Source organism: Streptomyces sp. ISL-94 (genome assembly GCF_018614075.1).
GTDB lineage: Bacteria > Actinomycetota > Actinomycetes > Streptomycetales > Streptomycetaceae > Streptomyces.
This window is the reverse complement of sequence record NZ_JAGGOZ010000027.1, coordinates 57,285-112,193: the sequence shown is the minus strand read 5'-3', so window position 1 is coordinate 112,193 and position 54,909 is coordinate 57,285. Positions and strand designations below refer to the sequence as shown.

54 protein-coding genes and 5 pseudogenes (2 of these 59 running past the window's edge) are annotated in these 54,909 nt (G+C 70.8%); 36 read left to right on the top strand and 23 right to left on the bottom strand.

Annotated elements, in window-relative coordinates; translation table 11 throughout:
- Positions 1–1,093, top strand: partial view of a restriction endonuclease subunit S gene (locus tag J7E94_RS35625; RefSeq protein WP_215014365.1) — the 3' portion only. 371 nt of this gene lie to the left of the window's left edge; the window shows 1,093 of its 1,464 coding nt (coding positions 372–1,464); the start codon falls outside the window, past its left edge; its stop codon occupies positions 1,091–1,093.
- Positions 1,090–2,646 (top strand): class I SAM-dependent DNA methyltransferase, encoded by a 1,557-nt coding sequence (locus J7E94_RS10700; protein ID WP_215014363.1) that lies wholly within the window; start codon positions 1,090–1,092, stop codon positions 2,644–2,646. Before J7E94_RS35625 ends, J7E94_RS10700 begins: the two co-directional genes overlap by 4 nt.
- A 1,458-nt stretch (positions 2,647–4,104) precedes the next feature.
- On the opposite strand, the gene J7E94_RS10695 is transcribed toward J7E94_RS10700, so the two are convergent.
- The 5 genes and pseudogenes from J7E94_RS10695 to J7E94_RS10675 all read right to left on the bottom strand — a co-directional run.
- Positions 4,105–5,274 carry a pyridoxal phosphate-dependent aminotransferase gene (locus tag J7E94_RS10695; RefSeq protein ID WP_215014361.1) on the bottom strand — a complete coding sequence of 390 codons (1,170 nt, stop codon included), beginning with the start codon at positions 5,272–5,274 and terminating at the stop codon, positions 4,105–4,107.
- 13 nt (positions 5,275–5,287) lie between these two features.
- A complete protein-coding gene (locus J7E94_RS10690; protein WP_215014359.1) occupies positions 5,288–6,604 on the bottom strand; it encodes a hypothetical protein in 1,317 nt (438 codons plus the stop codon).
- Entirely contained in the window at positions 6,604–8,079 is a 1,476-nt protein-coding gene (locus tag J7E94_RS10685) for an N-6 DNA methylase (RefSeq protein ID WP_308344847.1), read from the bottom strand. The genes J7E94_RS10690 and J7E94_RS10685 overlap by 1 nt, the downstream gene beginning before the upstream one ends.
- A gap of 26 nt (positions 8,080–8,105) precedes the next feature.
- Entirely contained in the window at positions 8,106–8,297 is a 192-nt protein-coding gene (locus J7E94_RS10680; RefSeq protein ID WP_215014357.1) for a hypothetical protein, read from the bottom strand.
- Between the two features lie 254 nt (positions 8,298–8,551).
- A pseudogene (locus tag J7E94_RS10675) lies at positions 8,552–9,334 on the bottom strand (aminotransferase class I/II-fold pyridoxal phosphate-dependent enzyme); the annotation flags it as partial.
- Positions 9,335–9,464: 130 nt separating this feature from the next.
- Here J7E94_RS10675 and J7E94_RS10670 point away from each other — a divergent pair.
- The 7 genes from J7E94_RS10670 to fbaA all read left to right on the top strand — a co-directional run bounded on the left by J7E94_RS10670 (position 9,465) and on the right by fbaA (position 16,079).
- Entirely contained in the window at positions 9,465–9,689 is a 225-nt protein-coding gene (locus J7E94_RS10670) for a hypothetical protein (protein WP_215014355.1), read from the top strand.
- 321 nt (positions 9,690–10,010) lie between these two features.
- Complete coding sequence (locus tag J7E94_RS10665; protein WP_215014353.1) at positions 10,011–10,562, top strand: DUF2617 family protein; 552 nt, start codon at positions 10,011–10,013, stop codon at positions 10,560–10,562.
- A gap of 154 nt (positions 10,563–10,716) precedes the next feature.
- Positions 10,717–12,360: a polyamine aminopropyltransferase gene (locus J7E94_RS10660; RefSeq protein ID WP_215014351.1), complete on the top strand. Its 1,644-nt coding sequence runs from the start codon at positions 10,717–10,719 to the stop codon at positions 12,358–12,360.
- 32 nt (positions 12,361–12,392) lie between these two features.
- A complete protein-coding gene (locus J7E94_RS10655) occupies positions 12,393–13,400 on the top strand; it encodes an SRPBCC domain-containing protein (protein WP_215014349.1) in 1,008 nt (335 codons plus the stop codon).
- Between the two features lie 26 nt (positions 13,401–13,426).
- On the top strand, positions 13,427–14,215 hold the full coding sequence (locus J7E94_RS10650) for an aldose 1-epimerase (RefSeq protein WP_215014347.1): 789 nt from the start codon (positions 13,427–13,429) through the stop codon (positions 14,213–14,215).
- Positions 14,216–14,235: 20 nt separating this feature from the next.
- Entirely contained in the window at positions 14,236–14,799 is a 564-nt protein-coding gene (gene pyrE, locus J7E94_RS10645) for an orotate phosphoribosyltransferase (protein ID WP_251056446.1), read from the top strand.
- Between the two features lie 248 nt (positions 14,800–15,047).
- A complete protein-coding gene (gene fbaA, locus J7E94_RS10640; RefSeq protein ID WP_215014345.1) occupies positions 15,048–16,079 on the top strand; it encodes a class II fructose-bisphosphate aldolase in 1,032 nt (343 codons plus the stop codon).
- 161 nt (positions 16,080–16,240) lie between these two features.
- Here the strand turns inward: fbaA and J7E94_RS10635 are convergent, their stop codons facing one another.
- Positions 16,241–17,236, bottom strand: coding sequence for a ScbA/BarX family gamma-butyrolactone biosynthesis protein (locus J7E94_RS10635; RefSeq protein ID WP_215014343.1), 996 nt, complete (start codon positions 17,234–17,236; stop codon positions 16,241–16,243).
- Positions 17,237–17,629: 393 nt separating this feature from the next.
- Between J7E94_RS10635 and J7E94_RS10630 the strand changes: the two genes are divergently transcribed.
- The 8 genes from J7E94_RS10630 (at position 17,630) to J7E94_RS10595 (ending at position 25,188) form a co-directional block, all read left to right on the top strand.
- Complete coding sequence (locus J7E94_RS10630; RefSeq protein WP_215014342.1) at positions 17,630–18,343, top strand: HAD family hydrolase; 714 nt, start codon at positions 17,630–17,632, stop codon at positions 18,341–18,343.
- A gap of 73 nt (positions 18,344–18,416) precedes the next feature.
- A complete protein-coding gene (locus J7E94_RS10625) occupies positions 18,417–19,184 on the top strand; it encodes an SDR family NAD(P)-dependent oxidoreductase (RefSeq protein ID WP_251056445.1) in 768 nt (255 codons plus the stop codon).
- 74 nt (positions 19,185–19,258) lie between these two features.
- Entirely contained in the window at positions 19,259–19,975 is a 717-nt protein-coding gene (locus tag J7E94_RS10620) for a ScbR family autoregulator-binding transcription factor (protein ID WP_251056444.1), read from the top strand.
- A 190-nt stretch (positions 19,976–20,165) separates the two neighbouring features.
- A complete protein-coding gene (locus tag J7E94_RS35365) occupies positions 20,166–21,014 on the top strand; it encodes a BTAD domain-containing putative transcriptional regulator (RefSeq protein WP_215014341.1) in 849 nt (282 codons plus the stop codon).
- A gap of 399 nt (positions 21,015–21,413) precedes the next feature.
- Positions 21,414–21,827, top strand: a complete 414-nt coding sequence (locus J7E94_RS10610; protein WP_215014340.1) for a DUF3151 domain-containing protein — start codon at positions 21,414–21,416, stop codon at positions 21,825–21,827.
- Positions 21,828–21,977: 150 nt separating this feature from the next.
- On the top strand, positions 21,978–22,826 hold the full coding sequence (locus J7E94_RS10605) for a tryptophan 2,3-dioxygenase family protein (protein WP_215014339.1): 849 nt from the start codon (positions 21,978–21,980) through the stop codon (positions 22,824–22,826).
- Positions 22,819–24,132, top strand: a complete 1,314-nt coding sequence (kynU, locus tag J7E94_RS10600; RefSeq protein WP_215014338.1) for a kynureninase — start codon at positions 22,819–22,821, stop codon at positions 24,130–24,132. The genes J7E94_RS10605 and kynU overlap by 8 nt, the downstream gene beginning before the upstream one ends.
- A gap of 171 nt (positions 24,133–24,303) precedes the next feature.
- Complete coding sequence (locus J7E94_RS10595; RefSeq protein WP_215014337.1) at positions 24,304–25,188, top strand: S9 family peptidase; 885 nt, start codon at positions 24,304–24,306, stop codon at positions 25,186–25,188.
- Here J7E94_RS10595 and J7E94_RS10590 read toward each other — a convergent pair.
- Positions 25,113–25,487: a hypothetical protein gene (locus J7E94_RS10590; protein WP_308344843.1), complete on the bottom strand. Its 375-nt coding sequence runs from the start codon at positions 25,485–25,487 to the stop codon at positions 25,113–25,115. The genes J7E94_RS10595 and J7E94_RS10590 overlap by 76 nt on opposite strands.
- A 225-nt stretch (positions 25,488–25,712) precedes the next feature.
- On the opposite strand from J7E94_RS10590, the pseudogene J7E94_RS10585 reads away from it, so the two are divergent.
- A pseudogene (locus J7E94_RS10585) lies at positions 25,713–26,548 on the top strand (Scr1 family TA system antitoxin-like transcriptional regulator).
- A complete protein-coding gene (locus J7E94_RS10580) occupies positions 26,545–26,802 on the top strand; it encodes a DUF397 domain-containing protein (protein ID WP_215014336.1) in 258 nt (85 codons plus the stop codon). Before J7E94_RS10585 ends, J7E94_RS10580 begins: the two are co-directional and overlap by 4 nt.
- Here J7E94_RS10580 and J7E94_RS10575 read toward each other — a convergent pair.
- Positions 26,776–27,264: a carboxymuconolactone decarboxylase family protein gene (locus J7E94_RS10575; protein WP_215014334.1), complete on the bottom strand. Its 489-nt coding sequence runs from the start codon at positions 27,262–27,264 to the stop codon at positions 26,776–26,778. The genes J7E94_RS10580 and J7E94_RS10575 overlap by 27 nt on opposite strands.
- 138 nt (positions 27,265–27,402) lie before the next feature.
- Here J7E94_RS10575 and J7E94_RS10570 point away from each other — a divergent pair, with 138 nt between their 5' ends.
- Together J7E94_RS10570 and J7E94_RS10565 are read left to right on the top strand one after the other, a co-directional pair.
- Positions 27,403–27,675 (top strand): hypothetical protein, encoded by a 273-nt coding sequence (locus J7E94_RS10570; protein WP_215014332.1) that lies wholly within the window; start codon positions 27,403–27,405, stop codon positions 27,673–27,675.
- A gap of 198 nt (positions 27,676–27,873) precedes the next feature.
- A complete protein-coding gene (locus J7E94_RS10565; RefSeq protein WP_215014330.1) occupies positions 27,874–29,088 on the top strand; it encodes a protein kinase in 1,215 nt (404 codons plus the stop codon).
- 48 nt (positions 29,089–29,136) lie between these two features.
- Here J7E94_RS10565 and J7E94_RS34360 read toward each other — a convergent pair.
- Positions 29,137–29,274, bottom strand: a pseudogene (locus J7E94_RS34360) (IS630 family transposase); the annotation flags it as partial.
- 121 nt (positions 29,275–29,395) lie between these two features.
- Here J7E94_RS34360 and J7E94_RS10560 point away from each other — a divergent pair.
- Both J7E94_RS10560 and J7E94_RS10555 read left to right on the top strand, forming a co-directional pair.
- On the top strand, positions 29,396–29,644 hold the full coding sequence (locus J7E94_RS10560) for a type II toxin-antitoxin system CcdA family antitoxin (RefSeq protein ID WP_215014328.1): 249 nt from the start codon (positions 29,396–29,398) through the stop codon (positions 29,642–29,644).
- Entirely contained in the window at positions 29,641–30,042 is a 402-nt protein-coding gene (locus J7E94_RS10555; RefSeq protein WP_215014327.1) for a DNA-binding protein, read from the top strand. The genes J7E94_RS10560 and J7E94_RS10555 overlap by 4 nt, the downstream gene beginning before the upstream one ends.
- Before the next feature lie 89 nt (positions 30,043–30,131).
- On the opposite strand, the gene J7E94_RS10550 is transcribed toward J7E94_RS10555, so the two are convergent.
- Positions 30,132–31,415 carry an adenylosuccinate synthase gene (locus tag J7E94_RS10550; protein ID WP_215014325.1) on the bottom strand — a complete coding sequence of 428 codons (1,284 nt, stop codon included), beginning with the start codon at positions 31,413–31,415 and terminating at the stop codon, positions 30,132–30,134.
- A gap of 184 nt (positions 31,416–31,599) precedes the next feature.
- Between J7E94_RS10550 and J7E94_RS10545 the strand changes: the two genes are divergently transcribed.
- Positions 31,600–32,430, top strand: a complete 831-nt coding sequence (locus tag J7E94_RS10545) for a diacylglycerol kinase (protein ID WP_215014403.1) — start codon at positions 31,600–31,602, stop codon at positions 32,428–32,430.
- A 203-nt stretch (positions 32,431–32,633) separates the two neighbouring features.
- Here the strand turns inward: J7E94_RS10545 and J7E94_RS10540 are convergent.
- The 3 genes and pseudogenes from J7E94_RS10540 to J7E94_RS10530 form a co-directional block, all read right to left on the bottom strand.
- Positions 32,634–32,891 (bottom strand): annotated as a pseudogene (locus J7E94_RS10540) (MarR family transcriptional regulator); the annotation flags it as partial.
- Between the two features lie 213 nt (positions 32,892–33,104).
- Positions 33,105–34,307 carry a cytochrome P450 gene (locus J7E94_RS10535; RefSeq protein ID WP_215014323.1) on the bottom strand — a complete coding sequence of 401 codons (1,203 nt, stop codon included), beginning with the start codon at positions 34,305–34,307 and terminating at the stop codon, positions 33,105–33,107.
- A 20-nt stretch (positions 34,308–34,327) separates the two neighbouring features.
- Positions 34,328–34,990: an HD domain-containing protein gene (locus tag J7E94_RS10530; RefSeq protein WP_308344839.1), complete on the bottom strand. Its 663-nt coding sequence runs from the start codon at positions 34,988–34,990 to the stop codon at positions 34,328–34,330.
- Positions 34,991–35,138: 148 nt separating this feature from the next.
- Here J7E94_RS10530 and J7E94_RS10525 point away from each other — a divergent pair, with 148 nt between their 5' ends.
- Positions 35,139–36,089: a GlxA family transcriptional regulator gene (locus J7E94_RS10525; RefSeq protein ID WP_215014321.1), complete on the top strand. Its 951-nt coding sequence runs from the start codon at positions 35,139–35,141 to the stop codon at positions 36,087–36,089.
- Between the two features lie 36 nt (positions 36,090–36,125).
- On the opposite strand, the gene J7E94_RS10520 is transcribed toward J7E94_RS10525, so the two are convergent.
- The 6 genes from J7E94_RS10520 to J7E94_RS10495 all read right to left on the bottom strand — a co-directional run bounded on the left by J7E94_RS10520 (position 36,126) and on the right by J7E94_RS10495 (position 42,555).
- Positions 36,126–36,785, bottom strand: a complete 660-nt coding sequence (locus J7E94_RS10520) for a response regulator transcription factor (protein ID WP_215014319.1) — start codon at positions 36,783–36,785, stop codon at positions 36,126–36,128.
- Positions 36,782–38,119 carry a sensor histidine kinase gene (locus tag J7E94_RS10515; RefSeq protein ID WP_215014317.1) on the bottom strand — a complete coding sequence of 446 codons (1,338 nt, stop codon included), beginning with the start codon at positions 38,117–38,119 and terminating at the stop codon, positions 36,782–36,784. The genes J7E94_RS10520 and J7E94_RS10515 overlap by 4 nt, the downstream gene beginning before the upstream one ends.
- A gap of 88 nt (positions 38,120–38,207) precedes the next feature.
- Positions 38,208–38,879 (bottom strand): response regulator transcription factor, encoded by a 672-nt coding sequence (locus J7E94_RS10510; protein WP_215014315.1) that lies wholly within the window; start codon positions 38,877–38,879, stop codon positions 38,208–38,210.
- Positions 38,876–40,201, bottom strand: a complete 1,326-nt coding sequence (locus J7E94_RS10505) for a histidine kinase (protein WP_308344837.1) — start codon at positions 40,199–40,201, stop codon at positions 38,876–38,878. The genes J7E94_RS10510 and J7E94_RS10505 overlap by 4 nt, the downstream gene beginning before the upstream one ends.
- 10 nt (positions 40,202–40,211) lie before the next feature.
- On the bottom strand, positions 40,212–41,444 hold the full coding sequence (locus J7E94_RS10500; protein ID WP_215014311.1) for an acyltransferase: 1,233 nt from the start codon (positions 41,442–41,444) through the stop codon (positions 40,212–40,214).
- Positions 41,437–42,555, bottom strand: coding sequence for an alpha/beta hydrolase (locus J7E94_RS10495; RefSeq protein WP_215014309.1), 1,119 nt, complete (start codon positions 42,553–42,555; stop codon positions 41,437–41,439). The genes J7E94_RS10500 and J7E94_RS10495 overlap by 8 nt, the downstream gene beginning before the upstream one ends.
- 187 nt (positions 42,556–42,742) lie before the next feature.
- Here J7E94_RS10495 and J7E94_RS10490 point away from each other — a divergent pair, with 187 nt between their 5' ends.
- Complete coding sequence (locus J7E94_RS10490) at positions 42,743–43,237, top strand: HIT family protein (protein ID WP_215014307.1); 495 nt, start codon at positions 42,743–42,745, stop codon at positions 43,235–43,237.
- A 22-nt stretch (positions 43,238–43,259) separates the two neighbouring features.
- On the opposite strand, the gene J7E94_RS35905 is transcribed toward J7E94_RS10490, so the two are convergent.
- From J7E94_RS35905 to J7E94_RS10475, 3 genes and pseudogenes are all read right to left on the bottom strand, one after another.
- Positions 43,260–43,529: a hypothetical protein gene (locus tag J7E94_RS35905; RefSeq protein ID WP_215014305.1), complete on the bottom strand. Its 270-nt coding sequence runs from the start codon at positions 43,527–43,529 to the stop codon at positions 43,260–43,262.
- A gap of 82 nt (positions 43,530–43,611) precedes the next feature.
- Positions 43,612–44,085 (bottom strand): annotated as a pseudogene (locus tag J7E94_RS10480) (MarR family winged helix-turn-helix transcriptional regulator); the annotation flags it as partial.
- The gene (locus J7E94_RS10475; protein WP_215014301.1) at positions 44,078–44,752 is read right to left on the bottom strand and encodes a DJ-1/PfpI family protein; all 675 of its coding nucleotides are present in this window, start codon (positions 44,750–44,752) and stop codon (positions 44,078–44,080) included. The gene J7E94_RS10475 and the pseudogene J7E94_RS10480, both read right to left, overlap by 8 nt.
- A gap of 165 nt (positions 44,753–44,917) precedes the next feature.
- Between J7E94_RS10475 and J7E94_RS10470 the strand changes: the two genes are divergently transcribed.
- The 3 genes from J7E94_RS10470 (at position 44,918) to J7E94_RS10460 (ending at position 47,930) form a co-directional block, all read left to right on the top strand.
- On the top strand, positions 44,918–46,270 hold the full coding sequence (locus J7E94_RS10470) for an aspartate aminotransferase family protein (RefSeq protein ID WP_215014299.1): 1,353 nt from the start codon (positions 44,918–44,920) through the stop codon (positions 46,268–46,270).
- Between the two features lie 211 nt (positions 46,271–46,481).
- The gene (locus tag J7E94_RS10465; RefSeq protein ID WP_215014297.1) at positions 46,482–47,147 is read left to right on the top strand and encodes a GntR family transcriptional regulator; all 666 of its coding nucleotides are present in this window, start codon (positions 46,482–46,484) and stop codon (positions 47,145–47,147) included.
- A 132-nt stretch (positions 47,148–47,279) separates the two neighbouring features.
- Positions 47,280–47,930 (top strand): hypothetical protein, encoded by a 651-nt coding sequence (locus J7E94_RS10460; RefSeq protein ID WP_215014296.1) that lies wholly within the window; start codon positions 47,280–47,282, stop codon positions 47,928–47,930.
- A gap of 220 nt (positions 47,931–48,150) precedes the next feature.
- Here J7E94_RS10460 and J7E94_RS10455 read toward each other — a convergent pair whose 3' ends face one another.
- Positions 48,151–48,894, bottom strand: a complete 744-nt coding sequence (locus J7E94_RS10455; RefSeq protein WP_215014294.1) for an SLATT domain-containing protein — start codon at positions 48,892–48,894, stop codon at positions 48,151–48,153.
- Between the two features lie 267 nt (positions 48,895–49,161).
- Between J7E94_RS10455 and J7E94_RS10450 the strand changes: the two genes are divergently transcribed.
- From J7E94_RS10450 to J7E94_RS10420, 7 genes are all read left to right on the top strand, one after another.
- Positions 49,162–49,506: a YbaB/EbfC family nucleoid-associated protein gene (locus tag J7E94_RS10450; protein ID WP_078892798.1), complete on the top strand. Its 345-nt coding sequence runs from the start codon at positions 49,162–49,164 to the stop codon at positions 49,504–49,506.
- 71 nt (positions 49,507–49,577) lie between these two features.
- Positions 49,578–50,177 carry a recombination mediator RecR gene (gene recR / locus J7E94_RS10445; RefSeq protein WP_215014292.1) on the top strand — a complete coding sequence of 200 codons (600 nt, stop codon included), beginning with the start codon at positions 49,578–49,580 and terminating at the stop codon, positions 50,175–50,177.
- Positions 50,170–50,817 (top strand): DUF5063 domain-containing protein, encoded by a 648-nt coding sequence (locus J7E94_RS10440; protein WP_215014290.1) that lies wholly within the window; start codon positions 50,170–50,172, stop codon positions 50,815–50,817. The genes recR and J7E94_RS10440 overlap by 8 nt, the downstream gene beginning before the upstream one ends.
- Before the next feature lie 177 nt (positions 50,818–50,994).
- A complete protein-coding gene (locus J7E94_RS10435) occupies positions 50,995–52,269 on the top strand; it encodes an aspartate kinase (RefSeq protein ID WP_215014288.1) in 1,275 nt (424 codons plus the stop codon).
- The gene (locus J7E94_RS10430) at positions 52,266–53,339 is read left to right on the top strand and encodes an aspartate-semialdehyde dehydrogenase (RefSeq protein WP_215014286.1); all 1,074 of its coding nucleotides are present in this window, start codon (positions 52,266–52,268) and stop codon (positions 53,337–53,339) included. The genes J7E94_RS10435 and J7E94_RS10430 overlap by 4 nt, the downstream gene beginning before the upstream one ends.
- Before the next feature lie 244 nt (positions 53,340–53,583).
- Positions 53,584–54,342 carry a SigE family RNA polymerase sigma factor gene (locus tag J7E94_RS10425; RefSeq protein ID WP_374224421.1) on the top strand — a complete coding sequence of 253 codons (759 nt, stop codon included), beginning with the start codon at positions 53,584–53,586 and terminating at the stop codon, positions 54,340–54,342.
- On the top strand, positions 54,339–54,909 hold the 5' portion of the coding sequence (locus J7E94_RS10420) for a hypothetical protein (protein ID WP_215014284.1). The gene runs 548 nt beyond the window's last position; only the first 571 of its 1,119 coding nucleotides appear in the window; it begins with the start codon at positions 54,339–54,341; its stop codon lies off the right edge, out of view. The genes J7E94_RS10425 and J7E94_RS10420 overlap by 4 nt, the downstream gene beginning before the upstream one ends.

The following is a 54,909-nucleotide window of genomic DNA, read 5'->3' as shown; positions in this document are numbered from 1 at the left end:
TTTGGAAGCCGTGTGGAATTCACCGGTCGTCTCCGCTCAACTTTTGGAAGTCGCGCAGTCCACGAGCGGGCTGTATACACTCAGCACCACAAAAGTAAAGCGGGTGGTCATTCCCCTCCCGTCGCTAGCAGAGCAACAGCGAATTCTTGACACTCTCGAAGATCATATTTCACGCCTCGATGCGGCGCAGGCCCTGGTCGGCCGGTGCTCTGCTCGCCTAGGCAGACTTCGCGACACGGTATCGAGCCCGATCTTTGGATACGCGGTAAACGCAGATTCGGAAGCTGCCTCCTTCCTGCCCCCAGCGGGCACTATCGATGACGATCTTCCGCGCGTGCCCCTGGGCTGGAGCTGGCGTCGCCTCGAGGACGTAGCGGACGTTGTTGGTGGGGTTACCAAGGACAGTAAGAAGCAAAGCGATCCCGATCTCCCTGAGGTTCCCTACCTCAGAGTTGCCAACGTTCAACGTGGCCGGCTTGACCTGAACCAGGTTTCCATGATCAGGGTCCCGGAAGGCAAAGCTGCGGCGCTGGCTCTTCAGCCCGGTGACGTTCTGATGAACGAAGGCGGGGATCGCAACAAGCTCGGCCGCGGTTGGATTTGGGAAGGTCAGATCCCTGGGGCTATCCACCAGAATCACGTCTTTCGGGCGAGGGTGCGCGATGGCGAGATTGACCCCAAGCTGTTGTCCTGGTACGCCAATAGTTCCGTGCGTTGGTTCGAGCAAAACGGAAAGCAGAGCGTGAATCTCGCTTCCATCAGTGTCTCGAAGATTAAGAAATTTCCCGTTCCTATCCCTCCTGTAGCCGAGCAATCGCTAATTGTCGAGCGCGTGGAGGACGATCTCTCTGTCATGGATAACGTGCTCGAAGTCATTGCTCGCTCCCACCGGCGCTCTTCTTCGCTCCGCCGGGCGCTCCTGGAACGGGCCTTCTCCGGGAGGCTTGTCCCCCAAGATGCAAACGACGAGTCGGCCTCAGCCTTGCTTGCCCGTATCGAGGCTGAGCGTCAAACGGTAGTGGCCAGGCCGGCCCGCCGCCGCGCCACACAGCGCACCCGCATTACTAACGCCCAGCAGGAGCTCGACGCATGACCACCGCCGCTTCCCCCCAGACTGGTGCACTGGTCGCCAAGCTCTGGAACTACTGCAATGTCCTCCGTGACAACGGACTGTCCACCATCGAGTACGTCGAGCAGCTCTCATACCTGCTCTTCCTCAAGATGGCCGACGAGATCGCTAACGACCCTTTTGCGGACGACCCCTCCGCCGCGAAGATCGTCCCTAGCGATCACGACTGGCCAGCGCTGGTTGCCAAGACCGGTGCGGCCCTCGAGGAGCAGTACCGCAACACCCTCACGGAGCTCGCCAAGCACCCCGGTACCACTCTCGGAACGATCTTTGCCAAGGCGCAGAACCGGATCACCGAGCCTGCCCTCCTGCAGAAGCTCGCCGTTGACCTAATTGGTGCCCAGGACTGGACCGGCACGGGGACAGACCTCAAGGGCGACGCATACGAGGGCCTCTTGGCCAAGGGCGCCGAGGATACTAAGACCGGCGCTGGTCAGTACTTCACGCCCCGTGTGCTAATCGACGCCATGGTTGAGGTGACCCAGCCCACGCTGGAGGACACGATCACAGATCCTGCGTGCGGCACCGGCGGCTTTCTCATTGCAGCTCGGCAGTACATCCGCAAGCACTACGGCAGCAGCATGTCTCGTGAACAGCGACTTGCCCTGGAGAGGAACATCTTCGGCACGGAACTGGTGCCCGGGACTGCTCGCCTGGCCGCTATGAACATGCTGCTTCACGGTATCGGCCGAAGTGACGGTCCCTCCCTCATCAAGGTGGAGGATGCCCTCGCTAAGAAGCCGTCCCGACACGCCTCGCTGGTCCTGGCTAACCCGCCGTTCGGGAAGAAGTCTGCGATCACGGTGATCGGCACCGACGGAAAGTCTGAGCGAGAGGACATCTCCTACGATCGCAACGACTTCCGCGCGAGCACCACCAACAAGCAGCTCAACTTCCTCCAGCACATCATGTCGCTGATGGCGATCAACGGTCGTGCTGCTGTCGTCCTGCCGGACAACGTTCTCTTCGAAGGCGGGGCAGGCGAGAAGATCCGCCGCCGCCTGTTGCAGGACTTCGACCTGCACACCATCCTGAGGCTCCCCACTGGCATCTTCTACGCCGGCGGGGTGAAGGCCAATGTCTTGTTCTTCGACAAGAAGGCCCCGCGGGCCGACGGTAGGCCGCACACATCTACGGCCTGGGTCTACGACCTGCGTACGGCGAAGCACTTCACACTCAAGACGCGCCCTCTCCGCCAGGCGGACCTCCAGGAGTTCGTAGACGCCTACCTTCCTGGCAAGCCCCATGGTGAGCGCGTCGAGTTGGAGTCGGGGCGCTTCAAGCCCTTCAGTTACGACGAGCTGATCGCCCGGGACAAGGTCAACCTCGATATCACGTGGATGAAGGATCCCGCTCTGGAAGACGCGGACAGCGGACTGCCGCCGGGCGTAATTGCTCAGGAGATCGTCGAGGATCTGAAGGCCGCGCTGGCCGAATTCGTTGCCATCGCCGAGGCTCTGGGCGTGGATCCGGACGATCTAGCGGAGGGCGACGAGGCAGCCGAGATTGCTGTCTGACGCATCTGCAGATGCAGCCTCGTGGGCGCTCTTTGCGTGAGCGGACGGGCTGGCGCAGGGTGGATTGGGCGGCAGGCCGGGGCCAGGCCGCACCTTGCTGACCTGGGGAAACAGGGAATCCCGTGGCATGGCCCGGCACCACACGGAATGATCTTGTGGGGCCTCGTAATGCCTAGGTCTCCGTTTGGATCACGAGGCCGGGTCCCGTCTCTACCCAGCCGCGCCGGTCGGCCTCGTCAAGCGTCCTGCCCTTCGTCATGCACGGCCAGCTGCGTTCGTAGACGCTCAGCCTCGGCCTCGGCCCTGCGTAGTCGGCGCTCCAAGGCAATGCGGGCCGGCGGTGGCGGGCATTCGGGCTTCGGCGCTCCGTTGCGCGGAATGAGCCAGCCCACGCGCTGGTACGCGACAATCATGCGAGCGTGGGGGCACGTGTAGCACGGCCGTTCTGGGCTCGGAATCGGCCAGCCTGCCGCCAGCATGCGGCGGGTGTGCTCGTGTTGGGGTTCAGGTTGAAGTGTCGGGCCCGATGCCCATAGCCGCTCGTACTCCTCGGTCATCTCCTTCACCCGGGCAGCGTCCGCCACGCGAGGCCCGTATTCGGGCTTCCATTCGAGGTTTGGCGCTACGACCTCTTCGATGTGCCCGCAGTCCAGCGTGACCCTCCAGAATGCCGATGTATGAGGTTCGTCGTGGCGTAGCACTGTCCACACTTCGGCATCGGCCCATTCGGGTGGCTCTACTGGGTCCGCGGGGAAGTTCACCTCTCGGCGATCTCCCCACTCAAGGATGTCGCGGTACGGGGCGTGACCGGATTCATCGTGCCAGCAGTACAGCTGTCCCGGCGGCAGTGCTTCGCCATCCCCGGGAGCACGCCACTGCCTCTCGCTCGGCGGGGTGCGGTCGCCCGGTGTCAGGAGCTCGGTGATGCAAGCGCAATCAAGCTCAACCCGCCATCGGTAGTACTGGTCCGGATCCGGTGCGAGGAACGGCCACAGCACGGGAGGGACCCCTCTGCGGCGATCGGCGTTGGACTTCTCGTACTCGTGCAGGACGTCCGTACGCCGTCTTGCCCGGCCGGGAAGTCGGCGCGATACAGCGGGTGGGCGCACACCTTCAGCGGGTTCTGCCACGTTCAGGTCCTCTCGCCGAGTGGCACGCTGCTGCCGACGCTAGGACTTTGAGATCGGACTGCGATGGAAATTGCACTCGCTTCCCCTGAAGGGAGGAGGGGAAGCTGCCGGTGCATTGTCTACGCCCTCGCCATCCGAGTGGATCGCGAGTGATCACGAGCGTGACCACGTCGGCTGCTGGGGCTCAGCGGGGAGCCGATCTGCTCCCCGGTGGGCCCCCTGGAGACGTCCCCAGAGCGTTCGAGAGTGAGGCGCTGACCAGGGGAAATGACGTTCTCCGAAGTGGGGATCTTGGGTGGACTCCATTCGGGACGAAGGAAGCGTGAGTTCACGACGCCAGTTGTCGCAGGCGGTCGGTGGCCTCGTGGAGGACGTCGTCTTGCTTGCAGAAGGTGAAGCGGACCTGGCTGCGGCCGGCGTCGGGGTCGTCGTAGAAGACGGAGTTGGGGATGGCTACGACGCCGCAGCGTTCGGGGAGGGCGCGGCAGAAGGCGTAGGCGTCTTTCTCGCCGAAGGGGGTGATGTCGGTCGTGATGAAGTACGTGCCCTGGGGCTGGTAGACCTCGAACCCGGCCGCGCGCAAGCCGTCGCCGAGCAGGTCGCGCTTGCGTTGCAGGTCGGCGCGGAAGCCGTCGAAGTACGCGTCGGGCAGGCGGAGCGCCTCGGCGATCGCGTACTGGAACGGGCCGGAGCTGACGTACGTCAGGTACTGCTTGGCGGTCCGGACCGCGGAGACGAGAGCGCCGTCCGCCATGACCCAGCCAACCTTCCATCCGGTGAAGGAGAAGGTCTTGCCAGCGGAGGAGATGGAGACGGTGCGCTCGCGCATGCCGGGGAACGTCGCCATCGGGACATGGGTGGCGCCGTCAAAGGTCAGGTGCTCGTACACCTCGTCGGTGACGACGAGCAGGTCGTGTTCGACAGCGAGCGCGGCGATGGCGCTCTGCTCTTCGGCGGTGAGGACCATCCCGGTCGGGTTGTGAGGCGTGTTCAGGAGCAGCAGGCGGGTCCGGGGGGTGATCTTCGATCGCAGTTCGTCCAGGTCTGGGCGGAAGGACGGGGCGCGCAGGGTGAGCGGTACGCGCTTCGCACCGGCCATGGCGATGCAGGCGGCGTAGGAGTCATAGAAGGGTTCGAAGGCGATCACCTCGTCGCCCGGCTCCAGCAACGCGAGCATGGTCGCGGCGATCGCCTCTGTCGCCCCCGCGGTAACCAGCACCTCCGTGTCCGGGTCGAAACTCAGGTCGTAGAAGCGGCGCTGGTGGTCGGCGATCGCCTGGCGCAGCTCCGGGATGCCGGGGCCCGGCGGGTACTGGTTGCCGCGGCCGTCGCGCAGCGCTCGTACGGCAGCCTCACGGACTGACTCCGGACCGTCCGTGTCCGGGAAGCCTTGGCCCAGGTTGATCGCGCCCGTCGATGTCGCCAGTGCCGACATCTCCGCGAAGATCGTCGTCCCGAGTCCGTCCAGCCTTCGGTTCAGCAGTGGTCTGGCGCTCATGTCTCCACCGTTCTCACTCGGGTACCCGGCGATTCTCCGGAGACCATCCTGACTCATCGCCGGTCTTGCCATCGCGTGTTGCGGGGACCGCAGTGGGGCGAGGAGTGAAAGCGCCCTCTTCTCCTTGCTCTGCCGCCGGCTCCCGGAGGACCCCGGCCTTTGCCGAGATGTCGCGCAGGAGTGCGTCCCGCAGGGCGTGCAGCGTCGCGATCTTGGAGATCAGGGGTCGCGCCACGGCGTGCAGGGGCTCGGCCATCGAGTGGAACCGGGTGCGCGTGAACTGGTCTGGCCAGGTGACCTTCAGGCGCTTGAGGGCGCCGGCGGAGATCTCTCGGGCGTTCCCACCCTGCGTCATCTGTGTGATGTCGCTGCCCCGGCTTCTGAGTTCGTGAAGCAGCCACCAACTGTCCCTGTCCTCGACGGGCCGTACCGCCACGACACCTCTGAGGGGTGTCGCCGGGCGGCGCGTCACAACGATGTGGGCGCCGTCGGGACGGGTGCTCAGCATGAAGGTTCCGGGAGGATGCGCCTCGCCGGCGTCCTCTGGGCTTCGCAGGCGGAACCTCTCCACATGGGGCACGGGGAGGTCGAAGAGGTCTCTTGGAACGATCGCGTCGACGGTGTGTCCTGACGGCATAGGGGGGAGCGAGCGTTCGGAACCTTTGCCCGTCTTCAGTTTGGCGACCTCGGCGAGCGCTCGTGTCTCCCAGGATAGGTCCGCCGACGCCCAGTCGTCGTGAAGGGCGTCGGCCAGTTCCAACGCCTTTCGCGCGGTTTCCTTGTAGAAGGAGGCCATCTCCTCGATGAGGCCGAAGGCCCGGTGGTACGCGGTGATGACGTCCGGCGGGGGGAGCGGAAACAGCATGCGGCGGAGGGTGTCGAGGCTGACGGTGGGCTCGACGTGCGCCGTCACGTCCTCGTCGATCCGGGCCTTCGCCGTGGGCGTCTGCAGCCAGATGCGCAGCCACCGCACGAGGTGCGGATCGGCACGGATGATGCCGACCGACCTGGTCGCTGTCCACCCCGCGTGCTCGGCGGTGACCAGCGCGGAATCGCCCACCCGCCTGACGAGTACCACGGCCAGGTCGCCCTCCCTGAGGGTTGCCCGGGTGGGCGGGGATTCGCCCGGCCCGCGTTGATTGGTCCGGGGCGCGAGGATGACGCCGCCCTGGACGAACGTGGAGCTGACGACTCCTGGAGTCTGATCGGCGGCTCCGTCGTCGAGGAACCCGGAGGTGGTGTAAATGTCCCTACGGGCCCGCTCGATCTCGATGGAGGTGGTCGGCCAGGCCGCCGTACCGGAATTGACCTGGTGGGCATTTGCTTCCATCAGATCTCCTCCAGGATGTCCAGCAGCTGGAGTTCCAGTTGGCCCATCCGGTCGAACTGATCAGCCAGTTCGAGCTTGAGCTGCTCGATCCGGCTCCGCGTGTCCCGTGTGGGACCCGGCGGCTCCACGGCGTACGAAGTCGGCATCAAGCTGTACTCGTGGTCAGCGATCTCCTTGGTGGAACAGCTTCGGGACCAGCCAGCGGCGTCGTTGTACGGCGTCGCCGCGGCACCGTTCTCGGGTAGGCCACGCCAGGCCGCGAGGGTGGTCAGGATCAATGCCGTGTTCTTGTCGCCGAGCCTCCGTGCTCTCGACTCCGGGACCGGTTCGACGGCTCGCCGCGCGTTGATGAAAAGCACCTGTCGGCGGCGGTCCAGGACACCCCAGCCGGGGCGCGCGCTCTTGTCCCTGTTGAGCACCCACAGACAGGCGGTGGCTTGGGTGTGACCGAACACGCGAGGTGGCAAGGCGATCACGCATTCGACGAGATCATCACGCAGGAGGCGCTCCCGAAGCCTTCGGGGGACGGGCAGTCGACTGTTGGCCACGGTGTCGGCCATCAGGAAGGCAGCACGTCCGGCCGGAGCCAGCGCATGCGCGATGTGCTGAATCCACGCGGAGTTGGCGGATCCGGGGGACGGCGGTTCCTCCGGCCATCGGGGATCGACGGGGACCGGGGGCGCCGGCCGGCGGACGCTCCGCTCCTTCTTGTCCTCCGGCACCCAGTCACGCTGGTTGAAGGGGAGGTTGGCCAGGATGATGTCGTGGGGCTCGAGTTCGGGCTCTGCGAGGCTGTCCCCGGGCGGGAAGACGTGGGCGGTGATCCCCCGCACGGCGAGGTTCATGCGGGCCACCTGCGAGGTGTGGACGTGCTGCTCCTTTCCTTGCAAGGACATGGTCGGGTCCAGCTCGACTCGGTCGCGGACATAGCGGTGACTCTCGACGAGAAGTCCCCCTGAACCACAGACCGGATCCAGCACCCTGTGCCCGTCGCGGGGGACGGCCGCACCGACAATGAGGCGTGTCATGTCCTGCGGCGTGAAGTAGTGGCTGCCCTCTGCCTGGTCCACCGAGAGGTCCCGCAGGCACTGATCGAGTAGTGGCCCGACCCGCTGGGTGGAGCCGATGATCTGGACGAGCGCGTGCAGTGTTCCTTCGGAACCTTGGGGCGGAACGGGCATCAGGCTCCTGGTGCCCGTATCGACACCCTGTACGTCGGGCGCGGGAAGCCAGTGGGCCAGACACTTGCCCACGGCAGCGCGGATTCCCGAATCGCGCCCTGCAGGCTGACTCAGCAACCACGACCAGGTCGGCACGCTGGTGCCAGGAGCGGCGTGCGCCCTCCGGCTCAGGTAGAGCAGTCCGAGGACGAGGCGAGTCGCGTCGGAGGCGTTCATCAGCCGCGAGAGGTGCGTGCGGTGTCGACGTACCTTCACGAGCACCTCGTCGAGCGAGGAGGGGGCCTCGGCCTGCACGCGCCCTCGCAGGGCACCCGTGTCGCTCACGCGCCCACCACACCCAGGGCGCCCATGACCACGATGAGGAGCGACAGAGAGCCGGCGAAGGTCACTGCCCCGGTTTTGAAGGCCGTTGAGCGACGCCCTCCCGAGACGAGGGTCACCAAGCTGCCGGCCTGAGCGGCGACAAGCGCCACGAGGATCGCGATGATCACGTACATCAACTTCAACTGCATGTGGTTCCTTCCTGATGCCAGGGCGATCGTCCGTATGGACGAGTGGGCCGGTGATCCCCGGCTTCAGGAAGGACAGTAGAAGACGTGGGCCTCGCGCCGGTGGGTGCACGCTGTTTGGGATTTCCTATACGCGCGCCCGGAGTTCAAGCACTTGCGGCAAGTGCACGCCGTTTGGGATACAAGGCAGCCACGTCGGCGAGAGGGCGCGTTCGGGCATCCGCCTCACACCCCAAATAGGTGGCTGAACAGGGCTTGACCCAGCCGACCTTCCAGCCCGTGAAGGAGAAGGTCTTCCCAGCGGAGGAGATGGTGACCGTGCGCTCGCGCATGCCCGGGAAGCCCGCCAGGGGGGTGTGGACGCCCTCGAAGACGAGGTGCTCGTACACCTCGTCCGTGATGACGAGGAGGTTCCGCTCGACGGCGAGCTCGGCGATCGCGGCGAGCTCCGGTGCGGTCAGGACGGTGCCCGTGGGGTTGTGCGGGGTGTTCAGCAGGAGCAGGCGGGTGCGCGGGGTGACGGCGGCGCGCAGCTCGTCCAGGTCGAGGGCGAAGGCCCCGGCGCGGGGGCGCAGGGTGACGGGGACCCGGACGGCGCCGGCCATCGCGATGCAGGCGGCGTACGAGTCGTAGAAGGGTTCGAGGGCGATGACCTCGTCACCCGGTTCGAGGAGGGCCAGGAGGGCGGCGGCGATGGCCTCCGTGGCGCCGGCGGTGACCAGGACCTCGGTGCCGGGGTCGTAGGGCAGGCCGTAGAAGCGCTGCTGGTGGGCGGCGATGGCGGTGCGGAGCTCGGGGATGCCGGGGCCGGGCGGGTACTGGTTGCCGAGGCCGGTGAGGACCGCGCGGGAGGCCGCCTCGGCGATCTCCGCGGGGCCGTCGGTGTCGGGGAAGCCCTGCCCCAGGTTGATCGACCCGGTGCGGGCGGCCAGCGCGGACATCTCCGCGAAGATCGTCGTGCCGAAGGCCGCCAGCCGGCGGTTCAGGAAGGGGCGGTCGCTGGGGCGGTCGCTGCTCACGGGTGCGCTCATGGGCGCCATCCTGCGGGGAACCTCTGGACTTGCTCAAGTGTGCTTTGGGCCGCGTGGCCTGCGGGCATCCCCCTTCCACGCGGGACGCGGGGATCCCGTTCCCCCGGGAAGACCGGGGTGTGAGAGAGGGGCGGACCGCATGTTCGTCTTCATCGTGATCGGGCTTCTCGTCTTCGCGTTCTTCGTGACGCTGGTGGTCCGTTCGTTCAACAGCGGTTACACCGGCAGCCCGCGCAAGCGCAGCTGGTGGGAGGGCGGGGGCGGCGGCTCGTCGTCGTGCGGATCCTCGTCCTCCTGCGGATCCTCCTCGTCCTGCGGCGGATCGTCTTCCTCCTGCGGAGGCGGGGGGTGCGGTTCCAGCTGACACGGGGCAGCCGGCACCGCGTGGAGGGGGGCGCCCGACGGTCTGGATTCCGTCGGGCGCCCTCTCGTTCGCCCATGCATCACGACGCGCGGGACGCAACCTGTTGAACACCTGAACTGCGAAGCCCCCGGGGGGATGTAAAGCCCGTCAAGTTGGGTAAATGCGCTGTGAGTGCCGTGCCTTTCATGATTCCCTCGGTTGAGTAGACCAGTCCCCGGACCTCCCGGGACTTCCTGTGGACCCGTGCCGGTGACCCCCCACCCGTTGACTACCGCTGGCGGGCCCCGGCCCATCTCCCTCGCGCGTTTGCGGAGCCGACTCATGCTCACGACCCTCCAGACCACCTATACCGACACGCGTGCCGCCGATCTCGCCTGGGCCCTGGGTCGGGACCGGCTGCCCGCACTGGCCGTACTGAACCTCGAACTTTCGGGCGCGAAGGTGGAGTTGCGCCTGCTCGGAGCCTCCCACCAGGTGCTCCTGGAGGAGGGTGAGGTGCTCTGCTCGGAGACGGTCGCCTGCATGCCCGGCAGCAGCACGCCGCTGCCCCTCGGCGTGGCCAAGCGGGTGGGCGACTGGGAGTACGAGTTCGCCGCACGGGTCGAGACCTTGTCCCGCGGATCCTTCGCGGGCCGGGCACAGGAGTTGCTCGCACTGGTCGCCGACCACCCGAACGGGCTAGCGGGCACCTTCCCCGGCAGTCCGCACGCCTTCACCGCCATGCTGGCGCAGCGCTACGAGGGCCAAGTGCGCTGGCGGACCTGGCACGCGTACCCGCAGGAGGGCCAGCTCGTGGCCACCCGGACCCGGGTGGGCGTACGGATGGGCGCGGCCGCGGCGGCCGCCGCACGGGAGTCGCCGGCGCTGCGGTAGGGGGTGTCCGGCCCTGTGGCGCGGGGCCGGGGCGCCCGGGGGTCTCGCGGGCGCGAATGTTCCTGCCTGGTTACGCCAACTGGCCTCATCAGTACGCCTCTTGAACCCATGTGGGTGACCGGATGCGGGTGGGTGGTGACGTACGGTTCGCTTCATGATCGACCGTTCCGTCCCGCGCCGGGTGCTTCCGACTCCGGAGCCGCGGGGCGCCGCGACCGTCCCGGCCGCCCTGCCCGTACGGCCCCGGACCGGCCGACTCCTCGTCCTTGCCACCGTGTTCGTCTGCGCCGCCTGCGGGCTCGTGTACGAACTGGAGCTGCTCGCCCTCGGCTCCTACCTCATCGGCGACTCCGTCACCCAGGCGTCGGTCGTGCTGTCCGTCATGGTCTTCGCCATGGGCGTCGGCTCCCTGCTCGCCAAACGTCTGCGGAACCGGCCCGCCTTCGGCTTCGGCGCCATCGAGGCCGGAGTGGCCCTGCTCGGCGGGCTCTCGGCCATGGCGCTGTACGCGAGCTTCGCCTGGCTGGGGGAGTCCCGGCCCGCCCTCGTCGCCTTCTCCTTCGCCATCGGGGTGCTCATCGGCGCGGAGATCCCGCTGCTGATGGTCCTGATCCAGCGCATCCGCAGACAGGACGCGGGCGGGGCCGTCGCCGACCTGTTCGCCGCCGACTACGTGGGCGCCCTGGTCGGCGGCCTCGCCTTCCCCTTCCTGCTGCTCCCGCTGCTCGGCCAGCTCACCGGGGCCATGCTCACCGGCACCGTCAACGTGGTCATCGGCGGCGGGGTGGTGCTGTGGCTGTTCCGCCGCGACCTCGGCCGGCGCGAGCGCCGGATGCTGATCGCCGCGAACGTGACCGTCCTGGCCGTCCTGGCCTGCGGGACCGTCCTCGCCGACGACTTCGAGCGGTCCACCCGCCGCGCCGTCTACGGCGGGGAGGTCCGGGTCGCCGTCCAGACCGGGGTGCAGGAGCTGGTGCTCACCGGGCCCACCACCGGCTCCCCGCGCTCCCTCGACCTGTACCTCGACGGGCGGCTGCGGGTCAGCGGCTACGACGAGTACCGCTACCACGAGGCCCTCGTCCACCCCGCCATGACCGGCCCGCACACCCGGGTCCTGGTCCTCGGCGGCGGCGACGGGCTCGCCGCCCGCGAGGTGCTGCGCTACCGGGACGTCGCCTCCGTCACCATCGTCGAGCTCGATCCCGGGGTGGTCCGGCTCGCCCGCACCGACCCGATGCTGTCCGCGCTCAACGCCGGGGTCTACGGGGACCCGCGCCTCGGGATCGTCACGCAGGACGCCTTCCGCTGGCTGCGCGGGCCGGCCGCCCGGGGCCGGTTCGACGTCATCGTCTCCGACCTCCCGGATCCCGGCATCACCCCCAGCACGAAGCTGTACTCGCAGGAGTTCTACGGGCTGGCCGCGCGGGCCCTGAGCCCCGGCGGCCGGCTCGCCGTGCACGCGGGGCCGCTTGCCACGCGGCCCCGTATGTACTGGACCGTCGAGTCCACCCTCCGTGCGGCCGGGCTGCGGACCGCCCCCTACAGCGCCGGCGGCCGGCTCTCCGGCTTCACCGCCGGGCCGGACCGCACGCCGCACGGGGCGACCGGCACACCGCCGCAGGACTGGGGCTTCTTCCTGGCCGCCCGCGAACAGGTGCCGGCGCTGAGCGTGGACCACGACACGCCGGGGCTGCGCTCGCTGTCGACCGGCTCCCTCCAGGACGCCGCGCGCGACGCGGAACGCACCCGGATGACCGGACTTCCACCGTCGACCCTGCCGCACCCGCGGTATTCGTGACCCGGTGCCCTCTCGTCGGTAGGCTCGGCCGCATGGAGCATCAGGTGTTCGTTCCGGTACCGGCAGACAGTCTCCGCGCCGTGCTGCGCGACCCCGTCCGGGTGGCCCGGTGCGTGCCGGGACTCCAGCAGGACGCCGACACGGACTCCGGGCCGGTCTCGGGCCGGCTGAAGGTCCGGGTCGGCGGCAGCACCGTGACCTACCGGGGGGCGCTGACCGTCACCGAGCGGGACCCCGGCCGCTTCGACCTCGACGGCGAGGGCACCGAGGTCCGGGGGAGCGGGACCGTCACCCTCTCGCTGGTGCTGCGGCTGCTCCCGCGGGAGGACGGGACCCGGCTGGACTTCACCGCCGGGGGCACCGCCGAGGGCCGGGCTGCCGCCTTCACCGCCGAGGCCACCGCCTCCGCCGTGCGGCGGCTGCTGGACCGGGCCGCCGAACTGCTCGCCGCGGCGGCCGCGCCGGGCCCGGCGGATACGGCGGCCGCGCCGGGTACGGCGGATACGGCGGATGTGGCGGATGCGGCGGATACGGCGGCCGCGCCGGGTGCGGCGGATGTGGCGGATGCGGCGGATGCGGCGGATGCGGCGGCCGCACCGGGTGCGGCGGATGCGGCGGATGCGGAGCCGGGGCCCGGCGGGCTCGCCGATCCGGTGGCCCAAGCCGAGGAGGCGGAGGAGGCCGGGGACGCCGAGGGCTCCGGGGGCGCGGGGTCCACCGAGGACGAGGTCACCGAGGTCACCGCGTCCGTCTTCGACACCGAGGTGCCGCCGCCCTCCCTGGACCCCTTCCTGTCCAGTGAGTTCGACGAGCTGGACGGGCTCCCGCGCCCCCCGGCCGAGGCCGCGCACGCCCGCCGCACGATGATCGGCCGCAGCGCCGAGGAGGTGGACCACGCGCCCCCGCGCGGCCGCTACGCCCCGGTTCCCGCGCCCACCGCCACCTCGGCCGCCGACAGCCTGCGCTGGATCGCCCCGGCGGCCGCCCTCGCCCTCGCGTCGGCGGTGGTCCTCGGCCGTGCCCTGCGCCGCCGCCGCTGACCGGCCGCGCCGTTAGGGTCGACCGCATGAGTACGCAACTGAGCGCCGGTGGCGCCGAGGTGATCGTCGACCAGGAGAACGGCTGCCGGATCAGCAGCCTGCGCATCGACGGGACCGAGCTGCTGCGCCAGGGCCCGCACTACGGGTCCTTCCCGATGGTCCCGTGGTGCGGCCGGACCGAGAACGGCCGGTTCAGGGACGGCGCCACCGTCCACCAGATGCCGGTCAACCACCCGCCGCACGCCCTCCACGGCTTCGGCCGCGAGGCGGCCTGGCGCCTGGCCCGCGCCACCCCTACCGAGGCGGTCTTCACGTACGACCTCGGCGAGCCGTGGCCGTACCCCGGCCGGGTCACGCAGATCTTCGAGCTGTCCGAGGAAGCGCTCACCCTCACCCTGGGCATCGAGACGTACGGGGACTCCTTCCCCGCCCAGGCCGGCTGGCACCCGTGGTTCCGCCGGAACCTCGGAGCCGGCGGCGAGGACGTGCGCCTCGGCTTCGACCCCGCCTGGCAGGAGGAGCGCGGCGCCGACCACCTGCCCACCGGCCGCCGCATCGGCCTGAAGCCCGGCCCCTGGGACGACTGCTTCGGCATGCCGGACGGGGTCGACGTGACCCTGACCTGGCCCGGCGCGCTGGAGCTGAAGGTCGCCAGCCGGTCCGAATGGGTGGTCGTCTACGACGAGGAGGCCGAGGCCGTCTGCGTCGAGCCCCAGTCGGGACCGCCGAACGGGCTGAACACGATGCCGCGCCTGGTCACCCCCGTCGACCCGCTGGAGATCTCCAGCACCTGGACGTGGCGGCGGCTCCCGTAGGGCCCCTTAAGCTCAGAGGCATGAGTGACGTCAACGAAGTAATGCCGTCAGGCACACGCGATGCGCTTCTGCAGCAGATCAAGGACAAGGCCGTCGTGCACGGCAAGGTGATCCTCTCCTCCGGCCGGGAGGCCGACTACTACATCGACCTCCGCCGGATCACCCTCGACGGCGAGGCGGCCCCGCTGGTCGGCCAGGTCATGCTCGACCTGACCGCCGAGCTCGACTTCGACTGTGTCGGCGGCCTGACCCTGGGCGCCGACCCGGTCGCCACCTCGATGCTGCACGCCTCGGCCGCACGCGGGCAGCGCCTGGACGCCTTCGTCGTCCGCAAGGCGCAGAAGGCTCACGGCATGCAGCGCCGCATCGAGGGCACCGACGTGAAGGGCAAGCGCTGCCTGGTCGTCGAGGACACCTCCACCACCGGCGGGTCCCCGCTGACGGCCGTCGAGGCGGTCCGCGAGGCCGGCGGCGAGGTCGTCGCCGTCGCCACCATCGTCGACCGCGGCGCGGCCGACGCCATCGCCGAGGCCGGGCTCCCGTACCTCACCGGCTACCGCCTCGAGGACCTCGGCCTGTCGTAGAACGGCAGGATCCCGGCCACGCACACGGGGTGACGAACGGCCTCGGACCTCCCGGAACAGGTCCTGACCTGCTCTTATCCGGGCTGCCGGGATGTTTCACGTGAAACGTCCCGGCCCGTTCGGCTCGCACTGTGGACAGCAGGGGTGGAGTGTCGGGCGGAGTCTGGAAAGATAGGCGCGACGGTGACGTCGCCCCCAGGTCAGGGCCCGCAATAAGCACACTCCCCGCACATCCAAGGAGCGGACAGATGCCCATCGCAACCCCCGAGGTCTACAACGAGATGCTCGACCGGGCGAAGGCAGGCACGTTCGCCTACCCGGCCATCAACGTGACCTCGTCCCAGACCCTGCACGCTGCGCTGCGCGGCTTCGCGGAGGCCGAGAGCGACGGCATCATCCAGATCTCCACCGGTGGTGCGGAGTTCCTGGGTGGTCAGTACAACAAGGACATGGTCACCGGCGCAGTCGCCCTGGCCGAGTTCGCGCACATCGTCGCCGCCAAGTACGACATCACGGTCGCGCTGCACACGGACCACTGCCCCAAGGACAAGCTGGACGGCTACGTCCGCCCGCTGCTCGACATCTCCGCCGAGCGCGTCGCCAAGGGTCTGAACCCGCTCTTCCAGTCGCACATGTGGGACGGCTCCGCCGAGACCCTGGCCGACAACCTGGCCATCGGCCAGGAGCTGCTCGCCAAGGCCGCCGCCGCGAAGATCATCCTCGAGGTCGAGATCACCCCGACCGGCGGCGAGGAGGACGGCGTCAGCCACGAGATCAACGACGAGCTGTACACCACCGTCGAGGACGCGATCCGCACCGCCGAGGCCCTGGGCCTGGGCGAGAAGGGCCGCTACCTGCTGGCCGCCTCCTTCGGCAACGTCCACGGCGTCTACAAGCCGGGCAACGTCGTCCTGCGCCCCGAGCTCCTCAAGGACCTCCAGGCCGGCGTCGGTGAGAAGTACGGCCAGGCCGCCGGCAGCCAGCCGTTCGACTTCGTCTTCCACGGCGGCTCGGGCTCCACGGCCGAGGAGATCGCCACCGCGCTGGAGAACGGCGTCGTGAAGATGAACCTCGACACCGACACCCAGTACGCCTTCACCCGCCCGGTCGTGGACCACATGTTCACCAACTACGCCGGTGTCCTGAAGGTCGACGGCGAGGTCGGCACGAAGTCCAAGTACGACCCCCGCACCTGGGGCAAGGCCGCCGAGGCGGGCATGGCGGCGCGTGTCACCGAGGCGTGCGCGAACCTGCGCTCGACCGGCACCAAGCTGAAGTAGTCCCGCGGCACTCCGCGGCACTCCGCGGCACTCCGCGGCACTCCGCGGCGAAGGGGCCGGCCCCGTCTCACGACGACGGCCGGGCCCTTCGGCTTTCCCTGAATCCCCCCGTTCCCCGCGACGCCCCCCGACGCCCGGGAACCCCTTACCCCGTCATGCCGTCACGCCGTCATGCCGTACGGCAGTGCATCGACCACGCCGGTGCCGACGAGGGCCTCGAAGACCTCCTCGCCGTTCTGCGTGCCGGCGACCTTGACCCGGGCGCGGCCGATGCGCTCGGCGCGGATCCAGAGCGGCGCGCCGAACTCCGCGTACCGCTGGTACGTGCTGGTCACGGAAACCGGCAGGACGGCCGGGGCCGCGGTCAGTGCCACCGCGGCCTGGCGGGCGGCCTCCAGGAGCACCATGCCCGGGAGGTGGTCGCCCGGGTGGTCGAAGAGGACCGGGTGCCGGGTGTCGTACCGCAGCTGCCAGGTGGCGCCGGTGCCCTGCTGCGGCGCGGCGGCGAGCACCACGTCGAAGGGGGAGACGCGGCCGACCTGGGCCGGCTGGAGCGGGTTCGCGGGCAGCGAGGGCTCGGGCCGCCGGTCCAGCTGTCCGGCGCGCAGCCGGCGGTACACGGCGGGCGACGCGACGTGGTAGCCGACGTCCCCGGTGGCCACCACAGCATCTCCCTGACGCGCCGTTACCCGGTAGCGCAGCGCCTGGAGTTGGCTGCCGCGGCGGCGCACCTCGGTGCAGACGACGTCGAGGTCGAGGCCGGCGGGCGTGTCGCCTATCACCAGGTTCTCGGGGACGGTCGTGTAGTCGAGGCCCCACAGCAGGAACTGGTGGCCGAGCGGGACGTCGAAGGCCTCGTGGGCGACGTACGAGCCGACCTGGCGGATGGTCTCGCAGATCAGCATCGGGTCGTAGTGGGTTCCGGCGATCGGTGCGAAGAAGCTGTGGCCGCGCGGGAGCTGCGCGGTGACGTGGAACCGGTCCTCGGCGGGACGGCACATGCCCGTCAGGAAGACCTCGGCGAGGGCCGCGCGGTGCACGAGCTCGCGGGGGACGGTGGTGGTGAGCCCCCCTTCCTGCCGGCCCGGGCACCGGCAATCGCCGGTGGGGGAGGTCACGTTGGCGAGGACGTCCGTCGGTTCCAAGGTCGTGATCATGAAGTCCCTCGAGATCATGGCCGAAAGCCGAGCCGCACTACTTGCCTTACGCAAAGTACGTACTTCCGGGTTTGCTTGTCAGAGAGAGGATTACCTGATCACCAAGGACCTCTGGGTCTGAAAGTGACGCAAACCACACCACGGGGAGTAGTGGAATGGCTGCCTCCAGTAGGCATTCTCGCAGGTCAGCGGCTGGCAAAGGCGGTCCGGGCGTGCGGCGTTGGTTTTCGGCCGACGGCGGGTTTGTGGGGCGGCGTCGGGTATCTTTTTGCTCAGCGGCAGCCGCGTACCCGGGAGTATTTTTTGGGGGCCCCCGGACGCCCACGGCTACCGCGTCTCCTCAGCGGCGCACCGCGTCCTGCCACCGCCCGGGCCCCCGCCGATTGGAGACCGATGCACGCCCTCCGGCACGTCCGCCCGCTGGAGCACCTGCGGCTCGCCGCCGTGAACATCGACGGGGTCCTGCTGAACGACACCTTCAGCCCGGTGATCCACCACTTCGTCACCAGTCGCGGCGGGACCTACGGCGCGGACGTGGAGCGCGCGGTCTTCTCGCAGTCCCGGACCACGGCCGCCCGGGCGCTCGGCGCCGCCGCCGGGCTGGACTGGACCCCGGAGAAGGTGCTGGAGGTCTACTTCGAGGAGCGGGCCGCCTACCTCGCCGAGCACCCGCTGCGGGTACTGCCGGGCGCGGAGGCCCTGCTGCACCGGCTGCGCGCCCTCGGCCTGCGCACCGTCTGCTACGGCGGCCTCGACACGAGCCACTTCGACGCCTGCCTCGGCCACTTCGCGCACCTCTTCGACGAGCCGCGCTACATCTGCACCAACGACTTCCGCCCCGGCATCCGCGAGATCACCGTGGACGCCTTCGGCCTCGACTACGACCAGGTGCTCTTCATCGACGACGTCGCCAGGGTCTCCGAGGCCGCCCGCGACCTGCGGGTCCCCTTCATCGGGCACCCCAGTCCCTTCGAGCACGGCCACCAGGGGCATCTCATGCGCGAGGTCGGCGTACGGCACCTGGTCCGCTCGCTCGACGAGATCGACGAGGACCTGCTGCGCGTGCTCGACGGGGAGGCCGCCGCCGGTCTCGCCTGGGCCGCCTGACAGCCGTAAGCCGGTATGCCGGTAAGCCGGTATGCCCGGGAACCGTCACCGCACCGTCGTAAGAAGGAGAGTCATGGCAGGGGAGCGCATGCTGGAGGGCAAGGTCGCGCTGATCACGGGCGCGAGCAGCGGCATAGGCGCCGCCGCGGGCCGGGTGTTCGCACGCGAGGGAGCCCGGATCGTCCTTGTGGCGCGCCGCGAGGACCGGCTCAAGGAGCTCACGGGGGAACTGCGCGCCGCCGGAGCGGACGTCGAGTACGCCGTGGCCGACGTGACCCGCCGGGAGGACACGGCGCGCGCCGTGGACCTGGCCGTGAGCCGTTTCGGGCGGCTGGACTGCGCCTTCAACAACGCGGGCTGGGGGACCGGCCGCACGCCGCTGCACGAGATGGACGACGAGCTGTACGACCGGATCATGGACGTCAACGTGCGCGGGGTGTGGAACTGCCTGCGCGACGAGATCGCCGCGATGCTGAAGACCGGCGGCGGCACGATCGTCAACAACAGCAGCGTCGCCGGCCTGCTGGCCACCCCGGTGGCCGCGCCCTACGTGGTCGCCAAGCACGCGGTGATCGGCCTGACCAAGGCCGCCGCCGCGGAGTACGCGGCGCAGGGCGTCCGGGTCAACGCGGTGGCCCCGGGCACCACCCGTACCGAGGTGGTCGAGGAGTGGTTCGCGGCCGTACCGGGCATGGAGGAGCGGCTGCACGAGGCCACTCCGCAGCCGCGCACCGCCGAGCCGGCGGAGATCGCCGAGGCGGCCGCCTGGCTGTGCAGCTCCCGGGCCTCCTTCGTGACGGGGGTGACGATGCCGGTGGACGGGGGCTTCACGATGGTGTGAAACTTTACTCATCAGTACGTACCCGGGGGCATGTATTGCCGGTCGATCGGGGGCATGGAGAGGGACAGGTACACATGAGGACGGAACGACCGCAGGCGAAGCAGGACCGTGCCGTGCGCACCCGCCAGGCGATCCTGGAAGCCGCCGCCGTGGTGTTCGAGGACCGCGGCTACGACGCGGCCAAACTGACGGACATCGTCAGACTCGCCAACGTCACCAAGGGCGCGCTCTACTTCCACTTCGACTCGAAGGAAGACCTGGCCCAGGCGGTCATAGACGCCCAGGTGGGGATCGACCCGGCCTTCACCCCGCAGGAGTTCAAGGCGCAGGAGTTCGTCGACATCGGCATGATCTTCTCGCACCGCCTCCAGCACGACGTGCTGATGCGCGGCAGCGCGCGGCTCACCCTGGAGCAGAACGGCCGGGCGCTGGACCGCGCCGCGCCCTACCAGGGGTGGATCGACCTGCACACGGCCCTCCTGGGCGAGGCGAAGGAGCGCGGCGAGCTGCTCTCGCACGTGGATCCGGCCGGGCCCTCGCGGCTGATCGTCGGCGCCTTCGCGGGCCTCAACGTCATGTCCCAGACCCTGGGTCTGGACTTGGACCACGAGGTGTCGGCGCTCTATACGAGCGTGATGCCGAGCCTGGTGGTATCGGCGGTGGCGATCCGGCTCGACACCGCGCCCGGCCGCGGCGGCAGGGCGCTGCACGGCCCGAACGGCGCCCACCTGTGCGACTGTTCGGACTCCCCGCTGGCCGCCCGCGCCGTCGAGACGGCCATCGCCGGCTGATCCCGGCCCCGCCTCTCCTCCCTCACGGTCCCCCGCCCTTCCCGGGCGGGGGACCGCGTGTTTTCGGGGTGTGCCGGGCGTCACCGGCAGGGCTCGCCGTGATCGGTAGCCAAAAACAAAATCCCGGGTATTCTTTTTTCGGGTTCACGCTGACCGGACCCCTGCCTTGCCTTGCCCCTGGGAGAAGACTGTGGAGATTGACGTGCTCGGAGGGCTGGAGGTCCGCGAGAACGGTGTTTCCCTCGCGCCCGCCACGCCGCCCGCGCGACAGGTTCTGGCCATGCTGGCCGCGCACGCCGACCAGGTGGTGCCCGTCGCCGTCCTCGCCGAGGAACTCGCCGTGCTCGTGCCGCCGGAGCACGCGCGCGCGGCCCTGCACTCCTGCGTGGGCCTGCTGCGCCGGCGGCTCACCGCGGTCGCCGCCCCGGGTGGGCGCCGCACCGCGGAGTCGGTCCTGGTCGAGACCTCCGGCGGATATCTGCTCGACACCGGCGACGGGCGGTCTGACCTCCATGAATTCGCCCGTGAGGCGGGAGCCGGATGCCGCGCCATGGCCTGCGGGGACCACGAGTCGGCGGCGCGCCGGCTGCGCGGGGCGCTGCGGCTCTGGAAGGGCCCGGCCTTCGACGGGGTGACCCCCGGGCCCCGTCTCGGCGAGCGGATCGCGGACCTGGAGGCCACCCGCAAGGCGGTCGCGGAGCAGTGGGTGGAGGCCGAACTCGCCCTCGGGCGGCACCGTGCACCGAACTCCGGAATGGCCGAACCGTCCCCCTTCCCCGGCCTCCGGGGAACGGACTCCGGCTGGGGCCGGCTCCGCGGGGCGGTCCCGCCGGGGGAGGCCCCCCGTACGGCCGCCCGCCCCGTCCCGTACCCCTCGTGCGGGGCCCGTGCCGCCTCCCGCGAGCCCGCCGGGAGGGGCGAAACATACCGGGAGCCGGCCGCCGTGCTCCGCGCGGACTTCGGACGCGGTGCCACGGTCACCGCCAGGGCGCTGCGCCGCTCCCCGCTGCGCGGAGCTCCGGCGCCCTCCCTGGCGTGACCGGGCGGCCCGCGGTGTCGGGTCCAGCCTGAGGGCCGCCCCCTGATCGGCCCCCCGGGAACCCCCGCCCCGGGGGGTCTTCGCCATGCCCCGAACCCACGGGACAGGCGCGCTCGCCGTGCTGGAACTCCTCGACGGGCCTGTCCGCCGCAGCCGCCTGACGCTCCATCACCGACTCAACCCAGCCCTGGCGTCTGAGGCGCGGGTGCGGGGCGCACCTGTTCTTGTTCCGGCGCCTGGTGCAGGCAGGCGGACCGTTCCAGCCGCGGCGGCGTGGGAGGCGCGGGGTTCGGGGCGGAGCCGCGGGCGGGCCACCGCCGATCCCCGTAGCGGCCCGCCCGGACAGGGCCCTGGCACGTTCAGGGACACGCCCCCACCCCCGTCGGCCAGACTAGGGACATGTCCATTCACCAGAACCTCCTCGGGGGCCCCGCCCCCACCCACCTCCCCGACGAGCCCGGCCGGGAGGCCCTGGCCGCCGGCACCCCCGCCGCCGAGGTGGCGGCCGCGCACCCCACCTCCTCCCTCGCCTGGGCGACCCTCGCCGACGAGGCCTTCGCCGCCGGCCGCACGGTCGAGTCGTATGCGTACGCCCGTACGGGCTACCACCGCGGTCTCGACGCCCTGCGCCGCGCCGGCTGGAAGGGCCACGGCCCGGTCCCGTGGGAGCACGAGCCGAACCGCGGCTTCCTCCGCGCCCTGCACGCCCTGGCCCGCGCCGCCGAGGCGATCGGCGAGAAGGAGGAGTACGAGCGCTGCTCGACCTTCCTGCGCGACTCCTCCGAGACGGCGGCGGACGTACTGAACGCCTGAGGCAGCCACAAAGCGGAATGTGACGTACCCCACTCCCCGCTGGAGCCCCGACCCACCCGTGTCTTACGATGCGGGCAGGGGACCGGGGCTCCACTCACCTCACCGGAAGGAGCGGACCGCTACCCGGAAGCACGTGTCGAGGAGACAGCGATGTCGAACACCCTTGATGCCTCCGGAGTCGGCGGTTCGGACACCCCGAACCTCGACTTCGCCGGCACGACCCCGTACGAGGACTACGTTCAGGCGGACGTCCTGACCCACCTCCAGCACCTCCGCTCGGACGACCCGGGCGAGATGGTCTTCCTGGTGACCACCCAGGTCATGGAGCTGTGGTTCACGGTCATCGTCCACGAGTGGGAGACGGCGGCGGAGGCCCTGCGCAAGGACGACCTCCCGGTCGCCATGGACGCGCTGAAACGTTCCCTCCGCGAACTGGAGGCCTTGAACTCCTCCTGGCGCCCCCTCGCCCAGCTCACCCCGGGCCAGTTCAACGCCTACCGCTCCGCCCTCGGCGAGGGCTCCGGCTTCCAGTCGGCGATGTACCGCCGGATGGAGTTCCTGCTCGGCGAGAAGTCGTCCTCCATGCTGGTCCCGCACCGCGGCGCGCCGCGCGTCCACGCGGAGCTGGAGAAGGCGCTCCAAGAGCCCAGCCTCTACGACGAGGTCCTGCGCCTCCTCTCCCGCCGCGGCCTCCCGGTCCCGGCCGCCGTCCTGAACCGCGACCTCTCCCAGCGCTACGAGTCCTCGCCCGAGGTGGAGGCCGTCTGGACGGCCCTGTATGCCACCCCGGACGAGCACCTCGACCTCCACCGCCTCGGCGAGGTCCTCACGGACGTGGCCGAACTGGTCTGGCGCTGGCGCAACGACCACCTGGTCGCCACCCGCCGCGCGATGGGCGCGAAGACGGGAACGGGCGGCTCGGCCGGCGTGGCCTGGCTGGAGAAGCGCGCCACGAAGAACGTCTTCCCGGAACTCTGGACGGCGCGCAGCCATGTCTGACCCGACCACGCCCCCGCGGCCGACCCCGCCGGCCCACCCGGCCGGGGCAATTCCAGCCCCGCCGGCGTTTGAGGCGCGGGGTCTGGGACGGAGCCCCCGTGGCCCCCGCCCAGCCGACCTGGCGTCGAGGGCCGAGGCCCTCGACGCGGCCGACGACCTCGCCAAGCTCCGCGCCCGCTTCACCCTCCCCGACGGAGTCGTCTACCTCGACGGCAATTCCCTCGGCGCCCTCCCCGCCACCGTCCCCGACACCACCGCCGACGTGGTCCGCAGGCAATGGGGCGACCTCCTCATCCGCTCCTGGGACGAGAGCAACTGGTGGACCGCCCCCGAGCGCATAGGTGACAAGCTCGCCCCCCTCATCGGCGCGGCCCCCGGCCAGGTGGTCGTCGGCGACTCCACCAGCGTCAACCTCTTCAAGGCCCTGGTCGGCGCCGCCCGCCTGGCAGAAGCGGCGGCCCCCGGCCGGACCAAGCTCCTGGTCGACGCCGCCACCTTCCCCACCGACGGCTACATCGCCGCGTCCGCAGCCCGCATGACGGGCCTCACCGTCACCCCGGTGGACCCCGCCCACGCGGCCGACGCCATGGGCCCGGACACCGCCGTGGTCCTCCTCAACCACGTCGACTACCGCTCCGGCCGCCTCCACGACCTCCCCGCCCTCACCGCCGCGGCCCACGCCGCCGGGGCGATCGTCGTCTGGGACCTCTGCCACTCCGCCGGAGCCCTCCCCGTCGGCCTCGACGCCCACGCCGTCGACCTCGCCGTCGGCTGCACGTACAAGTACCTCAACGGCGGCCCCGGCGCCCCCGCCTACCTCTACATAGCCGACCGCCACCAAGCCGCCTTCGACTCCCCCCTCCCCGGCTGGAACGGCCACGCGGACCCCTTCGCGATGACCCCGGACTACGTCCCCACCCCGGGCGTGGCCCGCGGGCGCGTCGGCACTCCGGACATCCTGTCCATGCTGGCCCTGGAGGCGGCGCTCGACGCCTGGGACGGGGTTTCCGTCGAAGCCGTCCGCGCCAAGTCCCTCGCCCTGACCGACTTCTTCCTCGAATGCGTGGCGGCGTACGTGCCCCCGGGCACGGTCGAATCCGTCACTCCCACCCTCCACGCCCACCGCGGCAGCCAGATCTCCCTGCGCACCGACAACGCCCGCGAGGTCATGGCGGAACTCATCTCCCGCGGCGTCATCGGCGACTTCCGCGCCCCCGATGTCCTGCGCTTCGGCTTCACCCCGCTGTACGTCGGTTTCGCCGACGCCGAGCGCGCCGCGCGCACACTGGGTCACATTTTCGGGTGACCCGGTAGCGAAACGTCACATCGCCGGGCGGGCGGGGCTACGGCTCCGCCCGCCTTCCCGCATCCCGGACCCCGCACGGAACGCCCCGTTCCAGCCTGATACGGTCCCGCTCTGCCGGTCCCCCGGAACATCTGTCCCCGCTGTCCCACGCGTTACCGAGAGGTTGAGCCGATGACGGACCCCGCCGCCGTGGAACGGGACGCCGCCGAGGCCGCCTCGGCCTTCTCCCATCCGGCGGTCGCGCCGGACGCGACCGCCGCGTACGGGGAACACCCCGACCAGGTCGTCGACTTCTACGCCCCGCGCGGCGAGGCCCAGGACCCCGCTTCCGCCCCCCTCGTCGTGGTCCTGCACGGCGGCGCGTGGCGGGCGCCGTATGACCGGCAGCACATCACCCCCCTCGCGGGCTTCCTGGCCCGCCAGGGTTTCGCCGTCGCCAACGTCGAGTACCGGCGCGGCAGCTCCCTCCCCCGCCAGAACGCCGACGGCCCGGTCGCCGGGCGCTGGCCGGAGACCTTCGACGACGTGGCCGCCGCGATGGACGCCCTGCCGGGCCTGGCCGCGACGGCCCTCCCGGCCGCCGACGTCCGCCGCACCGTCGTCACCGGCCACTCGGCCGGCGGCCACCTCGCCCTGTGGGCGGCGGCCCGCCACCGGCTCCCGTACGAGTCCCCGTGGAGGCTGCCTTCCCCGCCGCTGCTGCGCGGCGTGGTGGCGCTGGCCCCGATCGCGGACTTCGCGGTGGCCGAGGAACTCGGCGTCTGCGGCGGTGCTTCCGCCCAGCTGCTGGGCGGCCCCGAACACTTCGCCGCCCGCCTCCCCTATGCCGACCCGGCGTCCCTGCTTCCTACGGGCATCGCCACCGCGGTGGTCCAGGGCCGCGAGGACATCGTGGTCCCGGCGCGGGTGGCGGAGTCGTACGTGGCCGCGGCCGCGAAGGCGGGGGAGATGGTCGGCCTGACCCTCCTCGACGGGGTCGGTCACTTCCCGCTGATCGACCCGGCGGCGGACGCCTGTGCGGTGGTCTCGGAGGAGATCTCGCAACTGGCCTGGTAGAGCCCGGCGGCCCGGTACAGCAACAGCGCGTGGACGAACCGGTCCTCGCCGCGCGGCGGCCACCGCCACCCGAGCGGCCAGCACCCGTCCGCCTCCGGGACGGGCACGTAGCTCGTCCGGAACGCCCCCGAGGTCAGCCGCGTGAACCCGGTCGGCCAGACCCGGTAGGCGGCGCCGCCGACCGGGATCAGGAAGTACGTCGGCCGCCGCCCGTTGGCCTGTGTGATGATCGGCCCGGGGTCACCCCCTGTGAGCGTCCCGAGCAGGTCGGCGAGGTCCCGTCCCGTGTCACCGTCCACACGTACTGCGTCAAATAGCATTCCTGCCTTGCGCATTGAGATGCCGACAGTTGGAACCCAGCTGGGCGTACGGGAGTTGGCCCCGTCACTTTCAGTGTTCATGGGTCAAGGGTGGTGGCTCAGGTCTACCGTTTTCCAGAGCGCGGGCTCGACTGCCGAAACGGTAGGAATTCGGGCTGCGCTGGTTGAGTTCGGTTGAGTTCGGTTGAGTCCAGGGGTGATCACTTGGCGAAGTCGGCCAACAAGGAAGCGGCGGGTGGGGCAACCCGCCTCGTGTCGCATCTGGCGAAGGCGTTCAGAGAGCGGGAGCGGCTGACCCAGAAGGAGCTGGGCGAGATGGTGGGCTACTCGGCGGCAGCCATCAGCGCGCTGGAGACCTGTGCGCAGCCGGCCAGCGACGAGATGTTGGTCAAGCTGGAGGCGGTGATCGGGGCGGGCTCGGGTTCTTTGAGGTGGCACGGGAGCTGGTTCAGCTGGACACGTTCCCGGAGTACTTCCAGGACTTCTTCGTGCTGGAACAGGAAGCTCTGAGCCTGTATCTGTTCGAGACGCGGGTGATCTACGGAATCTTCCAGACCGAGGACTACGCCCGGGCTCTGTTCGCGGGCGGCTACCCGGTCCTCTCGGAGCAGCGGATCGAGGAGCTGGTCGAAGGCCGGATGGCTCGGACGGTGCTTTTCGACCGTGACCCTTTGCCGCTCATCGAGTTCATCGTGGATGAGGCGGCGTTGCTCCGGGGCATCGGAAGCAGGGCCGTCATGCGTGCCCAGTACCGGCATCTGATCGCCCTTGCGCAGCGCCGCAATGTCACCGTCCAGGTGGTCCCGCTCGACTGTGGGTTCTCGGGCGAACATGCGGGTACCAGCGGAGGTTTGGCTCTCGTCGAAACCCCTCGGCATGAACGGCGGGTCTACATGGAACAGCAGGACGAAAGCCTGTTGCTCAGCAATCCGGCCAAGGTAAGTCTGTACTCCCAGCGGTATGCGAAGATCCGCGCACAGGCCTTGGGCCCACGTGAATCGCTGGGCCTTATCGAGCGGTTGGCAGGAGAACAGCAATGAGCAGCACCCTGCGGTGGTTCAAGTCCAGCTACAGCGACTCCAGTGGCGGCGCCTGCATCGAGGTGGCCTATGACTGGCAAAAGTCGAGCTACAGCAGCCCCAACGGTGGCGACTGCGTCGAGGTGGCAGGGTGCCCGCACGCGATGCACGTGCGGGACTCCAAGAACCCCGGCCCCACCCTCACCCTGGCCGGCAAGGCCTGGGCCGACTTCGCCGGCTGGGCGGTCTCAGGCCCACTGCTGCTCGGCCAGTGAGAAGACCGGGGTCGGCTTGCCGATGACGGCCAGGGCGATGAAGAAGTTGATCTGGCCGATCGCGATGATCAGTGTGGCGAGGGCCTTCTCGTCGTAGTGCTTCGCCACCTCCGCGTACAGCTCGTCGGTGACGCGCTCACGCCCGTGCGGGGCCGGCTGGAGGGTGGCCTCCACCAGGGCCAGCGCGGCGCGCTCGGCCGGGGTGAAGTACGGGGCGTCCTGCCAGGAGGAGACGGCCGTGATGCGGTCCTCGGACTCTCCGGCCTTGCGGAGGAAGCTGGTGTTCAGGATCGTCAGGTACGTGTTGCCGACGATCTGCCCGGCGCGCAGGTGGACGAGGCTCATCGTGACGCGCGGAACCGAGCGGTTGCCCGTGGCCCGGAAGAGGGCGGCGCTGATGTCGGCCATCTCGGGGACGAACTGGGTGGGGTCGGCCATCCGGGGGGCGGTGTTGATCTCCATGGTTGTCGTCTCCGTGGGTGGTGGCCGGTGCCGTCTGCGTCGGCCTTCACTGCACTGACGGATGGGTGCACACAGATGTGACAGGTTGCCGGAAGGTTTTTTCGGTGACGTCCGCCCGGGCCCTTCGTTGAGTACGGCATGAAGATCAAGAGCATGCTGGCCGCCGGCGCCCTCGCCCTGGCCGCCGTCTCCGCAGCCGCCCCCATGGCCACCGCCGCCGAGGCGGACGACACCTCCGGCATCACCGACACCGTCGCCGGCCTTTCGAGCGTCGACGCCCTCGGCACTTTCCCCTTCTCCAATGACGAGACCTGGGGCGCCGAAGAGTCCCCCAACGCCCTGTCGGACCTCTCGGACTTCACGGACAGCCTGCACGACGCCGCCCGACAGGCACTCGAAGACGGCCAGTAGCCCCCGCACCCCGACGGCCCCGGCCCCTTGCGTCACCCGCAGGGCCCGGGGCCTAGTGCTGTGACCGCATAGGTTCGCCGGGTTGGCGGTTGGAGCGCGCATCGATGCGGTCACAACACTGGGCTGCTTCCCCCCTCGCATCAACGGGCTCCGCCGGGACAATTGGCCGACTTCGCCTGCACGTAGGTGGCTTGTGCCATGATCGGGCCTGTGGGGGACACATTAGGACCCGGAGCGACGCTGGCCGGTGGCCGCTACCGGATCGATGCGAAGCTCGGCAGCGGCGGCATGGCTGTGGTCTTCCGGGCCTACGACACGAAGTTGGCCCGGATGGTGGCGCTCAAGGCGATGCGGACCGGCCTGTCTTTCGACGACGGGTATCCGGCCCGGTTCCGGCGTGAGGCGCAGGCCATGGCCGCCATCAGCCATCCGCATGTGGTGGCGGTCCACGACATGGGGGACGAGCCCGTCCCGTACATCGTGATGGAACTCGTCGACGGCCCCAGCCTCGCCGATCTGCTGCGCGCACGGCGCGCCCTGCCGGTGGCGCAGGCTCTCGATCTCGCCTCGCACGTGCTGGCCGGGCTCGCTGTGGCCCACGCGCACAAGTTGGTCCACCGCGACATCAAGCCGGGGAACGTGCTGCTGGCGGCGGACGGGACGGCGAAGGTGGCGGACTTCGGCATCGCGCGGGCCGCCGAGGGGACCGGGACGGCCCTCACGCGAACCGGCCGGCTGATCGGCACCCCGCACTTCATGTCACCCGAGCAGGTGCTGGGCCGTTCCGACATCGACGGCCGCTCCGATCTCTACTCGGTCGGTGTGATGCTGTTCCAGATGCTCGCCGGGCGGCTCCCCTTCGAGGCGGACTCCCGCTATGCGATCGGCTACCTGCACCTCACCGCTCCGCCGCCCACCCTTGCCTCCCTGGGCATCGCGGCAGGCCCAGCGGTGGAGGCCGTATTGGCCCGCGCCCTGGCGAAGGACCCCGCCCTGCGCTACCCGGACGCGGAATCGATGCGCGCGGCGTTGCAAGAACCCGCCCCGACGGCACTGGCGCAACAGCCCGCCTTCGTGCCCCCGCGACCGCCTCGGCCCCCGCGGGCCGTAGTCCCCCGCGGTCCGCTGTCCCGCGCCCGCCGGCTACTCCTCGCCCAGGCGCTCGGCCTGCTCGCATGGCTGCTGGGGGCGCAGACGGATGTGGGCTGGCTGGCGGTGCTCGGGGGCTTCGGGTCCTTCGTCGTCGGGGTGCCGGGACTGTGGTTGACGTGCTGGGCCGCTGGCCGGCGTCGCGGGCCACTGAGCAGGGCCTTCAAGATCCAGACGGCTGTCGGAATGGTCATTCACGGAGGAGTGGTGCTTTTCTTCCTGACGGTCATTGTGGTTGCGCTAGCAGCTCCAGCCGGGCTGTGACCGCGTAGGTTCGCCGGGTCGTTCAGGCCGCGTTTTGGGGCGTCCGCCTCAGCGGATGCCCTTCTCGCTGCTGCGGATGCGGGCGCGTTCCTCGCGTTCGGCGGCCAGGACCCCGCGGTGGCGGACGTTGTTGTTGCGCCAGCGCAGGCAGGCGTGCAGGGCCCGGGTCTGCACGGTGTGGTTGGGGCAGCAGCCGGTAGGACTCGGTCTGCCATGACCAACCAACACGGCGAACCTATGCGGCCACAGCACTGGCAATCCGAGGAAAGCCGCCCCCTAGCTCCGCATATCGAAGTATGCTCGCATCATGTCAGGGACTACACGTATCACCGTGACGCTGCCCACCGAGCAGGTGGAGGAGCTCCGGAAGATGACGGACAACATCTCCGGGTACGTGGCCGAGGCCGTCGCCCGCCAGATCCGGCACCGGTTGCTGAGCGAAGACCTTCGCCTTTACCAGGAGGAGCACGGCGCGTTCACGGAGGAAGAGCTGGCCGCAGCGAGAGCCGAGCTCTCCGCCATGCCTGAAGCCGGTGAGACGGCGAGCGCCGCGTGAGCCAGCCGGTCGAGACTGTTGTGCTCGACTCTCAAGGGCTCTCCGCTTGGATCGAGCAGGATCGCAAGGTGGCCTCGCGATTCGCGCTGTATCACTCGATGGGAGCGGATTTTGTAGTGTGCGCCAACACGATCGTGGAGGTGAGTCACTCGCGCTTGAATCCGGCAAAACTGGACTGGGCCCTGTCGCGATGCAAGGTGGAGCCGGTCACTGAGGCGGCGGCGAAGGCGGCGTCGCGCCTGCTCAAGGCAGTGGGGCTACACGGTCACAAATACGCGATCGACGCGACCGTGGCCGAGATGGCGCTGCGCCAGCCCGGGCCGGTGATCATGTTGACCTCCGACGTCGAGGACATGACGGCACTGTGCGGGGACCGGGTCCGGATCATCGCGCTCTGAGGTCTACGGGACGAACCGGCCCGGGACACGGCGAAGGGGCGGTGCGCGCCACGCGCACACCGCCCCTTCGGGGTTCCTACCGGTACCGCCTAGAGGAACGAGTTGATCTCGATCGTCTCGGTGCGGCCCGGGCCGACGCCGATCGCGGAGATCGGGGCGCCCGACATCTCCTCCAGGGCCTTGACGTACGCCTGGGCGTTCGCCGGGAGGTCCTCGAAGGTCTTGGCCTTGGTGATGTCCTCGGACCAGCCGGGGAGGTATTCGTAGATCGGCTTCGCGTGGTGGAAGTCCGACTGCGAGTACGGGAGCTCCTCGACGCGCTTGCCGTCGATCTCGTACGCGACGCAGACCGGGATCTGCTCCCAGCCGGTCAGCACGTCCAGCTTGGTGAGGAAGAAGTCCGTCAGACCGTTCACGCGGGTGGCGTAACGCGCGATCGGCGCGTCGAACCAGCCGCAGCGGCGGTCACGGCCGGTGGTCACACCGCGCTCGCCACCGATGCGGCGCAGGTCCTCGCCGTCCTGGTCGAACAGCTCGGTCGGGAACGGGCCGGCGCCGACGCGGGTCGTGTACGCCTTCAGGATGCCGATGACGCGGCTGATCTTCGTGGGGCCGACACCGGTACCGGTGCAGGCGCCGCCCGCGGTCGGGTTCGACGACGTCACGAAGGGGTACGTGCCGTGGTCGACGTCGAGCAGGGTGCCCTGGCCGCCCTCGAAGAGCACGACCTTGTCCTCGTCCAGCGCGTTGTTGAGGATCAGGGTGGTGTCGGCGACGTAGCCCTTGATCTGGTCCGCGTACTGGAGCATCTCCTCCACGATCGCGGCGGCGTCGATCGCGCGGCGGTTGTAGAGCTTCGCGAGGAGCTGGTTCTTGCCCTCCAGTGCCGCCTCGACCTTCTGCGTGAGGATCGACTCGTCGTAGAGGTCCTGGACGCGGATGCCGATGCGGTTGATCTTGTCCGCGTACGTCGGGCCGATGCCGCGGCCGGTCGTACCGATCTTGCGCTTGCCGAGGAAGCGCTCGCCGACCTTGTCGAGGGTGACGTTGTACGGCGTGATCAGGTGCGCGTTACCGCTGATGAGCAGCTTGGAGGTGTCGATTCCGCGCTCGTTGAGGCCGCGCAGCTCGGAGAGCAGGACGGCCGGGTCTACGACGACACCGTTGCCGATGACCGGGGTGCATCCGGGGGAGAGGATGCCGGAAGGGAGAAGGTGCAGCGCGTACTTCTGGTCGCCTACGACAACCGTGTGGCCGGCGTTGTTGCCACCCTGATAGCGCACTACATAGTCAACGGATCCACCGAGCAGGTCGGTGGCCTTTCCCTTGCCCTCGTCACCCCACTGAGCTCCGAGCAGCACAAGAGCGGGCACAGGCGTACACCTCTTCCGGATGGGGCATGTCCAAGGTCAGGGGGCGTACGACGATGTACACCGCAGGCTGAGCCGTCGGACCGGTACCCCGGAATAGACGAAGGCCCTGGCGCAATAGCGCAAGGGCCTCTTGCACAAAGATGCTACCCGAGGAAGGACCGAGGTGTCGGCTCCAGAGCCCACCATGAGCCATGCGGGCGCGCCGGTAGGCGGCCTGCTCGTGCTCGTCGACCCGGTCGCCCGCCGTCTTGACGGCGAGTCCGTGCGAATCGCGAAGGATGTGTTGTCAGCCGGAGCTGCGGCGAAAATCTGCCTCCCGGATTCGCAGGAGGAATTTGCGCGGGCTCTTGCCCGCCGGGGTCATCGGCGGCCGGTGATCGTGGGCGACGACCGGGCCCTGGTGCGGACCGTGGGGCTCCTGCACCGGGAGCGGAGGCTGGCGGAGGCCACGCTGGCCCTGGTGCCGGTGGGGCCCGCGGGGTCCCTGGGGCTGGCGCGGTCGCTGGGGGTCCCACTCTCCGCGGTCACGGCGGCACGGGCGGTCCTGGACGGCGGCGTACGGCTGTGCGACCTGCTGGTGGACGACAGTGACGGGGTGGTCCTGGGCGCGCTGCGCATCGCCCCGGTGCGGGCGCCTTCCCGGCCGGCCGGGCCGTCGGTGTGGAGCGCGTACCGCTCCCTGGTCCGCACTCTGGTCCGCCCGACGCCCTCGGCTGCCGCCACCGGGCACCGGCTGCGGGTGGAGGCGGACGGGGAACTGCTGGCGGACGTGGACCGGCCGGTCCAGGACGTGGCGGTGACCACGCACGAGGACGGGGGCCTGGCGGAGGTGATGGTCCGCACGGGTGACGGCGCGGTCCGGATCCGGGCCAAAACGGTCACGGTCTCGGGCACGGACTTCCGCTACCGCGCCGACGCGGCCATGGCCGGCCCGGTCCGCCGCCGCACCTGGACCCTCCACCCCTCGGCCTGGAGCCTGGCCCTGCCCCACCAACCAGGCCCCATCGATACCTGACAGGTCATGTACCCGCACCGGCGCACTCAGGGGCAACCTCGGCCCCGCCGGCGTCTGAGGCGCGGGGCGCGGGGCGGAGGCCGGTCTTGTGCCGCACCGGGTACTGGGCCGGGGTAACTCCCGCCTCGCCGGCCTTTGAGGCGCGGGGTCCGGGGCGGAGCCCCGCGGGCGGCGGGCGGCGGGCGGCGGGCGGCCTGAGCCCGTCAATCGAGGCCCAGCGTCGACCGATGGACCCGCCACCGCTCCATCAGCCCCAGCATCTCGCTCTGCATGAACTCGAAGAACGCCGCCGTCTCCGCGACCCGCGCCCAGGCCGGCGAATGCGCCCCCAGACCGGCTGCCCCCTCCCGCAGCGTCTTCTCCCACTGGGTCAGCACCTGGTCCCGCCGCGTGAAGGTCTCGTACCAGAGCTCGTTGTGCAGCACGTAGCGGTCCCGCCGCGAGCCCAGGAGCTGCTCTCTCGCCCTTCGCCCACCTGCCCAAGCTCCCGGGCGCGGACTCCCTGGCGTGGGCCCCGCTGCTGACCCTGGCCGCCCTGGCGGCGGCCTTCACGGCAACCGGCCTGGCGGCCCTGAGGCGCCGGGACATGCTCGCCTAGCGAGCGTCGCCAAGGCCCGCCGGCCTGGGGGCCCCTGGGGTAGCCGGGGGAGGGGCTCGACGACACGACGAGGGGCCTAGAACTCCACGATCAACTCCCGCAGCCCCCGGATGACATACCCGTCCCGCCACTGCGGCTCCTCGACGAGCCGCAGGGGCGGGACTCCGTCTGCCAGCAGCGCCCCGAAGGAGGCCTCCAGCTCCCGCCGCGCCAGCGGCGCCCCCAGGCAGTAGTGGATCCCGGCCCCGAAGCTCAGGTGCGGATTGTCGGCCCGTCCGAGGTCCAGCGTGTCGGGAGCGTCGAACCGGGCCGGGTCCCGGTTCGCGGACCCGAACAACAGTGCGATCTCAGCTCCGCGGGGGATGACGGTGTCCCCGACCCGGATGTCGTCGAGCACCCAGCGCTCGAACATCTGGAGGGGTGTGTCGTAGCGCATTAGTTCATCCACAGCTGTGGACAACTTTTCGGGATGAGCGCGAAGGCCGTCGATTTGCCCGGGATTGCGGAACAATGCCCACCACCCGTTGGTGGTCGTGTTGACGGTCGCCTCGTGCCCGGCGTTCAGCAGGAGCACGCAGGTAGAGATCACCTCCTGCTCGCTGAGCCGGCCCTCCTCATCGTGGGCGGCGATCAGCCCGGAGATCAAATCCTCCCCGGGCCGCATGCGCCGCTCGGCGATCAGGCCCCGCAGGTACGCGCTGAACTCCACGCTCGCCCGCACCGCGCGCCGTGCCGTCTCCTCGTCCGGCCGGAGCTCGAACATCCCGCAGATGTCCGCCGACCAAGGCCGCAGCAGCCCTCGGTCCGCCTCCGGCACCCCCAACAGCTCCGCGATCACCGCCACCGGCAGCGGCTCGGCGACCGTGGTGAGCAGATCCCCGCCCCCGTCCGCGAGCAGCCGCCCCACCAGCTCTCCGGCCAGCCGCCGCACGGCGGGCACCAGCCGCTCCACCGTCCGCGGAGTGAAGGCCTTGGCCACCAGCCGGCGTACCCGTGCGTGCGCGGGATCCTCCAGGTCGAGGAGGCCGTTTCCGTTGAGTACGTGGAAGGGCTCGTGCTCGGGCGGCGGCGCCTCGCGCCCGAACTCCTCGTGCGAGAACCGGTGCAGATAGGTCCGCCCCAGTCGCCGGTCCCGCAACAGCGCACTCACATCGGCGTAGTGCGCCACCAGCCACTGCCCGGTGGCCTCGCACCACACGGCCCGCCCCTGCTCCCGCACCTCCCGGTACGCCGGATACGGATCGGCGACGAACGCGGCATCCCACGGATCAAAGCCCATCCCCGCAGCCTAGATCCGGATCACTCCTCCCACGGGGATCCCTGGATCACCTCCACGAAATCCCCGGGGACGAAGCCGGGGACGAAGTGCCGCAGTACGTCGGCCTTCACATTGCCGAAGGTGGTCTCCGGCTTCTGCTCGATCCCCTCGGTGAAGGCCTGGAGGATGCGCCGCTTGAAGTCCGGCCGCGGGTGCAGCGCGGTGATCTCGGCGCGGGCGGCCGCGTCGATGTCGCCGAAGCCGATGCCCAGGACGTCGTACTCCACGCCCGCCGTCAGCAGCGCCACCTCGGGCTCCATGAACTCCGGTATCCCGGGGGTGGTGTGCAGGGCGATCGCCGTCCACACCCGGCGGACCCCGCCCTCCGGTATCCCGTGGCGCTCCAGGAACCGCCGGGCCTCGTCCGCCCCGTCGACCTCGAACCGCCGCCCGCTCGCCCGGAACTCCTTCCCGAGCCCCAGATCGTGGAACATCGCCCCGACGTACAGCAGCTCCGGATCGAACGCGAGCCCCCGCCGCCGCCCCTGAAGACTGCCGAACCAGTACACGCGCCGCGAGTGGTGGTAGATCAACTCGCTTGCGGTGTCCCGCACCAGCTCGGTCGCCTCGGCGGCGAGCCTGCTGCTCGGCACGGCCACCCCGGCGGCGCTGTCCCCCCACACCCCCACACTGTTCCGACTCACGCTGTGCCCCTCCCTATCCACCACTGCTCCTCTCGACGTGCCTCCAGCCTCCCCGCGCACCCGTCCCGCCCGCCATGTCCGTAGAGCCAGGCACCCCACACATCCGGACACCCGTCCCGTGCCGTCCCCTCCCCGCTACCGTGCGGGCATGGGCACCCACACGATCACCGTCCTCGCCTTCGACGGCGTACGCCTCCTGGACGTCGCCGCCCCGCTGGAGGTCTTCACCACCGCCGGCCGCCCCTACGCCGTCCAGGTCTGCACCCCCGACGGCGCCCCCGTCCGCACCTCCACCGGCCTGCGGGTCGACGCCGACCTCCCGGCCGACGCGGTCTCCCGCACGGCCACCCTGGTGGTCCCCGGCCCCGCCGACCTGGACACCCTCCGCACCCGGCCCGACCTGGTCGAGCTCGTCGCCCGGCTGGCCGCCCGCGCCGACCGGGTCGCCGCCGTCTGCACCGGCGCCTTCGCCCTCGCCGCGGCCGGGCTGCTGGACGGCCGCCGCGCCACCACCCACTGGGAGCACGCCGCCGACCTCGCCCGCTCCTACCCGGGCACCACCGTCATCCCCGACGCCATCTACGTCCAGGACGGCCCCGTCCTCACCTCCGCCGGAGTCACCGCCGGCATCGACGTCTGCCTGGCCCTCGTCGAACAGGACCTCGGCCCCGACACCGCCCGCCGCGTCGCCCGCGACCTCGTGGTGTTCCTGCAACGCCCCGGCGGCCAGTCGCAGTTCTCCGCGGCCTCCCGCACCTCACCCACCCGCGACCCGGTGCTGCGCCCCCTCCTCGACGCCATGGCCGCCGATCCCGCGGCCGATCACAGCCTCACCGCTCTGGCCCGCCGCGCGGGCCTCAGCTCCCGCCACCTCTCCCGCCTCTTCAAGGCCCACACCGGCACCACGCCGGCCGCGCACCTGGACACCCTCCGCCTGGAGGCCGCGCGGATCCTCCTGGAGCAGGGCGAGCCGGTCACCGTCGCCGCCCGCCGCAGCGGCCTCGGCACCGACGAATCCCTTCGCCGCGCCTTCGCCCGCCACCTCGGCACCACCCCCTCCGCCTACGCCTCCCGCTTCCGCACTGCCCACAGGGCCTGACCGAGGCCGCGCCCGGACCTCCCGGCCCGCCTTGCCCTATCCCGGAGTCACCAGCCGGGTCTCGTAGGCGAACACCGCCGCCTGGGTGCGGTCCCGCAGGCCCAGCTTCACGAGGATCCGGCTGACATGGGTCTTGATCGTGGACTCCGCGACGATCAGCCGCCCCGCTATCTCTCCGTTGGACAACCCCTGCGCGATCAGCACCAGCACCTCCTTCTCGCGCTCCGTCAACTCGCCCAGCCCCGCCGGGTCAGCGGGCTTCGGCGTCTCGGAGAGCTTGGAGAACTCCGCGATCAGCCGCTTGGTCACCGAAGGCGCCAGCAGCGCCTCGCCGGCCGCCACCACCCGTACGCCGTCGGCCAGCTGACGGGCCGACGCGTCCTTGAGCAGAAACCCCGAGGCTCCCGCCCGCAGCGCCTGGTACACGTACTCGTCGAGGTCGAAGGTCGTCAGGACCAGCACCTTCGCGTCCGTGTCGGCGGCCACGATCTCCCGCGTCGCCTCCAGCCCGTTCATGTGCGGCATCCGGATGTCCATCAGCACCACGTCCGGCCGCAGCGCCGCCACCTGCGTGATGGCCTCCCGCCCGTCGACCGCCTCGCCCACCACCTCGATGCCTTCCATGGCGTTCAACAGGACCGAGAACCCCTCGCGCACCATCATCTGGTCGTCGACGATCAGCACCCTGATCGTCATGCCGCCCCCTCCTGCGGCACCGGGCCCGGCTCCGGACGGCCGGGCACCGGTATGAACACCGCCACCTCGTACCCGCCCGTCCCGGTTTCGCCGGCCGTCATCTCCCCTTCGAGCATGGCCACGCGCTCCCGCATCCCGGTGATCCCGTGCCCGGCCCCAGGCGAAGGCCGCACATCCCCGGTCCCGGCCTCATTGACCACCCGTATCCCCAGGCCGCCCAGCACATACGACACCTCCACCGCCGCCGCCGCGCCCGGCGCGTGCCGCAGCGTGTTGCTCAAGGCCTCCTGGATGATCCGGTACGCCGACAGCTCGACCCCCTGCGGCAACTCCCGCACCGCACCCGTGACCGTCTTCTCCACACTCAGCCCGGCCTCCCGCACATTGGCCAGCAGCCCGTCCAGCGAGGCCAGCGTCGGCTGCGGGGCGTCCGGAGCCTCATAGTCCGCGGAGCGCACCACTCCCAGCACCCGCCGCAGCTCGGTGAGCGCCGCCACCGCGTTCTCCCGAATGGTGACGAACGCGGCCTCCAACTCCGGCGGCGGATTCTTCACCCGGTACGGCGCGGCCTCCGCCTGGATCGCCACCACCGACATGTGGTGGGCCACGACATCGTGCAACTCCCGGGCGATCGTCGTCCGCTCCTCCAGCAGCGTGCGCTTGTCCCGCTCGACGGCCGTGACCTCCTGCTGCGCGCTCACCTCGGCCCTGGCGTGGCGGCGTATGTGGATGCTGCTCGTGATCACCAGGGCGAAGGCCGAGACCACCCCCATCTCCGGCAGGTTCGTCCCATACCGGGTCCTGAACAGCACCGAGAGGGCGAAGCCGAGCGCGAGCGTCAGCGTCCACATCCAGGCCGCCACCTGGGGCCCGGTCCGCAGCGTGACCAGGACCATGACCGCGATGTACGCGACGAAGGCGGCCGGACCCCACGGCCAGTCCCCGTCACCGCCGAAGACGGCAAGCACCACCGTCATCGCGACGGCCGCCCACCACGCGGCGACCGGCCGCACCAGCGTCATGAGGACCGGGGCCGCGGCTATCGCCCCCATGAGGAACTCGCCGGCGTCCCCGAGGGAGCTGGACTGGGAAGAGGCCGTGAGCAGCATGACGAAAAAGGCCAGCACCGTCACCGCCGCATACTGCGTCCACGGGAAGAAACGCCGTATCGCCTCGGGAAGCCGTCGCACGATACGCCCGGGCGCCTCCAGCAGCGGCAGCGGCCGGTAGGCGAAGGCATCGGTGACGAGGTCCTGGCGCAGGGTCTCGATCACCCCCGATGCCATGCGGAACTCAGGTGTCCGGGCTGTCCCCCCGGTGGTCGTCTCGCTCATACAAGAACCGTAGGTCCGCACCGCCCTGGTCCGCATCGCCGCCCAAGGGGATTTCCCGGCATCCCTCTCAAGTACTACCCGGGGCAGGTCAGTAGCCCGTCGGACGGACCAGCCCCGTCTCGTACGCGAACACCGCCGCCTGGGTGCGGTCCCGCAGGCCCAGCTTCACGAGGATCCGGCCCACATGGGTCTTCACCGTCTGCTCCGCCACCGTCAGGTGCTGCGCGATCTCCGCATTGGACAGGCCCTGGGCGACCAGCGTCAGCACCTCCGTCTCCCGCTCCGTCAGCTCGTCGATCCGCGCCCGCGACGGCGCCCGCGGCGCCCCCATCCGGGAGAACTCCGTGATGAGCCGCTTCGTGATGTTCGGCGACAGCAGCGCCTCCCCGGCCGCCACCACCCGCACCCCCTCCGCGAGCTGGTCGGCGGACGCGTCCTTGAGCAGGAACCCGGAGGCCCCGGCCCGCAGCGCTTCGTACACGTACTCGTCCAGGTCGAAGGTGGTCAGCACCAGCACCTTCACCGTGGAGCCGGCGGCGCCCGTGATGACGGACGTGGCTTCGATGCCGCCCATTCCGGGCATACGGATGTCCATCAGGACCACATCCGGGTCCAGTTCGCCCACCTTGGCCACGGCGTCCGCCCCGTCCACGGCCTGGCCGACCACCTCGATGTCGGGCTGGGCGTTGAGAAGCACGGTGAAGCCCTGCCGGACCATCATCTGGTCGTCGGCGATCATCACCTTGATCGGGGTGCTCATGATTCCCTCTTCGTCTCGGATGAGGAGCTGCCGGGCCGGTCCTGCGGATCCATCGGGAGGACGGCGGACACCTCGTACCCCCCGTCGGGTCGCGGACCGGCGGCCAGCTCGCCCCCCAGCATGCCCGCCCGCTCCCGCATCCCCAGCAGCCCGTGTCCCGCACCGGGCGAGGGCGGCGCCGGTCGGGGCGGGGCCGTATTGGCGATGCACAGGTGCAGATCGCGGGGCCCGTAGGCGATGCCGACCTCCACGCGCGAACCGGCCGCGTGCCGCAGGCAGTTGCTCAACGCCTCCTGCACGATCCGGTACGCGGTCAGCTCGACGCCGGGCGTCAGCGGCCGCCGGATGCCCGCGATCTCGGTGGTCACATCCAGTCCGGCGCCGCGCACGTTGTCCACGAGGCCGTCCAGCTCGGCGAGGGTCGGCTGCGGATGTTGCAGGGCGACGGGATCATCCGGCTGCTCGGAGCGCAGCACACCCAGCACCCGCCGCAGCTCGGTGAGGGCCTCCACCGCGTTCTCCCGGATGCCCGCCAGGTTCTCCTTGAGCTCCTCGGAAGGGTTCTCCACGAGGTGCGGGGCGACTTGGGCCTGGATGGAGATGACCGACATGTGGTGTGCGACGACGTCGTGCAGCTCGCGGGCGATCCGGCTGCGCTCCTCGAGCAGGGTGCGCCGGGCGCGTTCCTCCTCGGTGAGCGTCTCCTGCTCGACCAGCTCGCCGCGGGCCAGCCGCAGTGCGCGCAGCGCATAGCCGAGCAGCCCCGCGAAGCCGAACAGGAGGGCACCGCCCAAGGCGGTACTCCCGCTGTGCTCCGGCTTCAACAGCGCCTCGGCCAGGCCGGTGCAGGCGACGGAGACGGTGATGACCGCGATGGTGACGCGGGGTGGTACCCGCAGGGCGACCAGGAGGATCACCACGGCGAAGGCGAAGATCCCGCCGGGAGTCCCGGGCCAGGTCTGTCCTTGACCGACGTGGTCGTACATCGCCCATGCGCCGAGGCCGGCCGCGATCAGGCCGAGCCACCACGCGGCGATCGGGCGGAACATCGCGAGCGCGATGGACACCCCGGTCAGGATCGCCATCACCAGCGGGGCCGCGCCGGTCAAGTGGTAGTGGTCGGCGAGCTGTTCCATGGTGAGGAAGCCGAAGAGGACGGCGGCGTAGGCGACGATGACGTGCGGCAGCCGGGCCAGCCACCGCGGCCGGGACATCCGGGGGAGGGGATCCCGCCGCAGGGTGAGCAGTTCCTTCGCCGTGGCCCGCAGCATGTCGCCCCGCGTCGCGGGGACCTGGGCCGGGAGCCTGCTCTGCTCGTTCACGCCCTCCACCCTAGGCATGGGTGATCTCCCGGGCGGGCGCGACCCTGGGCCGCGTGGGTGCGAGGGATCCCGCAGCGGTGTGGGACCCGCGGACGGGCGAGGGCCGGGGGGTGCCCGGCTTGGGGCGCCGGCCCCGTTCGTACGTATGGAACGCGGCCCAGCAGAGCGTCAGCGCGGTGGCGAACACCGGCAGCCACAGGAGCCGGGCGGCTATCCACTCCGCCGAATCCGGGACGGTGTGCAGGCCGGGCAGGTCGGTCGGGAGCAGCAGCCCGAGGGCGGTGACGGCCATCATGGCGGTCTGGTGCCAGAGGAAGACCGTCATGGCGGAGAGGTTCACCAGGGCCACCTTCGCCCAGGCCGCCGGCCGTCGCATGGCCCGGGCCAGCGGCTCGCGCACCAGCAGCGCCAGCCCGCACTGGGCCAGCCCGAACGCGACAGCGGCGAGCGTCGGCGGGTTCAGGTTCGATATCGGAGCCCCGGGGACACCCACCATGGACGCCGGGTACCCGCCCCAGAGGATCAGCGCGGCGGCCGCGGCGCTTCCCGCGGCGAGCAGGAGGACGGCAGGTCCGCGCCGGACGAACGCTCCCCGGGACCAGGCGGCGCCCAGGGTGTAGGGGACGAGCCAGCCGGCGGCCACGTTGATCCAGCCGGCCCACTCGGGCCCGTCGAATCGGAAGCGCCACAGGTCGACCCCGGCCACCACGGCCAGTGGCCACAGGGGGCTCAGCCGGGCCACAAGCGGGGTCGCGGCGGTCAGCGCGGCGAAGACGAGGAGGAACCAGAGGGGCGAGAGGACCAGCTTGACCAGCGTCTGGACGGTACTCAGCTCCACTCCGCCGATCAGCATCCCGCCCGCCACGACCGCCCACAGCGTGAGCACGGCGGCGACCGGACGGAACAGCCGCCCCAGCCGCTGCCCGACCCAGGTGCGGTACGAGTCCCCCCGGGCCCGCGCCGAGGCATAGCCGCGGGCGGCGACGTGCCCGCCGACGAGGAAGAACACGGCCAGCGTCTGGAACACCCAGGACACCGGGGCCAGCCAACTCATGTGGGCCAGTGGACTGGTGGTGCTCAGGCCGCCCTCGGCGGTGGTGAGGGCGGTGACCAGCCAGTGGCCGAGCACCACGCCGAGGATCGCGAAGGCCCGCAGCGCGTCCACGGCCCGGTCCCGGCCGGGCGGGGTTGCGCAGTCCACGGCCTCGGCCAGGACGGTCCAGCGGGCGCGTAGCTTACGCATGGGGGACCTCCGAAGCGGGCGTGGTGCCGAGGACGATGGCGGCCAGGCTGTCGAGGGACTCGGTGCCCGGCTTGAGGTAGTCGCTGTGCCCGGCGGCGCCGGCGGCGAAGGCCCGCGCTCCGAAGGCGGGGTCCACGGGGTCGGTACCGAAGCCGACTCCGCCGAGCCGGACGTGCGGGACGTTCCCTATCCAGTCGCCGGTGCCGCGCCCCGCCCAGACCCGGGCTCCCGTCGGCAGGTCCCGCGCGGACTCGGCTCCCGTTCCCGGACTGCCGAACAGGACCATGTCGACGACGGCGGGGCCGGTCGGCCCGGTCCGGGCGCAGACCACGGAACCGTAGGAGTGGCACAGGAGCGAGAGGCGGCTGCCGGACCCTGACACGGCCCGCAACCGGTCGAGGAAGGGGCCCAGATCGGCAGCGGCCTCGTCGGCGCGATCGGCGGTCAGGACGGTCGTGCTGACCGTGCCGGGGGTGTCGTACCCGAGCCAGGCGACCACGGCGGAGCGCGGATGCTCGGCCTGGAGGCGCTGCTGGAGGGAGACGGCGCCGGCACGGAACCTCTGGTAGGTGTCGAGCGTCGTGTCCGATCCGGGGACCAGCACGGTGACCCGGTCGGCGCTCTCCAGATCGCCGAACACCTCGACGGCCCGGCCCCGCCCGCGGCCGTCGAAGGTGAGGAACTGCGCCGCACCGGCCGCCCCCATGGCACGGAGCTTGGCGGCCCGGCCGGTGCGGCCGGCGCCCTCGGCCATCCGGGCCGCCTCGGCGAGGTTGGCGCGGTTGGCGGCGTACCGGTCGTGCGGTGCGGCGTCCTCGGCGAAGGCGGCGGGCGCGGGGGCGGGGACGTTGGGGGAGGCGGCGGCGGACATGGGGAACACCACGGCCGCGGCGACCAGGGAGGCCAGCAGCGTGCGGCGCAGGCGACCGGTGGGCCGAGGGGTGGACCGTGCGGACCCCGCCGCCGAGCCGCGGTCCGCGGGCGCGCCCGCGGTCGCGCCCGCCTCCGTGCGTGTCGCTCCATCTCGGCCGGCCGTGACCGTCGCCCCTGCCGGTCCTGCGGTGTCCGCCGGTCTCGTGGTCCCCGCCGCGCCCGTCGTCCCCGTTGCCATCGCTCTTCCTTCGGTCGGGAAGAGCCGTCAGCGCCCTCCTCTGCAACCGAAGTTAGAAATCGGCACCCCTCGACGGCGTCACGCTACGGAGCCGTCTTGCCGCGTAGCTCTGAGGTATGACAGGGGGTATCTGAGAGTCAAGGGCGGGTCGAAGTCCCGGGTGAGGACTGCCCTTTACTGTTCCGGCATGACCTACACCGACTGGCGTCACGACCGGATCGGCGCCGCGCACCGCGGCCAGAACCCCACCGTCCTGCGCCGCCTCGGCGCAGGCTTCGCCGCCATCGGGGACCGGCAGTTCCTGCCCGGGTACTCCGTCCTGCTCACCGACGACTCCTCAGTGACCCGGCTCTCCGACCTGCCCCGGCCGCGCAGAATCGCGTACCTCACCGACCTGGAGCGGCTCGCCGAGGCGGTCGAACGCGCCTGCCGCCGGCTCGACCCGGCCTTCCGCCGCGTGAACATCGAGATCCTCGGCAACACCGACCCGTACCTGCACGCCCACATTTGGCCCCGCTACGACTGGGAGCCCGCCGACCGGGTCCGGTTGCCCGTCTGGCTCTACGCGGAGGAGTACTGGCGAGCCGAGCAGTACGCGCTGACCAGCCGCCATGACGGTCTGCGTGCCACCATCGGGGAGGAGCTGGACGCCCTCGTGGAGCCGTGGGAGGGGTCCGGGTAGGACCGCCGGGCGGCGTGTCGGCTCAGTCGGCCACCAGCGGTTCGACGTAGCCCGCGCGCCAGCGGGGTGCCGGGTCCTGGCCGGGGCTGGTCCAGTACTCCCGCGCGCCCACGATCTCCCCGTCCCGGACCGTCCACAGGGAGACGGCCCGGTAGACGACGGGGTAGGTGAGCGGCGGGTTGTCCGTGCCGGCGAGCGCGCCGGTGAGTGGTGCCGTGGGACAGCGGGGGAGCCGGCTGCAAGGCCTGTGCGGCTCAAGGATCGGGGCTCCGCCCCCCGCCCCGCGCCTCAAGCGCCGGCGAGGCTGGATTGTGGTCCGGCTGGGTGGGGTCGTGCGGGCCGGGGGTGGGGCTCTGTTGCGGGAGCGGGGTGTCCGCGGACTGGAGGGTTTCGAGGGCTCTCGTCAGGCGTTCCAGGGCTCGGGCCGTTTCCTCGAAGGCGGCGTCGCCCAGTTCTGCCGCGAGGCGGGTGGCCAGGGAGGCGTGGCCCGGGTTGATGCGGGCCACCGCCGCGCGGCCGGCCTCCGTCGGGCGGAGGAGTTTTGCCCGGCGGTGAGCCGGGTTCGGGACGTACTCCGCCAAGCCCTTCGCGGTCAGCAGGTCCGCGATGCGCTGCACGCTCTGCCGGGTGATCCCCATCGCCCGGGCGATGCCCGCGACGGGCAGGGGCCCCTCCAGGACCGCGCCCAGCACCTGCCACCAGGCGGCCGTCAGCCCGGCCGGCCGGGCCAGCTCCTCCGAGACGGAGAGGAACTGGCCGTTCAGCCGGAAGATCCCGAGTGCGGTACGGCTCAGCAGGTCCTGACGGGCGCGCAGCGAGAGGCCCTCCGGCGCGGGCTCCTCAGGCATCGCCGGCCTCCGACGCCGCGGCCTGCGACGCCGCAGCCTCCGACGCCTCGGCTTTCGACGCCGCCATCAGCACGGGGTAGGCGCTCGCGTCCGAGTCGTGGAACAGGCGGTACCACGCGTCCAGGACATCCGGCTTGTAGACGCCGAGGCGGGCGAAGACCTCGCGGGCGAAGGCCACCGGTTCCGTCGGCCCGGCCGTGATCAGGTCGCCGTCCGTCACCGCGTCGGCCTCGACGTAGTGCTCGGCTCCCGCGTAGCCGGGCTGGTCAGCCAGGTAGAAGGAGACCGCGCTGGTGTGCCTGCGGCCGTCCAGTACGCCGGCCCGGGCCAGGCCGGCCGTGGCTCCGCAGATCGCCGCCACCGGGACGCCCGCCGTCAGGAACTCCTTCGCCTTGGCCGCGAAGGGCGCCAGTTCGTCGGTCGTGTCCCAGAGCGAGGCGCCGGTCAGGATCAGGAGGGAGGAGTCCTCGGGCCGCAGGTCCGCGAGGGACAGGTCGGGCTGGATGCGGACGCCGCCCATGGTGGTGACCGGCTGCCCTGCGGCGAAGCCGACCGTACGGATCTCGTGACCGCGCTGCGTGAGGTGGGCGGTGGTGTGGCCGGCCTCCCAGTCCGCGTACGTGTCGTAGACGGCCAGGTGGACGGGCTTGCCCGGCGTTTCGTTCATCTTGATCGCCTCCGGCGTCTGGACACCGCTCCGTATGACAGAAGGCTGTCATTGCGACAGTGTGCTGTCAATGCATGGCGCGCATACAGACTGCCGAGAGTGGCACCCTCACCCCATACAGTCCGCCGATATCCCTTCCCACCTGCACACTCCTAGCGTGGCGGCATGACCCCTCATGTCACCGGCGCGACCGTCAAGGCCGCCGACCGCGCTCACGTCTTCCACTCGTGGTCCGCCCAGGCCCTGATCGACCCGCCGGCCGTCGCCGGCGCCGAGGGCTCGTACTTCTGGGACTACGACGGGAACCGCTTCCTCGACTTCTCCTCCCAGCTGGTCAACACCAACATCGGCCACCAGCACCCGAAGGTCGTCGCCGCCGTCCAGGAGCAGGCCGCCCGGCTCTGCACCCTCGCGCCGGGCTTCGCCGTCGACGTCCGCTCCGAGGCCGCACGCCTCATCGCCGAGCGGACCCCCGGCGACCTGGACAAGATCTTCTTCACCAACGGCGGCGCCGAGGCCGTCGAGAACGCCGTCCGCATGGCCCGGCTGCACACCGGCCGGCAGAAGGTGCTGTCCACCTACCGCTCGTACCACGGCGCCACCGCCGCCGCGATCAATCTCACCGGCGACCCGCGCCGCTGGCCCTCCGACACGGCTGCCGCCGGCGTCGTGCACTTCTGGGGCCCGTTCCTCTACCGCTCCGCCTTCCATGCCGCCACCGAGACCGAGGAGTGCGAGCGCGCCCTCGCGCACCTCGCCGACACCATCGCCTTCGAGGGGCCGGCGACCATCGCCGCGATCATCCTGGAGAGCGTCCCCGGCACCGCCGGGATCATGACGCCGCCGCCCGGCTACCTCGCCGGCGTACGCGAGCTCTGCGACGCCCACGGCATCGTCTTCATCCTCGACGAGGTCATGTCCGGCTTCGGGCGGACCGGCAAATGGTTCGCCGCCGAGAACTGGGGGGTCACCCCCGACCTGATCACCTTCGCCAAGGGCGTGAACAGCGGGTACGTGCCGCTCGGCGGCGTCGCCATCTCCGCCGCCATCGCCGAGACCTTCGCCACCCGCCCCTACCCGGGCGGACTGACGTACTCCGGCCACCCCCTGGCCTGCGCCGCCGCCGTCGCGACGATCAACGCGATGGAGGACGAGGGGATCGTCGACCACGCCGCCCACCTCGGCACGAACGTCATCGGCCCGGCGCTCGCCGAGATCGCCGAGCGGCACCCGTCGGTCGGCGAGGTGCGGGGCCTGGGCACCTTCTGGGCCCTGGAACTCGTACGGGACAAGGAGACGCGCGAGCCGCTCGTCCCGTACAACGCGGCGGGCGCCGCCAACGCGCCCATGGCCGAGTTCTCCGCGGCCTGCAAGGCCTCCGGGCTCTGGCCCTTCGTCAACATGAACCGGACGCACGTCGTCCCGCCGTGCACGATCACGGAGTCGGAGGCGAAGGAGGGGCTGGCCCTGCTGGACGAGGCCCTGGCGGTCGCCGACCGCCACACCACAACCGGATAGGCGCAGTGCGGCGGGGGCGGTCGGCGGTCCGGGGGCGGCAAAAGGGCAGGTGACAGGGCCGCCGCCGCAGGTGACCGGGCCGCCGCCGCAGGTGGCCGGTTCCCCGTCCGCATAACAGTCGGTAGATCCGTATAACGATCACGAACCGTTCGGTTTCGGCCTCGCTGTCTGGCCTAAGGTGTCCGGAGTTCTATCGAGGAGACGGACCCTTATGCCAGGCAGCGGCGCTGTCACCCGCAACACACTTCGCCAGCAGATCGCGGACGCGCTGCGTGACGAGGTGCTCGCGGGCCGCCTGCCGCCGGGGACCGAGTTCACCGTCAAGCAGATCGCCGAGCAGTACGAGGTCTCCGCGACCCCGGTCCGCGAGGCGCTCGTGGACCTCTCGGCCCAGGGGCTGCTGGAACTGGTCCAGCACCGCGGATTCCGCGTGCGGATCTTCTCCGTGGACGACTTCCGCGGCATGGTCGAAGCGCGCGCGCTGGTGGTGGACGGGATCTTCCGCCGGCTCGCCGAGCGCGGCACCGCCCCCGGCTCCGGCGAAATGCTGGTGTCGGTGCGCCGCCGGGCCGAGGAGGCGCGGAGGGCCGCGCAGAGCGGTTCGCTCGAAGTGCTGATCGGCTACGACCTCCGCTTCTGGCGGGAGCTGGGCGGGCTGGTCGGCAACACCTACATCTCGGAGTTTCTGCACCGCATCCGCGTGCAGTGCTGGGTATTCGCCGTACCCCACCTCCAGCGCGAGCCGCAGCTGCGCGCGGCGCTGTGGTGCGGGCACAACGAGCTGGTGGACGCGGTGACGCTGGCGGACGCGGACGAGGTACGGCGCATCGTGCACGAGTACAACCAGCACGGTCTGGACTGGGCCGCCGGCCTTTAGGGGCGCGGGCGGATGTGGCTGCGCGGGGCCATGCCGTCACCCGCCGTACACCCGGTTCTGCGCACCCCTTCGCGGAGAGTGTCCGGCGCACTACGCTGGCCCGATCGGCGGCAACGACTGATCGGAGCCCGCGTGGCCTGTGACCTGTGGTTGGTCCCCCTTGTCGACGTGCTGTGCCACAGCCCCGACAACCCCTTCGCGGAAGAGATCGCCTCGTACGACAAGGCGCTGGGTGAGGCGGGTCTGCCGTCGGTGCCCGTGTTCGCTTACATGCCGGGCCTGAGCGGGGACGTGGCTCCGGTGGCCGGCTTCGACTACGACGCCCTGCATTTCCTGCGGAGGGCCTACCTGCTCCAGATCTGCGGGCTGCCGGTGACGCCGGTGGACGAGCTGGGCGGGGACTACGAGCAGCTGCTGGAGATGTTCGAGCCGACGGCCCAGCAGTCGCACCTGGTGTGGCACTACGACCACGCGGGGGCGTACGTGCCGGTGGACTTCCCGGCTCCGCTGGCGAACGAGGAGCTGTTGGCGGGGGGCGGGCCGCTGGGGTCCGCGCACGGGCTGCTGCGGGAGCTGGTCTTCGTGGCTCCGGCGATCGGGATAGACCCGGCGAACCCGCCCGCGGCGCCGGCTCCGCCGGGGCGGCCGACGTCGTTGGAGGAGCCGGCGGGGCCGATGCCGTATGACGACAGCCCGTTTGCGCGGGAGCGGCATGTGTGGCTGGGGTTGCATGCGGCGGCTACGCGGAGCCTTGGCCAGGGGTCGATGATCATCTTCAGCTGAGCGGCTGCCTCGCGGGGCGGCGGGCATGGGCGTGGGCGGGTGCGGGTTCCGCTGCGCGGAGCAGGCGCCGCCCTGCCGTTTCTCCCCCCAGACTCCGTCCGGGGGGACCCCAGGGGCTCCACCCCAGACCTGCGCCTCAAACGCCGGCGAGGCTGATTGCCCCCTCAAACGCCGGCGAGGCTGATTGCCCCCGCCTCAAACGCCGACGGGGCTGGAAGGGTCAGCGCGGTTGTTCCGGGGGGCGTTGGCGGGGCATGTTCGGGCGGGTGCCCGGGGGGAGGGGGAAGCGGGCCGGGGGGACGTACGCGTCCGAGCGGGCGCCGGCGGCGCCCAGGGACTGCATCACCAGTGGGGCAGGGCCGGAGCTGAACTCCACCATCCACTCCGCGGTCTCGGAGCGCACCAGCTCCGTCACGTCCTCCGAGAAGCGGCGCAGCACCGTGAGGCAGCGCTCGGCCGCCTCGCTGGCCGTGCCCTCCGTCGGGCCGAGCACCTCTCGAACGTTCTCCGAGGCCCAGTCGAACTGGAGGGTCTGGAGTCGGCGCTGCACGGCCTGGGCGGTGGCCACGTCCCGCATCCAGCCCGAGGTCAGTCCGAAGAACCGGTCGCAGGCCAGACAGGCCGCGCCCAAGAGGAGGGACAGGTACCCGTACGCCGAGGCGCCCGGCGCCGAGCCCGTCAGCTCCAGCAGCGGCATCGCGGCGCCCGCGACGGCGCCCACGGCCGCTCCGGCGCGCAGCACGCGCGCCCCCCGGCGCTTCCACGCCCGGTCGGACAGATACCACTCGGCGGTGCGCAGTGCGTCGGCCTCGACCCGCCGGTAGAGCTCGTCGAGCTGCTCGGCGGGCTCGCCCCAGTCCCCCAGGGGGAACGGCCTGCCGGTCAGGTCGCCCGCCGTCGGACCGCCGCCCTCCTCCCGGGGATCCCGGGGTGGCCCCTCGGGCTGCATCTCCGGCTGGCTCACCCGGCACTCCCTCTGCCTGCGCTGACGTGTGGTGGTGCGCGTGTGCGCAATGGTGCGCATGCTCTTCCTACCTTCCAATGACACTCGATGGACAACGAATCCCGGGATTTCCGCCCGCAAGGAGGTTTCCATCAGGTACGCGTACGCCTTGTCTCTCACTCGAAAGAGTTGGTCCTCTCGGCGTAGGGCGCGGCGCCCGGGGAGCACGTAGGCTCGGATTGACCAAGCTGCCTCAGGCTTGGACCGACGCTACGGAGTGAGTGACCTGTGATTCCCGGTGGTGGCCAGCCCAACATGCAGCAGCTGCTCCAGCAGGCCCAGAAGATGCAGCAGGACCTCGCCGCAGCCCAGGAAGAGCTCGCGCAGGCCGAGGTCGAGGGCCAGGCCGGCGGCGGCCTCGTCAAGGCGACCGTCACCGGATCCGGTGAACTGCGCGCGCTGGTGATCGACCCGAAGGCGGTGGACCCGGAGGACACCGAGACCCTCGCCGACCTGGTGGTCGCGGCGGTCCAGGCGGCCAACGAGAATGCCCAGGCGCTCCAGCAGCAGAAGCTGGGCCCCTTGGCCCAGGGGCTGGGCGGCGGCAGCGGCATTCCCGGCCTTCCGTTCTAGGACCGGTACCCGGTACCCACTACCTAGTACGTAGGCGTGTAGTACTCCCCACATCGAAAGAAGGCAGTCCGTTGTACGAAGGCGTGGTCCAGGACCTGATCGACGAACTGGGCAGGCTGCCCGGCGTCGGGCCCAAGAGCGCGCAGCGGATCGCCTTCCACATCCTGCAGGCCGAGCCCACCGACGTCCGCCGCCTCGCGCACGCGCTGCTGGAGGTCAAGGAGAAGGTCCGGTTCTGCGCGGTGTGCGGGAACGTGGCGCAGGAGGAGCGGTGCGGCATCTGCCGCGACCCGCGCCGCGACCCCACGGTCATCTGTGTCGTGGAAGAACCGAAGGACGTCGTCGCCGTCGAGCGGACCCGCGAATTCCGGGGCAAGTACCACGTCCTCGGCGGCGCGATCAGCCCGATCGAGGGGGTCGGCCCCGACGACCTGCGCATTCGCGAGCTGCTGGCGCGGCTCGCGGACGGCACGGTCACCGAGCTGATCCTGGCGACCGACCCGAACCTGGAGGGCGAGGCGACCGCCACCTACCTCGCCCGCATGATCAAGCCCATGGGCCTGAAGGTCACCCGCCTGGCCAGCGGGCTCCCCGTCGGGGGAGATCTGGAGTACGCGGACGAGGTCACGCTGGGGCGGGCCTTTGAAGGAAGGCGACTTCTCGATGTCTGACGCAACGCTGCACGCTCTGGGCCAGGACCCGGACGATTTCGCCGCTTCGATCGCGGACCAGATCGAGTCGTTCATCGTCGCGGTCACGGAAGTGGCCAAGGGCGAGGATCCGGACAGCGCCGTGCCCTTCCTCCTACTGGAGGTCTCCCAGCTGCTGCTGGCAGGGGGCCGGCTGGGTGCGTACCAGGACGTACTGCCCGAGGAGCGCTACGAGCCCGACCTCGGCCCGGAGCCGGACGTGGACGACCTGCGCGAGCGGTTCGCGGTGATGCTGGAGCCGGTCGACGTCTACTCCGAGGTCTTCGACCCGTACGAGCCGCGCAAGGCCCCGGTGGCGCACCGGATCTCCGACGACCTGGCCGAGGTGGTCGCCGACCTGCGGCACGGGCTCATCCACCACCAGTCGGGCCGGATCACCGAGGCGCTGTGGTGGTGGCAGTTCTCGTACTTCACCAACTGGGGCCCGACGGCCTCGGCCACCCTGCGTGCCCTCCAGTCGCTGATCGCGCACGTACGGCTGGACCAGCCGCTGGCGGCCCTGGACGGCCTGGACACCGACGAGGACCTGGCGGAGGACGACCTCGCCGAGCAGGCCGGGCAGGTCATGGCCGAGGAGCTCGGCGGTCTCGGCCGCAAGTGAGGCGCCCCGCGCCCCGCGCTCCGGCCATGCGTACCCCGCCCTCGGCGCACAACCCGGGCCGCGCGGCGGGGAACGTATTCTTTGATCTGTTCGTCTCATGATGTGGTACGAAGCGGTCGGATCGCGGCCGCTCGTTAGACTGCACCAGCAATGAGACGGACTGAGCGAGGAGCGCACGTGGGCCTTGTCGTGCAGAAGTACGGAGGCTCCTCCGTAGCCGATGCCGAGGGCATCAAGCGCGTCGCCAAGCGGATCGTGGATGCCAAGAAGAACGGCCACCAAGTGGTCGTCGTGGTTTCCGCGATGGGCGACACGACGGACGAGCTGATCGATCTCGCCGAGCAGGTATCCCCGATGCCTGCCGGGCGTGAGTTCGACATGCTGCTGACCGCCGGAGAGCGGATCTCCATGGCCCTGCTGGCCATGGCGATCAAAAACCTGGGCCACGAGGCCCAGTCGTTCACCGGTAGCCAGGCAGGCGTCATCACCGACTCGGTCCACAACAAAGCGCGCATCATCGATGTCACGCCGGGCCGTATCCGCACCGCGCTGGACGAGGGCAACATCGCCATCGTCGCCGGTTTCCAGGGCGTGTCCGCGGACTCCAAGGACATCACCACCCTCGGCCGCGGCGGCTCGGACACCACCGCCGTCGCGCTCGCCGCGGCGCTGGACGCCGAGGTCTGCGAGATCTACACCGACGTGGACGGCGTCTTCACCGCCGACCCGCGCGTGGTGAAGAAGGCCCGGAAGCTCGACTGGATCTCCTCCGAGGACATGCTGGAGCTCGCCGCCTCCGGTTCCAAGGTGCTGCTGCACCGCTGTGTCGAGTACGCACGCCGATACAACATCCCGATCCACGTCCGCTCGTCCTTCTCCGGACTGCGCGGAACCTGGGTCAGCAACGAACAGCCGCAAGGGGACGAGCAGGTGGAGCACGCCATCATCTCCGGAGTCGCTCACGACGTCTCCGAAGCCAAGATCACGGTCGTCGGCGTCCCGGACAAGCCGGGCGAGGCCGCGGCGATCTTCCGTGCCATCGCGGACGCCGAGATCAACATCGACATGATCGTGCAGAACGTGTCGGCGGCCTCCACGGGCCTCACCGACATCTCCTTCACGCTCCCCAAGTCCGAGGGCCACAAGGCCATCGAGGCCCTGGAGAAGGCGAAGGGCCAGATCGGCTTCGACTCCCTGCGCTACGACGACCAGATCGGCAAGATCTCCCTGGTCGGCGCAGGTATGAAGACGAACCCGGGCGTCACCGCCTCCTTCTTCCAGGCGCTGTCCGACGCGGGTGTCAACATCGAGCTGATCTCCACCTCCGAGATCCGCATCTCGGTCGTGACCCGCCAGGACGACGTCAACGAGGCCGTCCGCGCCGTGCACACGGCCTTCGGCCTCGACTCCGACAGCGACGAGGCCGTCGTCTACGGAGGCACCGGACGATGACCGCGAACCGGTCCTCCGGCCCGGCGCTCGCCGTGGTCGGAGCGACCGGAGCAGTCGGTTCGGTCCTGCTCCAGATCCTGTCCCAGCGGGCGGACGTCTGGGGCGACATACGCCTGATCGCCTCCGCGCGCTCGGCCGGCCGCGCGCTGGCCGTCCGCGCGGCGGAGACCGAGGTGCTCGCCCTCACCGAGGACGCCTTCGACGGCCTCGGTCCGGGCGACGTGGCACTCTTCCTCACCCCGGCCGAGGTCTCGGCGCGGTGGGCCCCCGTCGTGACCGCGCGCGGAGCCGTGGTCGTGGACCAGTCCGCCGCCTTCCGCGAGGACCCCGAGGTGCCGCTCGTGGTGCCCGAGGTCAACGCGCACGCCGTACGGATCCGGCCGCGCGGGATCGTCGCCGGCCCCGACTGCGTGACCGCCGCGATGATCGCCGCCCTCGGCGCGCTGCACGCCGAGTACTCCCTCTGCGAGCTGGCCGTCTCCTCGTACCAGGCCGCGGGCGCCGCGGGCCGGGCCGGCTCCGAGGTGCTGCGCCGCCAGCTGTCGCTGGTCGCCGGGACCTCCCTGGGCGAGCAGCCCGGTGACGTACGCCGGGCCGTGGGCGAGGACACCGGGCCCTTCGCTGCCCCGCTGGCCCTCAACGTCGTGCCCTGGTCGGGTGAGCTGCGCGAGGACGGCTGGTCCTCCCACGAGCTGGCCGTACGGGCGGAGACGCGCCGGATCCTGCAGCTGGAGCAGCTCCCGGTCGCGGTGACCTGCGTACAGGTGCCGGTGGTGACCGGGCATTCCCTCACCGTGCGGGCCCGTTTCGAGAACGAGGTGAAAGCCGTGCGCGCCCGGGAGATCCTGGAGGCCGCGCCGGGCGTGGTCCTCGTGGACGACCCGGCGGCGGGGGAGTTCCCGACGCCTTCGGACGCCGCGGGCACGGATCCCGCCTGGGTCGGGCGGGTGCGGGTCTCGCTCGACGACCGGTGCGCGCTGGAGTTCTTCGTGTGCGCGGACAATCTCCGCAAGGGCGCCGCCCTGAATGCCACGCAAATCGCGGAACTGATCGCAGGTGAATGTGCGTAATTCGCTTTGTAGGATCGGTGCTGATCCCTTGATCAAGGTGATGGCCCGACTGCCGTCTCGAAAGACGGGGCAATCGGGAAGAGCGGGTACGCATGAGGGCAATGGGGATATTGCTGGCTGGACTGCCTCGCGCGTACAACCCTGACGGGGGGACGCGTGTCCTACTGGCGTGGCAGAGGCATTGCTGGAACTGGCCGTCCTACCGGCGCGCGCCGGGTTCGTCCCGTCGCGCCGGGGCTCCCGTGTGCCCGGCGGCGGTCTTCCCGTGATCGTTCCCGTCCCGCCGGCCGGGCCGGCCGAGGTGTCCGTACGGGCAGCCACGACGACCCGGGGCGGCCGCGTGCCCGCGCCGCGCGACAGCGCTGAGGCGGTGGGGAGCAGTGGCAAGGGCGGGCCGGCGGAGGCGGCCGAGTCTGCCGGGACGGCCGAGGCGGCCGGGACGATCGGGATAGCCGGAGCGACAGCCGCGGCGGCCGGGACGGCCGAGGCGGTAGCCGAGGTGGTGGCCGGTACCACTGTCGACCACCTCACCGAGACCTACCAGGCGCACTACCGCTCGCTCCTCGGCCTCGCCGCCCTGCTCCTCGACGACACCGCCTCCTGCGAGGACGTGGTGCAGGAGGCGTTCATCCGCGTCCACTCCGCCCGGAGCCGGGTCCGCGACCGGGACAAGACGCTGGCGTACCTGCGCCAGACCGTCGTGAACCTCTCCCGGTCCGCCCTGCGCCGGCGCATCCTCGGCCTCAAGCTGCTGTCGAAGCCGATGCCGAACATGGCGAGCGCCGAGGAGGGCGCGTACGACCAGCTGGAACGGGACGATCTGATCAAGGCGATGCGCGGACTGCAGCGGCGCCAGCGAGAGGTACTGGTGCTGCGCTACTTCGCGGACATGACCGAAGCCCAGGTCGCCGAGACGCTCGGAGTGTCGCTCGGCTCGGTGAAGGCGTACGGATCGCGGGGCATTGCCGCGCTGCGGGTGGCGATGGAGGCTGCGCAGTCATGATGGACGACCACATTCCGCCGGGCGGCGCGAGCGAGGAGCAGGCCCTGCGCGGCCTGCTGCGCGGGGCCGTCGAAGGACTGGAGCCCTCCGAGGGGGCGCTGGAGCGGCTGCGGTACGCGGTCCCCGCGCGCCGGACCCTCAAGCGCCAGGTCCTGGTCGGCGCCGCGGCGGTGGCCCTGCTCGCCGGGACCGCGATCCCGGCCGCCCTGCACATGACGGCCGCCGAGGCCGGCCCCACCGAGCACTCGGCCATGGCCGGGCACGGGGAGCAGCCGGGCGGCCCGTCGGGTGCCGCCCCGTCCGATCCGCACCAGAACGGCTCCGGGGCCCATCCGAGGTCCTCCCGCTCCGCCGGTGCCGGACCCGGCGCGGGCGGCATCACCGGGCAGCCGGCGCCGAGCCTCGGCGGTTTCCCGTCCGGCGGCGTGACGGCCGGCCCGTCCGGCGGTGCCGGTACCTCGGCCGGAACGGGCGGCGCCACGACCACCCCGGCCGCCGGTGGCGGTCCGTACCCGCCGGCAGCCGCCGCGGGCGTCCCCGGGTGCGGAGCCGAGCAGCTGGGGGTGG

What these genes read in the sequence shown, in the direction of transcription:
- kynU (WP_215014338.1), top strand. Translation starts at nt 22,819, where the DNA reads ATGTCTGACCCGACCACGCCCCCGCGGCCGACCCCGCCGGCCCACCCG.
- J7E94_RS10660 (WP_215014351.1), top strand. Translation starts at nt 10,717, where the DNA reads ATGATCGACCGTTCCGTCCCGCGCCGGGTGCTTCCGACTCCGGAGCCG.
- J7E94_RS10570 (WP_215014332.1), top strand. Translation starts at nt 27,403, where the DNA reads ATGAAGATCAAGAGCATGCTGGCCGCCGGCGCCCTCGCCCTGGCCGCC.
- J7E94_RS10560 (WP_215014328.1), top strand. Translation starts at nt 29,396, where the DNA reads ATGTCAGGGACTACACGTATCACCGTGACGCTGCCCACCGAGCAGGTG.
- J7E94_RS10610 (WP_215014340.1), top strand. Translation starts at nt 21,414, where the DNA reads ATGTCCATTCACCAGAACCTCCTCGGGGGCCCCGCCCCCACCCACCTC.
- J7E94_RS10535 (WP_215014323.1), bottom strand. Translation starts at nt 34,307, where the DNA reads ATGGGCTTTGATCCGTGGGATGCCGCGTTCGTCGCCGATCCGTATCCG.
- J7E94_RS10655 (WP_215014349.1), top strand. Translation starts at nt 12,393, where the DNA reads ATGGAGCATCAGGTGTTCGTTCCGGTACCGGCAGACAGTCTCCGCGCC.
- J7E94_RS10475 (WP_215014301.1), bottom strand. Translation starts at nt 44,752, where the DNA reads ATGAACGAAACGCCGGGCAAGCCCGTCCACCTGGCCGTCTACGACACG.
- J7E94_RS10500 (WP_215014311.1), bottom strand. Translation starts at nt 41,444, where the DNA reads ATGCGTAAGCTACGCGCCCGCTGGACCGTCCTGGCCGAGGCCGTGGAC.
- J7E94_RS10545 (WP_215014403.1), top strand. Translation starts at nt 31,600, where the DNA reads ATGAGCCATGCGGGCGCGCCGGTAGGCGGCCTGCTCGTGCTCGTCGAC.
- J7E94_RS10620 (WP_251056444.1), top strand. Translation starts at nt 19,259, where the DNA reads ATGAGGACGGAACGACCGCAGGCGAAGCAGGACCGTGCCGTGCGCACC.
- J7E94_RS10595 (WP_215014337.1), top strand. Translation starts at nt 24,304, where the DNA reads ATGACGGACCCCGCCGCCGTGGAACGGGACGCCGCCGAGGCCGCCTCG.
- J7E94_RS10465 (WP_215014297.1), top strand. Translation starts at nt 46,482, where the DNA reads ATGCCAGGCAGCGGCGCTGTCACCCGCAACACACTTCGCCAGCAGATC.
- J7E94_RS10575 (WP_215014334.1), bottom strand. Translation starts at nt 27,264, where the DNA reads ATGGAGATCAACACCGCCCCCCGGATGGCCGACCCCACCCAGTTCGTC.
- J7E94_RS10695 (WP_215014361.1), bottom strand. Translation starts at nt 5,274, where the DNA reads ATGAGCGCCAGACCACTGCTGAACCGAAGGCTGGACGGACTCGGGACG.
- J7E94_RS10580 (WP_215014336.1), top strand. Translation starts at nt 26,545, where the DNA reads ATGAGCAGCACCCTGCGGTGGTTCAAGTCCAGCTACAGCGACTCCAGT.
- J7E94_RS10490 (WP_215014307.1), top strand. Translation starts at nt 42,743, where the DNA reads ATGACCTACACCGACTGGCGTCACGACCGGATCGGCGCCGCGCACCGC.
- J7E94_RS10650 (WP_215014347.1), top strand. Translation starts at nt 13,427, where the DNA reads ATGAGTACGCAACTGAGCGCCGGTGGCGCCGAGGTGATCGTCGACCAG.
- fbaA (WP_215014345.1), top strand. Translation starts at nt 15,048, where the DNA reads ATGCCCATCGCAACCCCCGAGGTCTACAACGAGATGCTCGACCGGGCG.
- J7E94_RS10470 (WP_215014299.1), top strand. Translation starts at nt 44,918, where the DNA reads ATGACCCCTCATGTCACCGGCGCGACCGTCAAGGCCGCCGACCGCGCT.
- J7E94_RS10700 (WP_215014363.1), top strand. Translation starts at nt 1,090, where the DNA reads ATGACCACCGCCGCTTCCCCCCAGACTGGTGCACTGGTCGCCAAGCTC.
- J7E94_RS10495 (WP_215014309.1), bottom strand. Translation starts at nt 42,555, where the DNA reads ATGGCAACGGGGACGACGGGCGCGGCGGGGACCACGAGACCGGCGGAC.
- J7E94_RS10430 (WP_215014286.1), top strand. Translation starts at nt 52,266, where the DNA reads ATGACCGCGAACCGGTCCTCCGGCCCGGCGCTCGCCGTGGTCGGAGCG.
- pyrE (WP_251056446.1), top strand. Translation starts at nt 14,236, where the DNA reads ATGAGTGACGTCAACGAAGTAATGCCGTCAGGCACACGCGATGCGCTT.
- J7E94_RS10605 (WP_215014339.1), top strand. Translation starts at nt 21,978, where the DNA reads ATGTCGAACACCCTTGATGCCTCCGGAGTCGGCGGTTCGGACACCCCG.
- J7E94_RS10670 (WP_215014355.1), top strand. Translation starts at nt 9,465, where the DNA reads ATGTTCGTCTTCATCGTGATCGGGCTTCTCGTCTTCGCGTTCTTCGTG.
- J7E94_RS10630 (WP_215014342.1), top strand. Translation starts at nt 17,630, where the DNA reads ATGCACGCCCTCCGGCACGTCCGCCCGCTGGAGCACCTGCGGCTCGCC.
- J7E94_RS10665 (WP_215014353.1), top strand. Translation starts at nt 10,011, where the DNA reads ATGCTCACGACCCTCCAGACCACCTATACCGACACGCGTGCCGCCGAT.
- J7E94_RS10520 (WP_215014319.1), bottom strand. Translation starts at nt 36,785, where the DNA reads ATGACGATCAGGGTGCTGATCGTCGACGACCAGATGATGGTGCGCGAG.
- J7E94_RS10680 (WP_215014357.1), bottom strand. Translation starts at nt 8,297, where the DNA reads ATGCAGTTGAAGTTGATGTACGTGATCATCGCGATCCTCGTGGCGCTT.
- J7E94_RS10440 (WP_215014290.1), top strand. Translation starts at nt 50,170, where the DNA reads ATGTCTGACGCAACGCTGCACGCTCTGGGCCAGGACCCGGACGATTTC.
- J7E94_RS10565 (WP_215014330.1), top strand. Translation starts at nt 27,874, where the DNA reads ATGATCGGGCCTGTGGGGGACACATTAGGACCCGGAGCGACGCTGGCC.
- J7E94_RS10510 (WP_215014315.1), bottom strand. Translation starts at nt 38,879, where the DNA reads ATGAGCACCCCGATCAAGGTGATGATCGCCGACGACCAGATGATGGTC.
- J7E94_RS10635 (WP_215014343.1), bottom strand. Translation starts at nt 17,236, where the DNA reads ATGATCACGACCTTGGAACCGACGGACGTCCTCGCCAACGTGACCTCC.
- J7E94_RS10515 (WP_215014317.1), bottom strand. Translation starts at nt 38,119, where the DNA reads ATGAGCGAGACGACCACCGGGGGGACAGCCCGGACACCTGAGTTCCGC.
- J7E94_RS10525 (WP_215014321.1), top strand. Translation starts at nt 35,139, where the DNA reads ATGGGCACCCACACGATCACCGTCCTCGCCTTCGACGGCGTACGCCTC.
- J7E94_RS10625 (WP_251056445.1), top strand. Translation starts at nt 18,417, where the DNA reads ATGGCAGGGGAGCGCATGCTGGAGGGCAAGGTCGCGCTGATCACGGGC.
- J7E94_RS10690 (WP_215014359.1), bottom strand. Translation starts at nt 6,604, where the DNA reads ATGGAAGCAAATGCCCACCAGGTCAATTCCGGTACGGCGGCCTGGCCG.